The 55,939-nt window shown below is 65.6% G+C and carries 49 protein-coding genes and 1 pseudogene (1 of these 50 running past the window's edge); 28 read left to right on the forward strand and 22 right to left on the reverse strand.

Annotated features, from left to right (window positions below):
• Together FURADRAFT_RS09005 and FURADRAFT_RS09010 are read left to right on the forward strand one after the other, a co-directional pair.
• Positions 1–387: the end of an HDOD domain-containing protein gene (locus FURADRAFT_RS09005; RefSeq protein ID WP_008953824.1), read on the forward strand. Its footprint begins 1,740 nt before the window's first position; only the last 387 of its 2,127 coding nucleotides appear in the window; its start codon lies beyond the left edge, outside the window; its stop codon occupies positions 385–387.
• Between the two features lie 40 nt (positions 388–427).
• Positions 428–2,557: a putative bifunctional diguanylate cyclase/phosphodiesterase gene (locus FURADRAFT_RS09010; RefSeq protein WP_008953825.1), complete on the forward strand. Its 2,130-nt coding sequence runs from the start codon at positions 428–430 to the stop codon at positions 2,555–2,557.
• Between the two features lie 215 nt (positions 2,558–2,772).
• Here the strand turns inward: FURADRAFT_RS09010 and FURADRAFT_RS09015 are convergent, their stop codons facing one another.
• Positions 2,773–3,969, reverse strand: a complete 1,197-nt coding sequence (locus FURADRAFT_RS09015) for an MFS transporter (RefSeq protein ID WP_008953826.1) — start codon at positions 3,967–3,969, stop codon at positions 2,773–2,775.
• Between the two features lie 204 nt (positions 3,970–4,173).
• On the opposite strand from FURADRAFT_RS09015, the gene FURADRAFT_RS09020 reads away from it, so the two are divergent.
• Complete coding sequence (locus FURADRAFT_RS09020) at positions 4,174–5,085, forward strand: LysR family transcriptional regulator (RefSeq protein ID WP_008953828.1); 912 nt, start codon at positions 4,174–4,176, stop codon at positions 5,083–5,085.
• 218 nt (positions 5,086–5,303) lie between these two features.
• Entirely contained in the window at positions 5,304–6,434 is a 1,131-nt protein-coding gene (locus FURADRAFT_RS09025; protein WP_008953829.1) for a succinylglutamate desuccinylase/aspartoacylase family protein, read from the forward strand.
• A 16-nt stretch (positions 6,435–6,450) separates the two neighbouring features.
• On the opposite strand, the gene FURADRAFT_RS09030 is transcribed toward FURADRAFT_RS09025, so the two are convergent.
• The 3 genes from FURADRAFT_RS09030 to FURADRAFT_RS09040 form a co-directional block, all read right to left on the reverse strand.
• The gene (locus tag FURADRAFT_RS09030; protein WP_008953830.1) at positions 6,451–7,041 is read right to left on the reverse strand and encodes a uracil-DNA glycosylase family protein; all 591 of its coding nucleotides are present in this window, start codon (positions 7,039–7,041) and stop codon (positions 6,451–6,453) included.
• A 6-nt stretch (positions 7,042–7,047) separates the two neighbouring features.
• The gene (locus FURADRAFT_RS09035; protein ID WP_008953831.1) at positions 7,048–7,932 is read right to left on the reverse strand and encodes a DMT family transporter; all 885 of its coding nucleotides are present in this window, start codon (positions 7,930–7,932) and stop codon (positions 7,048–7,050) included.
• Positions 7,933–8,034: 102 nt separating this feature from the next.
• Positions 8,035–8,394: a putative quinol monooxygenase gene (locus FURADRAFT_RS09040; protein WP_008953832.1), complete on the reverse strand. Its 360-nt coding sequence runs from the start codon at positions 8,392–8,394 to the stop codon at positions 8,035–8,037.
• 323 nt (positions 8,395–8,717) lie between these two features.
• Here FURADRAFT_RS09040 and FURADRAFT_RS09045 point away from each other — a divergent pair, with 323 nt between their 5' ends.
• On the forward strand, positions 8,718–8,921 hold the full coding sequence (locus tag FURADRAFT_RS09045) for a hypothetical protein (protein WP_008953833.1): 204 nt from the start codon (positions 8,718–8,720) through the stop codon (positions 8,919–8,921).
• Positions 8,914–9,552, forward strand: coding sequence for a 3'-5' exonuclease (locus tag FURADRAFT_RS09050; RefSeq protein ID WP_008953834.1), 639 nt, complete (start codon positions 8,914–8,916; stop codon positions 9,550–9,552). The genes FURADRAFT_RS09045 and FURADRAFT_RS09050 overlap by 8 nt, the downstream gene beginning before the upstream one ends.
• A 205-nt stretch (positions 9,553–9,757) precedes the next feature.
• On the opposite strand, the gene def is transcribed toward FURADRAFT_RS09050, so the two are convergent.
• From def to prpB, 7 genes are all read right to left on the reverse strand, one after another.
• On the reverse strand, positions 9,758–10,270 hold the full coding sequence (def, locus tag FURADRAFT_RS09055) for a peptide deformylase (protein WP_008953835.1): 513 nt from the start codon (positions 10,268–10,270) through the stop codon (positions 9,758–9,760).
• A 134-nt stretch (positions 10,271–10,404) separates the two neighbouring features.
• Positions 10,405–11,127, reverse strand: a complete 723-nt coding sequence (locus FURADRAFT_RS09060; protein WP_008953836.1) for a substrate-binding periplasmic protein — start codon at positions 11,125–11,127, stop codon at positions 10,405–10,407.
• A gap of 250 nt (positions 11,128–11,377) precedes the next feature.
• Complete coding sequence (locus tag FURADRAFT_RS09065; protein WP_008953837.1) at positions 11,378–12,829, reverse strand: bifunctional 2-methylcitrate dehydratase/aconitate hydratase; 1,452 nt, start codon at positions 12,827–12,829, stop codon at positions 11,378–11,380.
• Between the two features lie 174 nt (positions 12,830–13,003).
• The gene (prpF, locus tag FURADRAFT_RS09070; protein ID WP_008953838.1) at positions 13,004–14,191 is read right to left on the reverse strand and encodes a 2-methylaconitate cis-trans isomerase PrpF; all 1,188 of its coding nucleotides are present in this window, start codon (positions 14,189–14,191) and stop codon (positions 13,004–13,006) included.
• Between the two features lie 84 nt (positions 14,192–14,275).
• A complete protein-coding gene (gene acnD / locus FURADRAFT_RS09075) occupies positions 14,276–16,888 on the reverse strand; it encodes a Fe/S-dependent 2-methylisocitrate dehydratase AcnD (protein ID WP_008953839.1) in 2,613 nt (870 codons plus the stop codon).
• A gap of 198 nt (positions 16,889–17,086) precedes the next feature.
• Positions 17,087–18,235 carry a bifunctional 2-methylcitrate synthase/citrate synthase gene (prpC, locus tag FURADRAFT_RS09080; protein WP_008953840.1) on the reverse strand — a complete coding sequence of 383 codons (1,149 nt, stop codon included), beginning with the start codon at positions 18,233–18,235 and terminating at the stop codon, positions 17,087–17,089.
• Positions 18,236–18,322: 87 nt separating this feature from the next.
• Positions 18,323–19,198, reverse strand: a complete 876-nt coding sequence (prpB, locus tag FURADRAFT_RS09085; protein ID WP_008953841.1) for a methylisocitrate lyase — start codon at positions 19,196–19,198, stop codon at positions 18,323–18,325.
• A 372-nt stretch (positions 19,199–19,570) separates the two neighbouring features.
• Here prpB and rpoE point away from each other — a divergent pair, with 372 nt between their 5' ends.
• The 16 genes from rpoE to nagZ all read left to right on the forward strand — a co-directional run bounded on the left by rpoE (position 19,571) and on the right by nagZ (position 32,128).
• Entirely contained in the window at positions 19,571–20,170 is a 600-nt protein-coding gene (gene rpoE / locus FURADRAFT_RS09090; RefSeq protein WP_008953842.1) for an RNA polymerase sigma factor RpoE, read from the forward strand.
• Between the two features lie 2 nt (positions 20,171–20,172).
• The gene (locus FURADRAFT_RS09095) at positions 20,173–20,676 is read left to right on the forward strand and encodes a sigma-E factor negative regulatory protein (RefSeq protein ID WP_008953843.1); all 504 of its coding nucleotides are present in this window, start codon (positions 20,173–20,175) and stop codon (positions 20,674–20,676) included.
• The gene (locus tag FURADRAFT_RS09100) at positions 20,676–21,635 is read left to right on the forward strand and encodes a MucB/RseB C-terminal domain-containing protein (RefSeq protein ID WP_008953844.1); all 960 of its coding nucleotides are present in this window, start codon (positions 20,676–20,678) and stop codon (positions 21,633–21,635) included. Before FURADRAFT_RS09095 ends, FURADRAFT_RS09100 begins: the two co-directional genes overlap by 1 nt.
• 8 nt (positions 21,636–21,643) lie before the next feature.
• A complete protein-coding gene (locus FURADRAFT_RS09105; protein WP_008953845.1) occupies positions 21,644–22,111 on the forward strand; it encodes a SoxR reducing system RseC family protein in 468 nt (155 codons plus the stop codon).
• Positions 22,093–23,514 carry a DegQ family serine endoprotease gene (locus tag FURADRAFT_RS09110; RefSeq protein ID WP_008953846.1) on the forward strand — a complete coding sequence of 474 codons (1,422 nt, stop codon included), beginning with the start codon at positions 22,093–22,095 and terminating at the stop codon, positions 23,512–23,514. The genes FURADRAFT_RS09105 and FURADRAFT_RS09110 overlap by 19 nt, the downstream gene beginning before the upstream one ends.
• Positions 23,511–23,750: a glutaredoxin family protein gene (locus FURADRAFT_RS09115; RefSeq protein WP_008953847.1), complete on the forward strand. Its 240-nt coding sequence runs from the start codon at positions 23,511–23,513 to the stop codon at positions 23,748–23,750. Before FURADRAFT_RS09110 ends, FURADRAFT_RS09115 begins: the two co-directional genes overlap by 4 nt.
• Before the next feature lie 63 nt (positions 23,751–23,813).
• Positions 23,814–25,607 carry a translation elongation factor 4 gene (gene lepA, locus FURADRAFT_RS09120; RefSeq protein WP_008953848.1) on the forward strand — a complete coding sequence of 598 codons (1,794 nt, stop codon included), beginning with the start codon at positions 23,814–23,816 and terminating at the stop codon, positions 25,605–25,607.
• Positions 25,608–26,582 carry a signal peptidase I gene (gene lepB, locus FURADRAFT_RS09125; RefSeq protein ID WP_008953849.1) on the forward strand — a complete coding sequence of 325 codons (975 nt, stop codon included), beginning with the start codon at positions 25,608–25,610 and terminating at the stop codon, positions 26,580–26,582.
• Between the two features lie 33 nt (positions 26,583–26,615).
• Positions 26,616–26,981 carry a DUF4845 domain-containing protein gene (locus tag FURADRAFT_RS09130; protein WP_008953850.1) on the forward strand — a complete coding sequence of 122 codons (366 nt, stop codon included), beginning with the start codon at positions 26,616–26,618 and terminating at the stop codon, positions 26,979–26,981.
• On the forward strand, positions 26,978–27,694 hold the full coding sequence (gene rnc / locus FURADRAFT_RS09135; RefSeq protein WP_008953851.1) for a ribonuclease III: 717 nt from the start codon (positions 26,978–26,980) through the stop codon (positions 27,692–27,694). Before FURADRAFT_RS09130 ends, rnc begins: the two co-directional genes overlap by 4 nt.
• Positions 27,691–28,581 (forward strand): GTPase Era, encoded by an 891-nt coding sequence (gene era, locus FURADRAFT_RS09140; protein ID WP_008953852.1) that lies wholly within the window; start codon positions 27,691–27,693, stop codon positions 28,579–28,581. The genes rnc and era overlap by 4 nt, the downstream gene beginning before the upstream one ends.
• A gap of 2 nt (positions 28,582–28,583) precedes the next feature.
• Positions 28,584–28,934 carry an antibiotic biosynthesis monooxygenase family protein gene (locus FURADRAFT_RS09145; protein WP_008953853.1) on the forward strand — a complete coding sequence of 117 codons (351 nt, stop codon included), beginning with the start codon at positions 28,584–28,586 and terminating at the stop codon, positions 28,932–28,934.
• A complete protein-coding gene (gene recO / locus FURADRAFT_RS09150) occupies positions 28,915–29,643 on the forward strand; it encodes a DNA repair protein RecO (RefSeq protein ID WP_008953854.1) in 729 nt (242 codons plus the stop codon). The genes FURADRAFT_RS09145 and recO overlap by 20 nt, the downstream gene beginning before the upstream one ends.
• 230 nt (positions 29,644–29,873) lie before the next feature.
• A complete protein-coding gene (pdxJ, locus tag FURADRAFT_RS09155) occupies positions 29,874–30,611 on the forward strand; it encodes a pyridoxine 5'-phosphate synthase (RefSeq protein ID WP_008953855.1) in 738 nt (245 codons plus the stop codon).
• 12 nt (positions 30,612–30,623) lie between these two features.
• Positions 30,624–31,037: a holo-ACP synthase gene (acpS, locus tag FURADRAFT_RS09160; protein WP_008953856.1), complete on the forward strand. Its 414-nt coding sequence runs from the start codon at positions 30,624–30,626 to the stop codon at positions 31,035–31,037.
• Positions 31,038–31,042: 5 nt separating this feature from the next.
• Complete coding sequence (nagZ, locus tag FURADRAFT_RS09165; RefSeq protein ID WP_008953857.1) at positions 31,043–32,128, forward strand: beta-N-acetylhexosaminidase; 1,086 nt, start codon at positions 31,043–31,045, stop codon at positions 32,126–32,128.
• 203 nt (positions 32,129–32,331) lie between these two features.
• Here the strand turns inward: nagZ and FURADRAFT_RS09170 are convergent, their stop codons facing one another.
• The 11 genes and pseudogenes from FURADRAFT_RS09170 to FURADRAFT_RS09220 form a co-directional block, all read right to left on the reverse strand.
• Positions 32,332–33,498 (reverse strand): HD-GYP domain-containing protein, encoded by a 1,167-nt coding sequence (locus tag FURADRAFT_RS09170; protein WP_008953858.1) that lies wholly within the window; start codon positions 33,496–33,498, stop codon positions 32,332–32,334.
• 74 nt (positions 33,499–33,572) lie between these two features.
• Positions 33,573–34,727, reverse strand: a complete 1,155-nt coding sequence (locus tag FURADRAFT_RS09175) for an HD-GYP domain-containing protein (RefSeq protein WP_008953859.1) — start codon at positions 34,725–34,727, stop codon at positions 33,573–33,575.
• Positions 34,728–34,787: 60 nt separating this feature from the next.
• On the reverse strand, positions 34,788–38,732 hold the full coding sequence (gene hrpA / locus FURADRAFT_RS09180) for an ATP-dependent RNA helicase HrpA (RefSeq protein WP_008953860.1): 3,945 nt from the start codon (positions 38,730–38,732) through the stop codon (positions 34,788–34,790).
• 125 nt (positions 38,733–38,857) lie between these two features.
• A complete protein-coding gene (locus FURADRAFT_RS09185; protein ID WP_008953861.1) occupies positions 38,858–39,793 on the reverse strand; it encodes a CysB family HTH-type transcriptional regulator in 936 nt (311 codons plus the stop codon).
• The gene (locus tag FURADRAFT_RS09190) at positions 39,790–40,872 is read right to left on the reverse strand and encodes a sulfate/molybdate ABC transporter ATP-binding protein (RefSeq protein ID WP_008953862.1); all 1,083 of its coding nucleotides are present in this window, start codon (positions 40,870–40,872) and stop codon (positions 39,790–39,792) included. Before FURADRAFT_RS09190 ends, FURADRAFT_RS09185 begins: the two co-directional genes overlap by 4 nt.
• A gap of 106 nt (positions 40,873–40,978) precedes the next feature.
• Positions 40,979–41,853: pseudogene (gene cysW, locus FURADRAFT_RS09195) on the reverse strand (sulfate ABC transporter permease subunit CysW).
• Positions 41,853–42,689 (reverse strand): sulfate ABC transporter permease subunit CysT, encoded by an 837-nt coding sequence (gene cysT / locus FURADRAFT_RS09200; protein ID WP_008953864.1) that lies wholly within the window; start codon positions 42,687–42,689, stop codon positions 41,853–41,855. Before cysT ends, cysW begins: the two are co-directional and overlap by 1 nt.
• 244 nt (positions 42,690–42,933) lie before the next feature.
• Complete coding sequence (locus FURADRAFT_RS09205; RefSeq protein WP_008953865.1) at positions 42,934–43,938, reverse strand: sulfate ABC transporter substrate-binding protein; 1,005 nt, start codon at positions 43,936–43,938, stop codon at positions 42,934–42,936.
• A 114-nt stretch (positions 43,939–44,052) separates the two neighbouring features.
• On the reverse strand, positions 44,053–45,534 hold the full coding sequence (locus tag FURADRAFT_RS09210; RefSeq protein WP_008953866.1) for a methyl-accepting chemotaxis protein: 1,482 nt from the start codon (positions 45,532–45,534) through the stop codon (positions 44,053–44,055).
• Between the two features lie 169 nt (positions 45,535–45,703).
• Positions 45,704–47,791, reverse strand: coding sequence for a phosphate acetyltransferase (gene pta / locus FURADRAFT_RS09215; RefSeq protein WP_008953867.1), 2,088 nt, complete (start codon positions 47,789–47,791; stop codon positions 45,704–45,706).
• Between the two features lie 15 nt (positions 47,792–47,806).
• Positions 47,807–49,009, reverse strand: coding sequence for an acetate/propionate family kinase (locus FURADRAFT_RS09220; protein WP_008953868.1), 1,203 nt, complete (start codon positions 49,007–49,009; stop codon positions 47,807–47,809).
• A 530-nt stretch (positions 49,010–49,539) separates the two neighbouring features.
• Here FURADRAFT_RS09220 and FURADRAFT_RS09225 point away from each other — a divergent pair.
• The 6 genes from FURADRAFT_RS09225 (at position 49,540) to FURADRAFT_RS09250 (ending at position 55,798) form a co-directional block, all read left to right on the forward strand.
• Positions 49,540–50,649, forward strand: a complete 1,110-nt coding sequence (locus FURADRAFT_RS09225) for an aromatic ring-hydroxylating oxygenase subunit alpha (RefSeq protein ID WP_008953869.1) — start codon at positions 49,540–49,542, stop codon at positions 50,647–50,649.
• 67 nt (positions 50,650–50,716) lie between these two features.
• Positions 50,717–51,244: a hypothetical protein gene (locus FURADRAFT_RS09230; protein WP_008953870.1), complete on the forward strand. Its 528-nt coding sequence runs from the start codon at positions 50,717–50,719 to the stop codon at positions 51,242–51,244.
• Positions 51,241–52,125 (forward strand): DMT family transporter, encoded by an 885-nt coding sequence (locus tag FURADRAFT_RS09235; protein ID WP_008953871.1) that lies wholly within the window; start codon positions 51,241–51,243, stop codon positions 52,123–52,125. The genes FURADRAFT_RS09230 and FURADRAFT_RS09235 overlap by 4 nt, the downstream gene beginning before the upstream one ends.
• 31 nt (positions 52,126–52,156) lie before the next feature.
• The gene (locus FURADRAFT_RS09240) at positions 52,157–53,044 is read left to right on the forward strand and encodes a DMT family transporter (RefSeq protein ID WP_008953872.1); all 888 of its coding nucleotides are present in this window, start codon (positions 52,157–52,159) and stop codon (positions 53,042–53,044) included.
• A gap of 36 nt (positions 53,045–53,080) precedes the next feature.
• Positions 53,081–53,437 (forward strand): SpoIIAA family protein, encoded by a 357-nt coding sequence (locus tag FURADRAFT_RS09245; protein WP_008953873.1) that lies wholly within the window; start codon positions 53,081–53,083, stop codon positions 53,435–53,437.
• Positions 53,438–53,494: 57 nt separating this feature from the next.
• Entirely contained in the window at positions 53,495–55,798 is a 2,304-nt protein-coding gene (locus FURADRAFT_RS09250) for a Tex family protein (protein ID WP_008953874.1), read from the forward strand.
• Positions 55,799–55,939 lie beyond the last annotated feature (141 nt).

Consider the following 55,939-nt stretch of genomic DNA (forward strand, 5'->3'; position numbering starts at 1 on the left):
GATATTCGTCTCGATTTGGCCGAAGCGCTCCCGGACATCGTGTCCGACCGTGACCGGCTCAAGCAATTGTTGGTGAATTTGATCAAGAATGCCTTGGAGGCGATGCCGCAAGGCGGGCACGTGACCCTCTCGACGGCCGCCTGGGGCTTGGGCGAGGCAGGGGCGTCCCATGTCGAAATCCGGGTCGAGGACAACGGCCCCGGCATTCCCAAAGAGGTGCTCACTCAGCTCTACCAACCGGTGGCGAGCCAGAAGCCGGGCTCTCATCAAGGGCTTGGGCTGGCCATCGTGGGGCAGTTGGTGCGCGATCTGAACGGCTTGATCAACTGCCGTTCTGATCAGCAGGGAACGCGTTTCCAGGTATTGCTGCCGTTCGACCGGCAGTGACGAGAGTGCAGGCCAGTTTTCGATCTGCGCCAATGGCGGTATGGGTAGGCAAGGGGGCAAAGTGGCAGAGAATCACTTCGGTACAAACGCAAAATTGTTGGTCGTGGACGACGAACCCCGCATGCGGGAAAGCCTGTGCCTGTTGTTGCGGGGGCGGAATTACGACGTGCGCGCCTGCCACGACGGCCAGTCGGCCCTGGAACAGCTCATGGCGGGCGGTGTGGATTTGATGCTGCTCGATCTGCACCTGGGCGACATGAACGGGCTCGACCTGCTGGGGATGATACAGCGTGCCGGCATCGATACCGAGGTGCTGGTGGTGAGCGGCGACACGGCTTTCGATTCCGCCGTTTGCGCGTTGCGCAGCGGAGCAAGCGATTATGTCTGCAAGCCCTATGCCGTAGAGGAGCTCATGCACCGGGTCGAGCTGGCCCTGCAGCGCCGCAGCCTGGCGCGTGCCAACCTGGCCATGGCGCAGCAGCTGCACACCTCGGAGCGCATGCATCGGTCCCTGGTGGAGGCGTCGCCCGACCTCATCTTCACGCTGGACGAGCGCTTTTGCTTTACGTTTGCCAATGAACGTACCCACGGCTTGATCGGCTATTCGCCGCAGGAACTGCTTGGCCAATCGCTGCTCGATCTGGTCTTGCCGGTGGATGCCGAACGGGTCCGCTATGTGCTGGAGCATCGGACGGGGCAGCGCGCCATCGAGTTTCGCATCGCTAGCAGGGGGGGCGAGATCGCCGAGCGGCACTTCGAAGCCAGCCTGGTGCCGGTGGCGCTCGACTTGCCGCAGCTGTCGAGCCGCCTGTATGGCGTGGCGCGTGATGTGACCGACAAAAAGCACGCAGAACACCGCATGGCCTACCTGGCCTACCACGATTTGCTCACCGGCCTGCCCAACCGAGCCCTGTTCCGCGACCGGCTCGGGCTGGCGATCATGCAGGCCAAGCGCAAGGGACGCCAGGTGGCGGTCCTGTTCGTCGATCTGGACCGCTTCAAGCTCGCCAACGATACCTTCGGCCATATCAAGGGCGATGAGCTGCTCAAGCAAGTGGGGCAGCGTCTGCAATGCGTCTTGCGCGAGTGCGACACGCTGGCCCGGCTGGGCGGCGACGAGTTCACCATCCTGCTGCCGGACCTGAGCGGCAAGGAGGATGCCGCACTGCTCGCGGGCAAGCTGGTCAAGGAGGTTGCCGCACCGTTCAGCATCGACGGCGACGATGTGTTCCTCACCGTCAGCATCGGCATCGCGGTGTTTCCCGACGATGGCGACGACATCGAAACCCTGCTGCGTCATGCCGATATCGCCATGTACCAGGTCAAGGCCCAGGGCAAGAATGGTTTCGGCTTCTTCCTGCCGGTGATGGACGCCGCTGCCAGCCAGCGCCTGAGGATGGAAAACGAGGTCCGGCGCGCCCTGGAACTGGAGCAGTTCGAGCTGTACTACCAGCCGCAAGTCGAATTCGACAGCCGCCGGATCATCGGCTGTGAAGCCTTGATCCGCTGGCCGCACCCGACCCGCGGGCTGGTTCCGCCGGGGGCCTTCCTGGGAGTGATCGAAGAGATCGGGCTGATGAAGCCGCTCACCTACTGGGTGATCGAGCGTGCCTGCCAGACGCTGCGTGAATGGAAACTCGCCGGCCTCGAGCTGTCGCGAATGTCGGTCAACGTGCCGCCCGAGGTCTTGGTCGACGACGATTTCTACGACTATCTGATCGCGACGGTAGACCGCTACGGTATCCGTCGCCAGAGCTTCGAGATCGAGATCACCGAGAACGCTTTCATCGCCGATCAGCAAGCCATGTCGTTGAAACTGGCGGGGTTGGCCGAAGAGGGCATCCGCGTGGCTATCGACGATTTCGGCACGCAGTATTCGTCGCTGAGCTACCTGCGCCATCTGCCGGTGACGACGCTCAAGATCGATCAGTCCTTCGTGCGCGAAATCGAAGCCGGCAAGGAGGATTCGCCCATCGTGCGCGCCATCGTCGCCATCGCCGCCGGGCTCAACCTGAACCTGGTGGCCGAAGGGGTGGAAACCGAGGTCCAGGCGGACTATCTCGGCAGCCTGGGCGCGGTGGAGATGCAGGGCTATCTGTTCGGCAAACCCATGCCCGCGTCGGATTTCCGCCGGCTGTTGCACCAGGAAGCCGCGGTGATGTCGGTCTAGGTGAGCCGCTTCGGCCAGTCCGGGTGGCTCACGCATGCAACATTGCCGGCAGAAACGGGGCATCTGTTTTGGCGCGAGACGCCCCGGTCCCCCGCTGGGTGACCTACCGTGCTGGCCCGCAGCGGCTGGCAGCCCATGACGTCGAACGGCCGGTTCCCGGCCGACACTGCCCGATAATCCCTCCGCCCCCACGGTCGTGCCGATAGGGACGTTCCTCATGCCCTCCCTTTTTGCCGCATGCAGGACAGCAGGGCCAGGACGGGGAAGGCGCTGCCAGCCAGGCTGACCCATGTCCAGCCGCCATGCTGATACAGGATGCTGGCGATGGCTGAGCCGGTGGCCCCTCCGACGAAAACGCTGGTCATGTAGAGCGCGTTGAGTCGATTGCGGATGGCCGGGTTGAGTGCGTAGATCTCGCGTTGCCCCAGCACCATGTTCGTTTGCACGCAGAAGTCCAGCACGACCCCCGTCACCACCAGGCCCGCGACCCCCAACGAAGGAACAAGCAGTACGGGCAGAAAGCTCAAGGCTCCGACCGCGAGTGCCGCCAGGGTGGCGGGACGCGTATGTCCGGCATCTGCCAGTCGGCCGCTGATGGGGGCGGCGATGGCACCGATGGCGCCAACCAGGGCGAAAATGGCGATGTGCGATTGGTTCAGCCCGTGGTGCTGGGTCAGTTCGAGCGGAACGGCGGTCCAGAACAAGCTGAATGTTGCGAACATGCACGCCTGGTAGAACGAGCGCTGCCGCAGGACGGGCGTGCTTGCCATCAGCGTTGCCAAAGAGCGCAGTAGCTGGCCGTAGCTCGCTTTATGGTCCGGTTGGCGACTGGGCATGGTGGCGGCCAGCAGCAGGGTGATGGCGGCCATCAGGATCGAGGCCGTGCCAAACACAGCGCGCCAGCCGAAGTGGTCGGCCATGAAGCTCGCGAGCGGGCGTGCCAGCAGAATGCCGAGCAGCAGCCCGCCCATGATGCCGCCGACCACGCGTCCCCGCGAAGCCTCTGGCGACAGGTGGGCCGCCAGCGGAATCAACAGCTGAACGGACACAGAGCTGAATCCAAGCAGCAGCGAGACCAGCAGAAACAGGCCTGGCTGTCGCGCCAGCGCGGTGGCGGCCAGGCTGACGATCGAGAGCATGGCGGTGCCGATCAGCAGGCGCCGGTTTTCGAGCAGATCCCCCAGCGGCACCAGGAAGAACAAGCCGAGGGCATAGCCGATCTGCGTCAGCGACACGATCAGGCTGGCGGTCTGGCCGGACAGGTGTATGTCTGGCGCAATCAAGCCGATGATCGGCTGGGCGTAGTAGATATTGGCGACGATGGCGCCGCAGCAGAAGGCGAACAAGGCGATCATGGTGCGGGTCATGGCCATCGGCGTACCCGTCGGTACGGTGTGCTGCAGTGTTTTCATAGCAGGCTCTCCCTGGCGGCGGGCGCGTAACGATAGGGAGTCCCTGGCGGGAGGGTGGCGGGTGAAGCAGGGATGTCGTGCTCGATGAATTCCATGGACAGCTCCTTGGGCAAGATGATCATGCCGCAAGCTTAGTTGTTGTCATTCGCGCGTTGAATGCCTATAAATCGCAACCTGGCATTGCATTTTTCGCAAAGGATCGGCATGGATAAATTGCTGGCATTGAGAACGCTGGTGGAAGTGGCCGAAACGGGAGGGTTTTCCAAGGCCGCTCGGCGGCTCGGTGTGGCGACGTCGTCGGTGACGAGGCTGATGGACGCGCTGGAGCAGTCGCTGGGGACCGTCCTGCTCACACGTACCACCCGCCGGGTGCTGTTGACGGATGCCGGGGCCAACTACCTCGAGCAGGTATCCCGGCTCCTTGCCGATCTGGAGGAGGCCGACAGCAGCATTGCCGACGGCAGGGAAGAGCCGATGGGCTCGTTGCGGGTAGCCGTTCCCGTGACCTATAGCCGCCTCTGCTTGGGGGGCGCTCTTTCCGGTTTCATGACCACCTATCCGCGCGTGAAGCTGGACCTCGTGGTGTCGGATGCGTATCAGGATCTGGCGGTGGAGCGTCTCGACCTTGCCGTCAGGATCGGGCTGCCGAATCGGGACGAGCATCTGATCGTGAAGAAGCTGGCGGAGAATCGACGCTTTCTGGTGGCGGGCCCTGATTATCTGGAACGGCACGGCACGCCGCGTGCGCCGATCGAGCTGGCGTCACATGCCTGCCTTCGTTTTGCATACCGGCCGGGGCGTCAGCGCTGGACATTCCGGTCGGACGCCCGGAGCGAAGAGGTCGAGGTCGACGGTCCGTTCATCACCAACAGCCTGGACATGCTGCACGAAGCCGTGCTTGGCGGCCACGGCATCGCGTTACTGCCGGAGTGGGTTGTGCAGCAGGATATCCGCGCGGGGCGTGTGCTGCGCTTGTGCGACGCGTGGAGCGTGACGCCGCAGCAGGGCGACGCGTATGTGTACGCCGCCTATTTGCCCAACCGCCGCCACTCGCGCAAGGTCCATGCCTTCATCCAGTACCTGGAGGAATGGCTGCGGGCCCAGCATCAAGGTTAGGGCGGAATCGGGCAGCAGGCGAGCTGGCGGGTAGCAAGGGCTGGCGGAGCCCCTGACATTCCGCAGCCGGATCCGTTCGTCGTGGCGGGGAGCGGGGCACTTGCTGTGGCGCTGGTCGTTCTTTCCGGCCTGTCGAGACGGTCTCGTCTTCAACGACAGCGGCAAGTTCGGGTATGGTTCCGGTATTGCCGTTAACCAGGCCTGTCCCATCCCTGATCATGAAACGTATCGAACATTCTTTGCTCTCCCCTGGTCTCGGCTCCAGCCGGCAGTTGTGCAGCCTGCATTTCGGCAGCGCCGGACAGGGGCAGAAGGTCTATATCCAGGCTGCGCTGCACGCCGACGAACTCCCCGGCATGTTGGTAGCGTGGCATCTCAAGGCGGCCCTGCAGGCGCTGGAAGACGCCGGCCACCTGCACGGCGAGGTGGTGCTGGTGCCACAAGCGAATCCGATCGGCCAAGACCAGACCCTGCTCGGACTGCAGTTGGGCCGTTTCGAGATGGCCAGCGGCGAAAATTTCAACCGTAATTACCCGGCCCTGCTCGAGGGGGTCTACCGGCGCGTGAAGCCGCACTTGTCCGGCGACGCCATTGCCAATGCCCAACTGATTCGCGCCGCCATCCGCGCCGAGCTGGCGGTCTGGCCGGTAAGTACCGAACTGCAGAGCCTCCGCCAGCGCCTGATGTCGCTGGCGGCCGACGCCGACATCGTGCTCGACCTGCATTGCGATTACCGTGCCGCGCTGCACGTCTATACCGGCACGCCGCTGTGGTCGCAGTGCGAGCCGTTGTCACGCTATCTCGGCTCGCAGGCGCAATTGCTGGCGACCGAGTCCGGCGGTGATCCGTTCGATGAAGCCTGCAGCCGCCTCTGGTGGGAGCTGCAGGAGAAGGCGCGGCAGGACGGTCTCGACGTGCCGATCGAGTTGGCGGCGCTGGTCGTGACGGTGGAGTTGCGTGGCCAGGGCGATGTCCGGCATGAGCTGGCGGAGCGGGATGCGGCGGCGATCCTGGAGTTTCTGCGCTACCGCGGCGTGATTACCGACCGCCCGGCGGCCGAGCTGCCGCCGCTCGATTATCCGGCGACACCGCTGGCCGGATCGGAGAATCTTTGTGCCCCGCACTCCGGGGTCGTGACCTTCCTGGTCGCCCCGGGTACCCGGGTGGAGCCGGGCCAGCCGGTGTTGGAGGTGATCGATCCGCTGAATGACCGGGTCAGCGTGCTGAGCTCGGCGCATGGCGGCATGGTGTACGTGCTGGAGAGCCGCCATTTCGCCACCACCGGGATGGTACTCGCCAAGGTGGCGACGCCCCACGCCTTCAAGACCGGGTCGCTGCTGTCGGCCTGATAGGGTGAGCCGTGCTTCAGTCCGCCAGCGCCGCGTGCACCGCGGCGCGCAGCGCCGGCACCACCTCGTCGTCGAACCAGGGTTTGCTGACGAACCAGCGCACGTTGCGCGGGCTGGGGTGGGGCAGCACGAAGAACGCCGGTTGGTACTCGCGCCAGGCCTTGACGGTGTCGGTCAGGGTCTTCTTACGCCGCTTTCCTAGGTGCCAGGCCTGGGCGTATTGGCCGATCAGCAGCGTCAGGCGGATGTCGGGCAGCTGGGCCAGCAGGCGCTGGCGCCATAGCGCGGCGCATTCCGGGCGCGGCGGGGCATCGCCGCTGCCGTGCTTGCCGGGGTAGCAGAAGCCCATCGGCACGATGGCGAGCCGGGCCGGGTCGTAGAAGGTGTCGCGGTCCAGGTCGAGCCAGCGCCGCAGGCGGTCGCCCGAGGGATCGTTGAAGGGCAGGCCGGTCTGGTGCACGCGTACGCCGGGGGCTTGGCCCACCAGCAGGATGCGTGCCGTCGCCGCCGCCTGCACTACTGGGCGCGGCCCCAGCGGCAGCTGCACTTCACAGTGGCGGCAGGCGCGGATCTCCGCCAGCAGCGTGTCGAGCCCGTGGTCGTCCATGGCGTTTCAGCGTCCGGCTTGGCGCTTGCCGGCGATCACCAGCCATACCCCGCCCAGGATGGCGATCGAGGCCAGCACCAGGCGCAGCGTGACCGGTTCGCCCAGCAGCACCACGCCCCCCGCCGCCGCGATCACCGGCACGGTGAGCTGTACCGTGGCTGCGCCGGTGGCGGTCAGCCCGCGCAAGGCGGTGTACCACACTGCGTAGCCGACCCCCGAGGCCAGCGCGCCGGAGAGCAGCGCGTAGATGGCGCCAGCGCTGTCCCATGAGGCTGCCGGCATCAGCAGCAGGCTCAGCGAGATCGCCAGCGGCACGGCACGAAGGAAGTTGCCGGCGGTGACGCGGGTCGGATCGCCCGCGCCTTTGCCGAGCAGCGAGTAGGCCCCCCAGGCCACGCCGGCCAGCAGCATCAGCACGGCTCCCACCAGCGGCGGCGCCGACAGGCCCGGCAACAGCAGGCCGGCCAGCCCCGCCAGCGCGAGCAGCAAGCCGGCCAGTTGGCGGGCGCTCAGGCGTTCGCCGCGCGCCAGTCCGATCCCGATCATCGTGGCCTGTACCGCGCCGAACAGCAGCAGCGCGCCCGTCGCCGCCGACAGGCTGACGTAGGCGAACGAGAACGCGGCGGCGTAGAAGAATAGCGCCAGCGCCGAGCGCCAGCGCCCGTTGTCGCTCCCGGTCGCCGTGCGCAGACGCACGATCAACCACAGCACCAGGGCCCCGGAGGCGATGCGCAGGGTGGTGAAGGTGGCCGGGTCGATGCTGGTGTGCTTGAGCGCCTGGCGGCAGAGCAGGGAGTTGCCGGCAAACGCCGTCATGGCCAGCAGCGTGAGCAGGACGACGCGCTGGCGCGAAAGGGAGGGGGCGCCGGTGGCGGCAAAGCTGGTCGACATGGGGGTTCCTCGGAATGAAGAGTGTCCCCATTTTAGGCGGAGTTTGCCGCAAAAGGTTGGCCGAAGCGGCATGGGCTTCGGCCAACTTTGGTACGAGGCGGCCTAGCGGCGGAAGCCGCCGACCGGGCTCAGGTAACTGGGCTTGATATCCGCCAGCGCGGCCTGGAGTTCGGCACTGGGGTGGCCGTAGAGGCTGAGGCGGGTCGGTGTCAGCAGCGCCAAGAAGCGTTCGGCGAAGTGTGTGCCGAAGTTGTCCAAGTGGGTCAGCGCCGCCGCCGAGTCACGGTAGCGTTCGTAGATGTGGCAGGTCGTGCCGTCGCTGCTGACGTTCCATTCGTAATTCAGCGCATCGGGCTCGTTGGCGCCGGTCGCCTCGACCATCTCGGTCATCAGGTGGTCGAAGGCCTCGCGCTGGCCGGGCTGGATGGCGAGTTCCAGCAGCCAGTACACTTCCTGGTTCATCTCCATGCTCCTTGTGCTTCTTGTGACTGCCGGGGTTGAGAGAGGGGGGCAACGGCTGGTTGCGGCCCGTACCGGAACCTGCAGTAAACATAGTTCAAGAAACGCAGCGCTGCGCCAGGATGAAACGCGTTTGGCGGGTCGGCTCCCGAGGGTGGGCGTTGCACCGCCCAAGGTTGGCCGAAGCCCGGGCGATGCGAGCGCCGCACGGTTATCGCCTGGCCGGTCGGGTCGGCGGGGGCGGGGCATCTCGGCGGCCCCGCTCACGCCGGATCGCGTACAATGCCGCATCGTTTTTCGACATTTCTTTCAGGACGCGAATCGCCATGGCAAAAAAAGACAAGGATCTCGACGCGGAAACCCAGGCGCTGCTGGAGTGGTGCGCCGAAGTCGAGGCCCTGCTGGTGGCCGCCGGAGCCACCCCGCGCGAGGCGCAGGAGCACATCGAAGAGCAGGCCGAGTGGTACACCGACCAGTTCTACGACGGGCTGACGCCGGAAGAGGCGGCCAAGGCGGCGTTGAATGACTGAACGGCAGGACAAGGGCGGCCTGGAGCGCGTCGCCGTGATCGACTTCGAAACCACCGGGCTCAGCCCCGGTATCGGCTGCCGTGCCACCGAGATCGCCGTGGTGCTGCTGGAAAACGGCCGGGTGGCGGGCCGCTTTCAGAGCCTGATGAACGCGGGGGTGCGGGTGCCGCCCGACATCGAGCGCCTCACCGGCATCAGCAACGCCATGCTGAAGGCCGCGCCGCCGGCCGACGCCGTGATGCGCGAGGCGGCCGAATTCGTCGGCGACACGCCGCTGGTGGCGCACAACGCCGCCTTCGACCGCAAGTTCTGGGATTACGAGCTGGGCCAGTTTGGTCGCACGCGGCGGCAGGATTTCGCCTGCACCTTGCTGCTGGCGCGGCGCCTGCTGCCGGCGGCGCCAAACCATAAGCTCGGCACCTTGACGCGCTGGGCCGGCCTGCCGGCGACCGGGCAGGCGCACCGGGCGCTGGCCGACGCCGAAATGGCCGCCAACCTGATGGCGCACCTGACCCGGGTGCTGCGGGTCCAGCACGGCCTGGACCGGGTGTCGCACCAACTGCTGTGCGGTTTGCAGAAGGTGGCGGCCAAGCAGGTGCCGGAGTATCTGCGGCGGGTGACGGCGGTCTGACGCGCTCGTTTGTTTCAGCCCAAAAGCCTCACGGCCAGCCTCGGTGATCTCAAGGCTGGCCGTGAGGCTTTTTGTCATGGGGAAGAGGACGGCGGTTGGCGTCGCTGGCACAACCCCGGGCCGCAGTCCTGGCCAGGTGCGCTGCCGCAAAGTGTGCTGTATGGCGAAGCGGCACAATCCAGCCAGGGGATGCGGGGAGCGGCTCTTATTCGGTTGGCGGCACGGCGGGAGGCGTGTCGTCGGCGCCGGGGGGCAGGTGGTCGATGAAGAGCGTGCCGTTCAGATGGTCGACTTCGTGCTGGATGATGCGGGCGTGAAAGCCCTCGGCGCGGCCTTCGACCAGGCGGCCCTGGATATCCTGTGCCCGGTAGCGGATGGCCTGCCAGCGCGGCACCCGGCCACGCTGGCCCGGCACGCTGAAGCAGCCCTCCCAGTCTTCCTCGATGTGTTCGGCGTCGGGGCGGATTTCCGGGTTGATCAGTACCGTGGGGGGGATCGCCGGCGCGCCCGGGTCGCGCTCGCCGCCGCCGTAGGCGAACACGATCACCCGCAACGGCACGCCGATCTGCGGCGCCGCCAGCCCGACACCGTTGCCGGCGTACTGGGTGTCGAACATGTCCTGCACCAGTTCATGCAGTGCGGGCGTGTCGAACTCGGTCACGGCGGCGGCATGCTGGCGCAGCATCGGGTGCTCTTGGGGCAGGAAAGGTCGCTTCATGGTGTTCTCTTGGTTGATTGGCGCCTGCGGGCCGGGGGGGGGGGGGGGCGGCGTATCTGGCGCTGACGATAGCGCGAAAACCCGCCGTCTGCAGCCCCCAGCGCCGTTTTGCCGGCGCGAGGCCGGCCTTGGGGTCAGCGATACTTGCGGTAGATCCGGCTGACCGTGTCGTTGCGGCGCAAGGCATCGATGGCGGCATCGACTTGCGGCAGGCTGACCGAACCCTGTCGCGACAGGGCGCAGCCGGCCTGGTAGCGCCTCAGCACCAGCGGCGGGTACAGCGTCGCCGCGTCCAGGCCGAGCTTTTCCTGATAGCTCAGATAGAGCCGGTTCACCACGGCGTGGCGGGTGCGTCCCGCCTGCAGCTTGTGCAGGTTGCTGCTGGCGTTGGGGGCGTCATCCCGGACAAAGCGCGGGCCCAGCCGGGCTTCCAGCTCGGGATAGCGAAAGCCCAGGATGGTGCCGATGGGTTGCCCCGCCAGCGCCTCGATACGCCTTGGGCGTATCGCGTGGCGCGAGGTGATGACGACGTCGGCGTTGGGCAGGAAGGGCTGGGTCCAGTCGAACGGGCCGGGCAGCCAGGTCGGCAGGTACATGCAGATCAGGTCGGCCTGGCCGCTTTCGAGTGCTGCCGGTATGCGCTGGCGGGGCAGCACCAGGAAGCGCGGCCGTTTTCCCAGCTCCTTGGCGAGCGCCCGTCCCAGGTCGTGGTGGATGCCGCGCCATACCCGCGTGCCGCTGATCTCGGCCTGCGGCATCTCGGTGCTGTCGTCCAGCAGGATGACCAGCTCTTTCGGGTCGGCGGCGGCCGCTTGTCCTAGCAGCAGCCCTGCCACTAACACCAGGCTTCTTTTCATGGGCGATCCGCTGTTGTGTCGTGGTTGCTCTTGGGGGGAGAGATCGGTTGTGTGGCGTGAATCTAGCATACGGCTTCCGGCGCCGGGAACGCGGTCGGTACAAATACCGTTGCGGGCCGCGTGACGGGCCAAGGCGCGATCACCGCACCGTTCCGCAGAGGGCTTTGCGGGGACGGGGAGGAAGCGGGGGTTGCCGTCTTCGGCCAACCTTGGCACCGGGCCTGGCCGAAGGCGCCGCCGCCAGGGGACATCAGATCACCCATAAATCGGTAAAAGCATTCACCGCCGTTGTCAGCAGTGTTTCCTGATCGCGGCACAGCGCGAAGATGGCCGCCTGCTGCTTGGCCGGGAAGCGATGCGCCAGGTGGGTCCTGAACTTGTTCTCCAGCAGCGGAATGCCCTCCGCCCGCCGCCGCGGGTGGCCGAGCGGGTATTCGCACACCGCTTCGTCGAGCACGCTGCCGTCGTTCAGGGTGACGGTGAGCGCGTTGGCGATGCTGCGCTTGTCGGGATCGTGGTAGTCGCGGGTGAAGGCCGGGTCTTCCATGCAGTTTATCCGGGCACGCAAGGCGTCGATGCGCGGGTCGGCGGCGACGTCGTCTTCGTAGTCGGCGGCGCTCAGGCGGCCGAAGATCAGTGGCACGGCCACCATGTACTGGATGCAGTGGTCGCGGTCGGCCGGGTTGGCCAGCGGGCCCTGCTTGTCGATGATGCGCAGGCAAGCCTCCTGGGTGCGGACGGCGATATGCCGGATATCGGCGGCGGACTTGCCTTGCCGGGCCAGCTCGCCTTGCAGTGCCAGCGCGCATTCCACGGCGGTCTGAGCATGGAACTCGGCCGGAAACGCGATCTTGAACAGCACGTTCTCCATCACGTAGCTGCCGTAGGGGCGCGGGAGCGTGAACGGCTGGCCCCGGAACAGCACGTCGTAGAAGCCCCAGCCCTTGGCGCTCAACACGCCCGGGATACCCATCTCGCCCTTGAGGCTGAAGCGCGCCAGGCGCACGCCGCGGCTGGTGGCGTCGCCCGCCGCCCACGATTTGCGGGAGCCGGTGTTGGGGGCGTGGCGGTAGGTGCGCAGACTCTGGCCGTCGACGAAGGCCTGGCTCACGGCGTTGACGATTTCCTCCTTGCTGCAGCCCATCAGTTTGGCGCACACGGCGGCGGAGGCCACCTTCACCAGCACCACGTGGTCCAGCCCGACCTTGTTGAAGCTGTTTTCCAGCGCGAGGCAGCCTTGGATCTCGTGCGCCTTGATCATGCTTTCCAGCACGTCCTTCATCATCAGTGGCGCCTGGCCACGGGCGACACGCTCCCGCGACACCCAGTCGGCGGTGGCGAGGATGCCGCCCAGGTTGTCGGACGGATGCCCCCACTCGGCGGCGAGCCAGGTGTCGTTGAAATCGAGCCAGCGGATCATCGTGCCGATGGTGAACGCGGCCTGCTCCGGGTCGAGCTGGAACTGGGTGCCGGGCACCCGGGCGCCGTTCGGCACGATGGTGCCCGGCACGATCGGCCCCAGGAGCTTGGTGCAGGCGGGGTAGGACAGCGCTGCCAGGCCGCAGCCCAAGGTGTCCATCAGGCACAGGCGGGCGGTGTCCCAGGCTTGGGGAGAGGTGATGGCGTAATCGGCGACGTAGTCGGCGATGTCGACCAGCACCTGATCGGCATCGGGGCGCGCGTTGGAGAGAAGGGCAGACATGCGTTCCTCCTAATGGGGGCACCGTCGAACCGCCGCTTCATGCGCTCGGGGAGGGCGAGCGGGCACAAGCTGCGTTGTTGCCGCCGCATGGAAAGCCGGCCCGCTCATCCGCCCCGGCCGGGTTGGCCGAAGCCGGATCAACCGGCCGTCGCTGTACTGCAGTTTAGCTCGCGCTCAGAACGCGTCGCCCGGTACGCGCACCCAGCCTTCCATCAGCACGCGCGCGCTGCGGCTCATGATGGCCTTGGTCACGGTCCACTGGCCATCGATCTGGCGTGCCTCGGCGCCCACGCGCAGCGTGCCCGAGGGGTGGCCGAAGCGCACCGCGGTGCGTTCGCCGCCGCCGGCCGCCAGGTTGACCAGGGTGCCGGGGATGGCGGCGGCGGTGCCGATGGCGACCGCGGCGGTGCCCATCATGGCGTGGTGCAGCTTGCCCATGGACAGCGCGCGCACCAGGAGGTCGACGTCGCCGGCCTTGATCTGCTTGCCGCTGGAGGCGGTGTAGTCCTGGGGCGGCGCCACGAAGGCGATCTTCGGGGTGTGCTGGCGCGTGGCGGCCTCTTCCGGGGTCTTGATCAGGCCCATGCGCAGCGCGCCGGCGACACGAATGGCTTCGAATTTCGCCAGCGCGGCCGGGTCGGTGTTGATGGCTTCGCGCAGCTCGGTGCCGGTGTAGCCGATATCGGCGGCGTTGACGAACACGGTGGGGATGCCGGCAGTGATCATGGTGGCCTTGAAGGTGCCGACGCCGGGCACGTCCAGATCGTCCACCAGCTTGCCGGTGGGGAACATGCTGCCGCCTTCGTCACCATCATCGGACGGGTCGAGGAATTCCAGTACGATCTCGGCGGCCGGGAAGGTCACGCCGTCCAGTTCGAAATCGCCGGTTTCCTGCACTTGGCCATTGGTCACAGGGACGTGGGCGATGATGGTTTTCTGGATGTTGGCCTGCCAGATGCGTACCACGCACACGCCGTTGTCCGGAATGCGCGCCGGGTCGACCAAGCCGGCGTGCAGGGCGAAGGCGCCAGCGGCGGTGGAGAGGTTGCCGCAGTTGCCACTCCAGTCCACGAAGGCCTTGTCGATGGCGACCTGGCCATAGAGGTAGTCGACGTCGTGGTCGGGCTGCGTGCTCTTGGACAGGATCACGCACTTGCTGGTGCTGGAGGTGGCGCCGCCCATGCCGTCGATGTGGGCGGAGTAGGGGTCGGGGCTGCCGATCACGCGCATGAACAGCTTGTCGCGCGCCGGACCAGGCACCTGGCAGCGTTCCGGCAGGTCTTGCAGGCGGAAGAACACGCCCTTGCTGGTGCCGCCGCGGATATAGGTGGCGGGAATCTTGATCTGGGGTTGGTGAGCCATGAGCTGATTGTCCTGATGAAACCGGGGTGGCGGTTCGGCCAACGTTGCCGCCTTGCCGGGGCAACGTTGGCCGTCTGCTGATGCTTACGCTGCGGTCGAGGCTTCGAGGAAGTCCTGCGCGAAGCGCTGCAGCACGCCGCCGGCCTCGTAGATCGACACTTCCTCCGCGGTATCGAGGCGGCAGGTGACGGGCACCTCGACGCGTTCGCCGTTCCGGCGCTGGATCACCAGCGTGAGGTCGGCGCGCGGTTTGCGCTCGCCGATCACGTCGAAGGTCTCGGTGCCGTCGATGCCCAGGGTCTTGCGATTCACACCCGGCTTGAACTCCAGCGGCAGCACGCCCATGCCGATCAGGTTGGTGCGGTGGATGCGCTCGAAGCCCTCGGCCGCGATGGCTTCCACCCCGGCCAGGCGCACGCCCTTGGCGGCCCAGTCGCGCGAGGAGCCCTGGCCGTAGTCGGCGCCGGCGATGATGATCAGGGGCTGCTTGCGCTCCATGTAGGTTTCGATGGCTTCCCACATGCGCATCACCTTGCCCTCCGGCTCGACGCGCGCCAGCGAGCCCTTCTTCACCTCGCCGTCCACCACCGCCATCTCGTTCACCAGCTGCGGTTGGCGAAAGGTGGCGCGCTGCGCGGTGAGGTGGTCGCCGCGATGGGTGGCGTAGGAGTTGAAATCCTCTTCCGGCAGGCCCATTTTCGCCAGGTATTCGCCGGCGGCGCTATTGGCCAGGATGGCGTTGGACGGCGACAGGTGGTCGGTGGTGATGTTGTCCGGCAGCACCGCCAGCGGACGCATGCCCTTGAGCGTGCGCTCGCCGGCCAGAGCGCCTTCCCAGTACGGCGGGCGGCGGATGTAGGTCGACTGCGGGCGCCAGTCGTAGAGCGGGCTCTTGGCTTCTTCCACGGTGCCCAGGTCGAACATCGGGATGTAGATCTGCTTGAACTGTTCCGGCTTCACGCAGCGCGCCACGATGGCGTCGATTTCCTCGTCGCTCGGCCACAGGTCTTTCAGCGTGATGGCCTGGCCGTCCTTGTCGTAGCCCAGCGCGTCCTGCTCGATGTCGAAGCGCACGGTGCCGGCGATGGCATAGGCCACCACCAGCGGCGGGGAGGCGAGGAAGGCCTGCTTGGCGTAGGGGTGGATGCGGCCGTCGAAGTTGCGGTTGCCGGACAACACGGCGGTGGCGTACAGGTCGCGCTCGATGATTTCCTGCTGGATCTTCGGGTCCAGCGCGCCGGACATGCCGTTACAGGTGGTGCAGGCATAGGCCACGATGCCGAAGCCCAGCTTTTCCAGTTCCGGCAACAGGCCGGCTTCTTCCAGATAGAGCTTGGCCACCTTGGAGCCGGGCGCGAACGAGGTCTTCACCCACGGCTTGCGCACCAGGCCCAGGGCATTGGCTTTTTTCGCCAGCAGGGCGGCCGCCACCACGTTGCGCGGGTTGGAGGTGTTGGTGCAGCTGGTGATGGCGGCGATGATCACCGCGCCATCCGGCAGCAGGCCCTGGGCTTCCTCGGCGCGAGCCGCCTGCAGCTTGGCCTCGTCGGCGATGCCGCGTTCGTGCAGGGCCGAGGTCGGCAGGCGCTTGTGCGGGTTGGACGGGCCGGCCATGTTGCGCACCACGGTGGAGAGATCGAACTCCAGCACGCGTTCGTACTCGGCGCGGGCCAGGCTGTCGGCCCACAGGCCGGTGAGCTTGGCGTAGTTTTCCACCAGCGCCACCTGCTCCGGTTCGCGGCCGGTGAGCTTCAGGTAATCGATGGTCTGGTCGTCGATGTAGAACATCGCGGCGGTGGCGCCGTATTCCGGGCACATGTTGGAGATGGTGGCTCGGTCGCCGATGCTCAGCTTGGCCGCGCCGTCGCCGAAGAACTCCACCCAGGCGCCGACCACGCGCTCCTTGCGCAGGAACTCGGTGAGCGCCAGCACGATGTCGGTGGCGGTGATGCCGGGCTGGCGCTGGCCGGTGAGCTTCACCCCGACGATGTCCGGCAGGCGCATCATCGAGGCGCGGCCTAGCATCACGGTTTCCGCTTCCAGCCCGCCCACGCCGATGGCGATCACGCCCAGCGCGTCCACGTGCGGGGTATGGCTGTCGGTGCCGACGCAGGTGTCGGGGAAGGCCACGCCGTCGCGTGCCTGGATCACCGGCGACATTTTTTCCAGGTTGATCTGGTGCATGATGCCGTTGCCCGCCGGGATCACGTCCACGTTCTTGAACGCGGTGCGCGTCCAGTCGATGAAGTGGAAGCGGTCCTCGTTGCGGCGGTCTTCGATGGCACGGTTTTTCTCGAACGCCTCCGGGTCGTAGCCGCCGCATTCCACGGCCAGCGAGTGATCCACGATGAGCTGGGTGGGGACCTCCGGGTTCACCTTGGCCGGGTCGCCGCCTTTTTCGGCGATGGCGTCGCGCAGGCCGGCCAGGTCGACCAGCGCGGTCTGGCCCAGGATGTCGTGGCACACCACGCGCGCTGGGTACCAGGGGAAATCCAGGTCGCGGCGGCGTTCGATCAGCTGCTTGAGCGCGTCGGTCAGCAGCGCCGGGTCGCAGCGGCGCACCAGCTGTTCGGCCAGTACGCGCGAGGTATACGGCAGCGTGTCATAGGCGCCGGGCTGGATGGCGTCGACCGCGGCGCGCGTGTCGAAGTAATCCAGGGCCGTGCCGGGCAGGTGTTTGCGGTATGCGGTATTCATGGTGTCGAGGCCCGAGGGTGATGTTCTGTGTCAGCGGGGCGGCTCGCCGGCCGCCTCCGTCCGTGTTTCAGCCAGCCTGCCGGCGCAGTCGCGCCGGCAGGTGGCGGCCATCCGCTCCCGGTATCCTCGCCCGCCTAGAGGGGGCCGTGAGGATGCCGGCGCCGGGCGGGCCGCGGCGCGCCCGGCAGGCGGGGTGTGTCAGCGCTGAGCCAGCGGCACGAAAGACTGATCTTCCGGGCCGACGTAGTTGGCCGAAGGTCGGATGATCTTGCCGTCGATGCGCTGCTCGATCACGTGCGCGCTCCAGCCGCTGGTGCGGGCGATCACGAACAGCGGGGTGAACATCGCGGTTGGCACGCCCATCATGTGGTAGCTCACGGCGCTGAACCAGTCGAGGTTGGGGAACATCTTCTTGATATCCCACATCACGCTCTCCAGGCGCTCGGCGATGTCGAACATCTTGGTGTCGCCAGCGGCGACGGACAGCTCGCGTGCCACTTCCTTGATCACCTTGTTGCGCGGGTCGCTGATGGTGTAAACGGGATGGCCGAAGCCGATCACCACTTCCTTGCGCTCGACGCGTGCCTTGATGTCGATCTCGGCCTCGTCCGGGTTCTCGTAGCGCTTCTGCACTTCGAACGCCACTTCGTTGGCGCCGCCGTGTTTCGGGCCGCGCAGCGCGCCGATGGCGCCGGTGATGGCGCTGTACATGTCAGAACCGGTGCCGGCGATGACACGGGCGGTGAAGGTGGACGCGTTGAATTCATGCTCGGCGTACAGGTTGAGCGAGGTATGCATGGCGCGTACCCACTGCTCTGACGGTTTCTCGCCGTGCAACAGGTGCAGGAAGTGGCCGCCGATGGAGTCGTCGTCGGTTTCCACCTCGATGCGCTTGCCGTTGTGACTGAAGTGATACCAGTAGAGCAGCATGGAGCCCAGGCTGGCTATCAGGCGGTCGGCGATGTCGCGCGCGCCGGCCATGTTGTGATCGTCTTTTTCCGGCAGGGTGCAACCCAGCGCGGAGACGCCGCTGCGCATCACGTCCATCGGGTGGGCGGCGGCCGGCAGCGCTTCCAGCGCGGCCTTTACCGAGGCCGGCAGGCCGCGCAGGCTCTTCAGCTTCTTCTTGTAGCCGGTGAGCTCGGCCTGGTTCGGCAGCTTGCCGTGCACCAGCAGGTAGGCGACTTCTTCGAATTCACAGTGGGCGGCCAGGTCCAGGATGTCGTAGCCGCGGTAGTGCAGGTCGTTGCCGCTGCGGCCAACGGTGCACAGGGCGGTGTTGCCGGCGGCCACGCCGGAGAGGGCGACCGATTTCTTCGGCTTGGCGGTAAGAACGACTTCACTCATTTCCTTCTCCTCTAAATGTAACGGCAATACGGGGCGGCCTGCGGCTTGTTGTCGGGCGTCTTCGGCCAACCTGATGTGGTCTGTGGTTTACTTTTCCTGGCTGAACAGCACGTCCAGCTTCTGCTCGTAAGCGTGGTAGCCCAGATGGTCATAGAGCTCCATGCGCGTTTGCATCTTGTCGATCACGTTTTTCTGCGTGCCGTCCTGGCGGATCGCGCTGTACACCTCCAGGGCCGCCTTGCTCATGGCGCGGAACGCAGAGAGCGGGTAGAGCACCAGGCTCACGCCGTTGGCGCCGAGTTCCTGCGTGGTGTAGAGCGGGGTGGAGCCGAACTCGGTGATGTTGGCCAGTACCGGCACTTTCACGGCGGCGGCGAACTGCTTGTACATCGCCAGATCGGTCATCGCCTCGGGGAAGATCATGTCCGCGCCGGCCTCGACGCAGGCCACGGCGCGCTCGATCGCGGCGTCCAGGCCTTCCACGGCCAGCGCATCGGTGCGGGCCATGATCACGAAGCTGTCGTCACGGCGCGCATCCACGGCCGCCTTGATGCGGTCGACCATCTCGTCCTTGGACACGATCGCCTTGTTCGGGCGATGGCCGCAGCGCTTCTGCTGGACTTGGTCTTCGATGTGTACCGCGGCGGCGCCGGCCTTTTCCAGGCTGCGGATGGCGCGGGCGATGTTGAACGCGCCGCCCCAGCCGGTGTCGATGTCCACCAGCAGCGGCAGCTCGGTGGCCTCGGTGATGCGGCGTACGTCGATCAGAACGTCTTCCAGCGTGGTGATGCCAAGATCAGGAATGCCGCACGAGCAGGCCGCCACGCCGCCGCCGGACAGGTACAGCGCCTTAAAGCCGGCGTGCTCGGCCAGGCGGGCGGCGTAGGCATTGACGGCCCCCATCACCTGCAACGGTTTTTCCTGCTCCACGGCCTGTCTGAAACGGTTTCCCGGGGTGTGCATCGCGCGTTCTCCTTGCGTCGTCATGGGGTGATGGCTGAATTCTAGCAAGTGCTTGGTTGGTGTGTAAAGGGCGCCGAGCACACAATGGCAAATCCCTTAAACAGAGGGTAGACGGTGACGCTGGCGGGTGCCGGGGAAAACGACGCGCCGCCGCATTCGCCCCCGCTGACGCGGCATTGCCCTCGCCGGCGAGGCGGGGGGGGCAACGCCGCGAGCCGGGGCTTTCCGCCGTTTTCGTTTGGAGGCATCTCTGCTATGTTTCGCTCAGCACCACCAGTGGGAACTCATCACCCACCCTCTGGTCTAGACCGTGTCCGCCATGTGAAATACACCAAATAAACCGGTGGGCAATTCAGGGAGCATTACAACGACATGAGTGATCGTGAAATCGATCAACAGTTGGTGGAGCGTGCACAGCGAGGTGAAAAAAGAGCGTTCGATCTACTTGTCAGCAAGTATCAGCGCCGTTTAGCTCGGCTGTTGTCGCGGTTTTTACGCGACAGCGCAGACATCGAAGACGTGACACAGGAGGCCTTCGTCAAGGCATACCGCGCCTTGCCGTCGTTTCGCGGCGAGAGTGCGTTCTATACCTGGCTATACCGGATTGGCATCAACACCGCCAAGAATTTCCTGAGTGCCAGCGGGCGACGCCCGGTCATCAACAGCGAAGTGGAGGATGAAGATGGTGAAAGTTTCGACATGGCGTCGCAACTCCCCGACTTCAACACCCCCGAATCGGAGTTGATGAACAAGGAAATCCTGAACACGGTGAATGCAGCGGTAGAGGCATTGCCTGAGGAACTGAGGACGGCGATTTCGCTGCGGGAAATGGATGGTCTGTCCTACGACGAAATCGCCAAGGTGATGAATTGTCCCATCGGTACGGTTCGTTCGCGCATCTTCCGGGCGCGCGAAGCAATCGCAACCGAGCTTAGGCCGCTGCTCGACACGGCCAAGAATAAAAGGTGGTAAGCATGAAAGAATCATTATCCGCACTGGTGGATAACGAACTCGACGGACCAGAGGCCTCCAAGCTGATCAGTGCCGCCAGTACCGACGAGTCGTTGAAGGAAGCATGGGATGAGTATCACCTGATCGGTGATGCCATGCGCGCCTCCGGCCTGAACAGCATCAACGTGCGCCATCGCGTCGCGGCACGCCTGGCCGAGGAGCCGACCGTGCTGGCGCCGCGGCGCTGGTTACGACAGGGCAGCGTGCGCACGGTCGGCGCGGTGGCGCTGGCCGCGAGCATGAGCTTTGCCGCCGTGGTGGCGTGGCAGCAGCTGGCGGTCAACGGCCAGGGCGCCGCCATGGTCGCGGAGAAGGGGGTGCCGGTGCAGGTGGCTCAGCAGGTCGAGCCAGCCAACGGCCCCATGGCACGCGACAACGGCGCCGACCCTTATCTGCTGGCGCATCAGGAAATGGCTTCCGACCCTGATGTGGTGAAAGTCTCGCTGGGCAACGGAGTTCGCCATTGATGCGGCTGAAGCACCTGACTGCCATTGTGTGTATTGCTCTGCCGGCATTGGCGCATGCCGCCGATGACTGGCAGACCCTCAAGAAATCCGCCCAGGCCAGCCGTAACCAGGTCCTGACCGGAACCTATCTGCACCAGATGAGCGGTGTGGTGGAAACGTTCCACATCGTGCGCGGTGCGGGAACGGAGGGCGTGATCGAATTGCGCCAGTCGCTGGACGGCACGCCACGCGAGATCGTCCGCAACGGCAGCGAACTCACCGGTTACGGGCCGGACAAGAAGGCGCTGATGGCCGCCAAGGTCAGTGCCATGCGGCTGTTCCCGGCCTTGCTGCCGGACGACATGGCCGGCGTCGCCGAGTCCTACACGCTCAAGCGCCTCGCCGGCGATCGTGTCGCCCAGCGCGAATGCGACTGGCTCGAACTCAAGGCCAAGGACCGGGCGCGCTACGGCCTGCGCCTGTGCCTCGATCGTGCCAGCCTGCTGCCGCTCAAGATCATGACGCTGTCGCCGGCACAGGAGCCGGTCGAGCAGTACATGTTCACCGAGCTCGACCTGGCGGCGCCGAAGGATCGCAACCAGTTCAAGCCGCATTACCCGCTCAGCCTCCCCATCCGCAACGCCAGCACCTCGGTGCCGCCGAGTGGTGCCGGGATGGAAGGCGTGGAAGTCAGCGGCTTGCCCAGTGGCTTCCGCCTGATCCGTGCCCTGCAGCGCAGCCTGCCGGGGCAGGCCGAACACGCGGTGCGGCACCTGGTGTATACCGATGGTTTGGTCATGCTGTCGCTCTTCATCGAGCCGGCTGGGGCTGAGCCGCGCGTCGAACGCGTGAGTACGCTGTACGGCGTCGTGGCCATGGCCTCCGGTAGCCAGGGCGGCATGCAGCTCACGCTGGTGGGCGATCTGCCGGAAGCCAGCATGATGTCCTTGCTCAAATCGATTCGAGTCGTACAGAAATAACAAAAACGATGGTAGAAACGCAGGCCAGGGTGCTCGCCACCGAGCAGGCATTCGCCTTGGTGGAGCCCCGTCCCCATTCCTCGTGCCGCCGCTGCGATCCGGTCGCCGGCTGCCGTGCCCTGTCACTTTCCCGCATCATCGGTTCGACCGACCGCCGCGTGCGCGTCCACAATCCGTTGGGCGCCGAGGCAGGCGACTGGGTGCTGGTGACGGTGCCGCGACAGCACGTGTCCATGGCGGCTTTCCTCGTGTATCTCGTGCCGCCGGCGGGACTGGGCGTCGGGCTCTCGTTCGGCGCCGGCGCGAGCGAGCCGGTGTCGCTGCTGGCCGGCGCGGCGCTGTTCGTCATCGGCCTGTACGCGGCGCGGCGCGAGCTCCGGCGTCGCCGGCGTTCGCCCCTGCTGCAGCCGACCATCACGGCCATCTATCCCTCAGAACCCTTGATGCTGGAGAAACCATGTCGGTCCAAAAACTGATTGCCTCTGCCATGCTGGCAGCTGTTGTGGTGTCGGGTCCGGTGTACGCCGCCGAGGCGCGTGTGCTGCCCGACTTTACTCAGATCGTGGAGCAGGAAGGCAAGGCCGTGGTCAACATCAGCACCACGCAGACGGTGCGCGAGACCATCAATGCCGTACCCGAGGAATTCAATGGCGATCCGTTCTTCGAGTTCTTCCGGCGCTTCGCTCCGCCGCAGCAGCAGGAGCGCAAGGAGCGCTCGCTGGGCTCCGGGTTCATCGTGTCGGCAGACGGTTATGTCATGACCAACTCGCACGTGGTGGCGCGGGCCGACGAAATCACCGTCACGCTCGGTGACAAGCGCACCTTCAAGGCGCGACTGGTCGGTTCCGATGCGCGCACCGACGTCGCGCTGTTGAAGATCAATGCCAGCCACCTGCCGGTGGCGCATATCGGTTCTTCGGCCAACCTCAAGGTCGGAGAATGGGTGCTGGCGATCGGCTCGCCGTTCGGCTTCGAAAACTCGGTCACCTCGGGCATCGTCTCCGCCAAGGGGCGCAGCCTGCCGGACGAGAACTACGTACCGTTCATCCAGACCGACGCCGCGGTCAACCCCGGCAACTCCGGCGGTCCCCTGTTCAACCTGAAGGGCGAGGTGGTCGGCATCAACTCGCAGATCTACAGCCGCTCCGGCGGCTTCATGGGCATCTCCTTCGCCATCCCGATCGACGTGGCGGTCAAGGTGGCCGACCAGCTCAAGTCGGAAGGCAAGGTCAGCCGCGGCCGCATCGGCGTCGCCATTCAGGAGTTGAGTCCGGAGCTGGCCGCATCGTTCGGGCTTGCCAGCCCCAATGGCGCCCTGATCAACTCGGTGGAAAAGGACGGGCCGGCCGACAAGGCGGGTCTGCGGGCCGGCGATATCGTGCTCAAGATCGACGGCCAGCCCGTCGAGTCGTCGGCCGACATGCCGCGCCTGATCGGTGCCATGCGCCCGGGCAAGCCGGTGGCGGTGGAAGTCTGGCGTAACCGGGCGCGCCGGGTCGTCACCGTGGTGCTGGCCGAACTCAAGGACGAGGCCCCCAGCATTGCCGAACGCGAATTCCGCCAGCCGCAGAAACCGGCCGAACCGCAGGGGGAAAACCTGTCTGCGATCGGCTTGTCGCTGGTCGAGCTGACGCCGGCGCAACTCAAGCGTCTCGGCATCGACTACGGTCTCCTGGTGCGCAAGGTGTCCGGCCCGGCCGAGCGCGTCGGTATGGCGGCGGGCGACGTCATCGTCGGCGTCGGCAGCGAGCCGCTGAAGAATCCTCGCCAGCTGCGCGAAGCGCTCAACGCCGCGCGCAAGGGCGGCACGGTCGCCCTGCAGGTGCTGCGCCGCGGCGTGACGCTGTTCGTGCCGTTGACCGTGGAGGAGGGGAAATGAGGCTGACGCTGTACTTCCGCGAGTATTGCAGCCTGTGTCACCAGATGCTGGCTGAACTCCAGCCGTGGCAGCAAAAGCACGGCTTCGCGCTCGACGTGATCGACGTCGATGCCGACCCGGTGCTAGAGGAGCGCTTCAACGAACTGGTGCCGGTATTGATGGATGGCGAGCACGAAATCTGCCATTACCATCTTGATACTCAGCGGCTGGCTGCACATCTTGGCGAAATCGGCTAAAATCCGCGCCAGTGTGAGTTGTCAAGGGCACGCCAGCGTGCCCTTAATTTTTGCTGGATACCGATGAAACATATTCGAAATTTCTCGATCATTGCCCATATCGACCACGGCAAATCGACCCTGGCCGACCGTTTTATCCAGTTCTGCGGCGGCCTGGAAATGCGTGAAATGAGCGCACAGGTACTCGACTCGATGGATATCGAGAAAGAGCGCGGCATCACCATCAAGGCGCAGACCGCGGCACTGCAGTACAAGGCGCGCGACGGCCAGGTCTACAACCTGAACCTGATCGACACCCCGGGACACGTCGACTTCAGCTACGAAGTCAGCCGCTCGCTGTCCGCCTGTGAGGGCGCGCTGCTGGTGGTCGACGCCTCGCAGGGCGTCGAGGCGCAGACCGTGGCCAACTGCTACACCGCTATCGAACTGGGGGTGGAAGTGGTGCCGGTGCTCAACAAGATCGACCTGCCGGCCGCCGAACCCGAGCGCGTGAGTCAGGAGATCGAAGACATCATCGGCATCGAGGCCATTGATGCGGTGCGTGCCTCAGCCAAGTCCGGCATCGGCATCGAAGACATCCTGGAAACGGTGATCAGCAAGATCCCGCCGCCGGAAGGCAATCCGGATGGCCCGCTCAAGGCGCTGATCATCGACTCCTGGTTCGACAACTACGTCGGCGTGGTAATGCTGGTGCGGGTGATCGACGGTTCGCTGAAACCCAAGGACAAGATCAAGTTCATGGCCACCGGCGCCGAGCATCTGTGCGAGCAGGTCGGGGTGTTCACGCCGAAGTCGGTACAGCGTCCCAGCCTCAGCGCCGGCGAAGTGGGCTTCGTCATTGCCGGCATCAAGGAACTGAAATCGGCCAAGGTCGGCGACACCATCACGCTGGTCAACAACCCGGCCAGCGAGGCGCTGCCCGGCTTCAAGGAAGTCCAGTCGCAGGTGTTCGCCGGCCTCTACCCGGTGGAATCGCACGACTACGACTCACTGCGCGACGCCCTGGAAAAGCTGCAGCTCAACGACGCCTCGCTCAAGTTCGAGCCGGAAGTGTCGCAGGCGCTGGGCTTCGGCTTCCGCTGCGGCTTCCTCGGCCTGCTGCACCTGGAAATCGTGCAGGAACGTCTCGAGCGCGAGTTCGACATGGACCTCATCACCACCGCGCCAACGGTGGTGTACGAGGTGCTGATGAAGGACGGCACGGTCATTGAGGTGGAAAACCCCTCCAAGCTGCCGGACCTGTCCAAGATCGACGAAATCCGCGAGCCGATCATCACGTCGACCATCCTCGTGCCGCAGGACTACGTCGGCGCGGTGATGACGCTGTGCAACCAGAAACGCGGTGTGCAGCGCAATATGCAGTACATGGGCCGCCAGGTGATGCTGACCTACGAGCTGCCGATGAACGAAGTGGTGATGGACTTCTTCGACAAGCTCAAGTCCACCAGCCGCGGCTACGCCTCGCTCGACTACGAATTCAAGGAATTCCAGGCGGCCGACCTGGTCAAGCTCGACATCCTGGTCAATAGCGAGAAGGTCGATGCCCTATCGCTGATCGTGCACCGCGCCACCAGCCAGTACCGCGGCCGTGAATTGGCCTCGAAGATGCGCGAACTGATCCCGCGCCAGATGTTCGACATCGCCGTGCAGGCCGCCATCGGCAGCCACATCATCGCGCGCGAGACCATCAAGGCGCTCAGGAAGAACGTGCTGGCCAAGTGCTACGGCGGTGACATCACCCGTAAGAAAAAGCTGCTGGAAAAACAAAAAGCCGGCAAGAAGCGCATGAAGCAGGTGGGCAACGTGGAAATTCCGCAAGAAGCCTTCCTCGCCATTCTTCAAGTGGGAGACAAGTAAGTGGGGGCCAATCTGTTCTGGGTGTTCGTGGTCGTGGCCGCCATCGGCCTGATGCTGATCGTCTTCAGCGGTGGCAGGCGAGAAGCGGCCGCCAAGGACTGGCCGGCCCCGATCCAGTGGGGCTACCTGGCGCTGGTGGTCGGCGGCTTCGGCATTCTATCCAACGCCATGAGCTTCACCGCCGTGATGCTGGTGTTCGTGCTGATCACCGGCGTGGTGTGGGGGCTCGACAAGCTGCTGCTGGCCAGGAAGAGAATGGCCGAAGGGCGCGAGGTTGGGCATTTCGTCGACTACGCGCGCGGCTTCTTCCCGGTCATCTTCGTGGTGTTCGTGCTGCGTTCCTTCCTGGTCGAGCCGTTCCAGATCCCCTCCAGCTCGATGCGGCCGGGTTTGGTGGTCGGCGACTTCATCCTGGTCAACAAATTCTCCTACGGCCTCCGCGTGCCGGTGTTGAACAACGTGCTGATCCCGGTCAACAAGGTGGAGCGTGGCGATGTGGTGGTGTTCAACTTTCCGCCGCAGCCCAGCGTCAACTACATCAAGCGCGTGATCGGTCTGCCGGGCGACACGGTGGAATACCGCAACAAGCGCCTGACGGTGAACGGCAAGCCGGTTCCGGACGAGAAGGACGGCACCTACGAATACCTGGAACAGGGGCTGGCGATGATCCATAACGACCAGTTCCACGAAACGCTGGGCAACAAGCGCTTCCAGGTGTTGAATATTCCCGAGGCTCCGACACTGAGCCTGAGCCAGGTGAGCGACTTCCCCTTCCGCGACCGTTGTGTCTATGATGACAACGGCTTTGCCTGCCGCGTGCCGGAAGGCCACTACTTCATGATGGGCGACAACCGCGACAACAGCCTGGATGGCCGTTATTGGGGTTTCGTCGCCGACAAGCTGCTGGTGGGCAAGGCGTTCCTGGTATGGATGAACTTCAACGACCTGTCGCGTATTGGTCATGCCATTCGTTGACAGGACTTCGACTTGGACAGTCAAGGGGGAGCAATGCAGCGAACTCAACGCGGGTTTACAATCATTTCCACCATGCTGCTGATGGTGTTCATCGGCGGCATCATCCTGCTCGGTTTCAAGGTGATCCCGGTCTACACTGAGTATTCTGCGGTCAAGCAGGCAGTGCGGGATGTGGCAGGTGAAACCTCGGCCAGCGAGTACCAGATTCGCAAGGATTTCAATACCAAAGCCGATGTGGCCGATATCAGTTCGATCCGCGGTCAGAATCTTGAGGTGGTTGCGGGCGCGGGTGTGGTGCATGTCCGTGCCGCCTATCGTCGCGAAGTTCCCTTGTTTGCCAATGTCGGGCTGATTTTTGACTTTGAAACCGAAGCGGGCAAAACCGATTCTTCCCAATGACCGTATCACAGACTGAAGTAAAGTTCGGCCGCCTGTCGGTGGCGTTGGGCTATCGTTTCACTCGGCCGGAACTGCTGCGCCAGGCATTGACGCACCGCAGTTTCGGCTCGCCCAATAACGAGCGTTTCGAATTCATCGGCGACAGCATTCTCAACTATACCGTGGCGCGCATGCTGTTCGACCGCTTCCCGAGCCTGAGCGAGGGCGAGCTGTCGCGCCTGCGTGCCAACCTGGTCAACCAGAGTTCGCTGGCCGAGATCGCCCTGGGGCTGGGCCTGGGCGATTACCTCTACCTGGGCGAAGGTGAACTGAAGAGCGGCGGATTCAACCGCCCCTCGATTCTGGCCGATGCCCTGGAAGCGACCTTCGCCGCCGTCAGCTTCGACACCGACTTTGCCGCGGCCGAGAACGTGGTGCGCCGCCTGTACGAGCAACGGGTGGCCGCGATCGATCCGACCAAGCACGCCAAGGATGCCAAGACCCGGCTGCAGGAAGCCTTGCAGGCCAGAAAGCTGGCGCTGCCGAAATACCGTATCCTCTCCCAGAGTGGAGAGGCTCATGAACAATGGTTCAAGGTGGAGTGCGACCTCGGCGAGCTGGCGGTGATCGTCACCGGCGAGGGCGGCAGCCGCCGCGCCGCCGAACAGCAATCGGCCGAAGCCGCGCTGCAACACCTTGAACAGAAACTGCCTTCGGGCAAGAAACGCGCATGACAGACACTCCATTCCACTGCGGCTTCGTCGCCATCGTCGGTCGTCCCAACGTCGGCAAGTCGACGTTGATGAACCACCTGATCGGCCAGAAGGTTAGCATCACCTCGAAGAAGGCGCAGACCACGCGCCACCGCGTCAACGGCATCCATACCGAAGACACCGCCCAGTTCGTTTTCGTCGACACCCCGGGCTTCCAGACCTTCCACAAGGGCGCGCTCAACGAGGTGCTCAACCGCAGCGTGAAGGAAACGCTGTCGGACGTGGACTGCGTGCTGTTCGTGATCGAAGCCATGCGCTGGACCGGTGCCGACAAGGAACTGTTGCCGCTCTTGCCCAAGCACACCCCGGTGATGCTGGTGATCAACAAGCTCGACAAGGCCAAGGACAAACAGGCGCTGATGGAATTCATCGAGACGGTGAAGGCCGACTTTGCCTTCGCCGACGTCGAGGTGGTTAGCGCCAAGCATGGTCAGCGTCTGGCCGAACTGCTCGACAAGGTGCGCCCGCGCCTGCCGGAATCGATGCCGCTCTACCCCGAGGACATGGTCACCGACAAGAGCGAACGCTTCCTCGCCGCCGAGATCGTGCGCGAGAAGCTGTTCCGTTACCTGGGCGAAGAACTGCCATATTCGATGAACGTGGAAGTCGAGCAATTCGAACTCGACGGCGCCTTGCGCCGCATCCACATCGCCGTGCTGGTCGACAAGGAAGGCCAGAAAGGCATTCTGATCGGCAAGGGCGGTGAAAAGCTGAAGAAGATTTCGACCGAAGCCCGCCTCGACATGGAAAAGCTGTTCGACGGCAAGGTTTACCTGGAGGTGTGGGTCAAGGTCAAGAGCGGTTGGGCCGACGACGTGCGCTTCCTCAAGGAATTCGGTCTTCACTGATCATGCCGGATTCTCTGCCGCTCCCGCCGTATTGGACCGTGATCTTTTCCTCGCAGCGTAGCGAGGCCGAGCAGGGCTACGCCGAGATGGCCGAGCGCATGTTGCGGCTGGCCCGGGTGCAGCCCGGCTTTCTCGGCATGGAAAGCGCGCGGGACGAAAACGGTTTCGGCATTACCGTGTCTTATTGGGATAGCGTGGAGGCGATTGCCGCCTGGCGTCATCATGCGGAACACATGGTGGCGCAGCGCCTTGGGCGTGAGGTGTGGTATCAGGCCTTTTCGCTGAAGGTGGCCCGCGTCGAGCGGGCGCACGATTTCCCGAATCCGACGTCGCATGAGCCAGGGCCGGGTTGACCGCCAGCCGGCCTACGTGCTGCATGCCCAGCCGTACCGGGAAACCAGCCTGCTGCTCGATGTCCTGACGCGCGAGCACGGACGCATCGCGCTGGTGGCGCGTGGCGCGCGCCGGCCCCGGTCCGACCTGCGGGGCGTGCTGTTGCCGTTCCAGCCGCTGCTCCTGGCCTGGTTTGGCAAGAGCGAAGTGCGCACTTTGCACACCGCCGATTGGCAGGGCGGCGTGCCGCAACTGTCGGGCTTGCCGCTGGTGTGCGGGTTTTATCTCAATGAATTGTTGATCAAGCTGACGGCGCGCGACGACCCGCACCCGGAAACCTTCGGCGTCTACGCCGAGGCGGTGCGTGGGCTGGCGTCGGGCGGCTTACTGTCGTCGGTGTTGCGGCGCTTCGAGCTGGGCCTGGTGCGCACGCTGGGCTACGCGCCTGCTTTCGATGTCGACAGCAACGGGCGCGAAGTGGAGCCCGACGTGCCCTACCTGTGCGGGCCCGAGCAGGCGCTACAGCGTTGGCAGGGCGGGCCGGTGCCGGCGCAGCAGCAGGTGATCGAGGGCCGGATTCTGCTGGCGATGGCCGGCGGCGATTTTTCCGAGCTCGCCACGCGGCGCGAGGCGCGCCGTCTGATGAGACTTTTTCTGGGGCAGCTTCTGGGGGCGCAGTCATTGGCGACCCGCGAGCTGCTGCAATCAATCAGTGCCCTCGGCGACTGATTCCAACGGTATTGGAAACGAGAACGCGAGGACCCGCGAGTGGGGCAGCGGAGGGCGCCGGCTCTCGGCAAGCGGTTGCGAGCGGCTTTCCGCAGGCCAATCGAGTGCTGGGCTAATTCAAGGATTGGCCACGCTGAGCTGGACCCGCGCGCCGTGCGCGACATGTCGCGGACACGCGATCGTTTCTAACCTGAATGGAATGAGACCGACCGGGGCGATGGAGTGAGATGATGATTCTGTTGGGCGTGAATATCGACCATGTGGCCACCCTGCGCCAGGCGCGTGGCACCCGTTACCCGAGTCCGATCGAAGCGGCGCTGGTTGCCGAGACAGCCGGTGCCGACCTGATTACCCTGCATCTGCGCGAAGACCGTCGCCACATCCAGGACGCCGACGTGGTGGCGATGCGCCAGGTGATCAAGACGCGCATGAACCTGGAGATGGCGCTGACCGAGGAAATGTTGGCCAATGCGCTGGCAGTCAAACCGGAGGATGTCTGCCTGGTGCCGGAAAAGCGCGAGGAGATCACCACCGAGGGCGGCCTCGACGTGATCCGTCATTTCGACCAAGTGCGTGACTATACCCTGGCCCTCACCGAGGCCGGCATTCGCGTTTCGCTGTTCATCGACCCGGACAACCAGCAGATCGAAGCGGCCCGCGACGCCGGTGCTCGCGTCATCGAACTGCACACCGGTGCCTACGCCGACGCCGTGCATCAGGCCGAACGCGAGCGTGAACTGGCGCGCGTGCGCGAGGCGGCGGTGTTCGCCGCGCACCTGGACTTCGTGGTCAACGCCGGCCATGGCCTGTCGTATCACAACGTGAAGTCGGTGGCGGCGATTGCCGAAATCGCCGAACTCAATATCGGTCACGCCATCGTCAGCCAGGCGCTGTTCGTCGGCTTCCCCGAGGCGGTGCGTTCGATGAAAGCGCTGATGATCGAAGGTCGGCGCGACGCCTACCAATAAGCGATCACTGTCATGATCTACGGCATCGGCACCGACATCGTCGCCGTGGCGCGCATGCAGGCCCTGCTCGATCGCTGGGGCAGCAAGGCCGGGCGGCGCATCCTGGCGCCGTCGGAGTGGGCGGCGTTTGCCGCCAGCAGCGATCCGGCGCGCTTGTTGGCCAAGCGTTTCGCGGTCAAGGAGGCGGTGTCGAAAGCCCTGGGCACCGGCATCCGCGCGCCGGTGCTGCTCACCGCCATCGCCGTCGATCACGACGCTCTGGGCAAGCCCTTGCTGGTATTCAGCCCGCCGCTGCAGCAGTTCGCCGAAAGCCGCGGCGTGGTCAGCAGCCATCTCTCCATCAGCGACGAGCGCGACCATGCGCTCGCCTTTGTCGTGCTGGAGGGGGTGCCTTCGGCCAACCCTCCCGCCATTTTGCAGGCCTGATTCCTATGTACAGCACTGTATCCCTCCCGCGTGGCCCCATGATGGTGGACGTGGCGGGTTTTTCCTTGACCGATGCCGAGCGCGTGCGGCTTCGCCATCCTCTGGTCGGCGGGGTGATCCTGTTTCGGCGCAATTTCGAGAACATCGAACAGCTCAAGGCGCTGACCGCTGAGATCCGCGCGCTGCGCTCCCCTCATTTGCTGATCGCGGTGGATCATGAGGGGGGGCGGGTGCAGCGCTTCCTCGATGGTTTCACGCGCCTGCCGCCGATGCGCGTGCTGGGCGAGGCCTGGCAGCGCGATCCGCAAGAAGCCGAAAGCCTGGCCGAAACCGTCGGTTACGTGCTGGCGGCGGAACTGCGCGCCTGCGGCGTCGACCTGTCGTTCACCCCGGTACTGGACCTCGACTGGGGGCGTTGCGCCGTGATCGGCAACCGCAGCTTCAGCCGCGACCCCGAGGTGGTGTCGGCGCTGGCGCTGGCGCTGCAGCGAGGCCTCCAGCGCGGCGGCATGGCGACCTGCGGCAAGCACTTCCCAGGCCATGGCTATGTCGAGGGCGACAGCCATCACGTCATCCCGGTCGACGAGCGCAGCCTGGACGAGCTGATGGCCGACGACATCAAACCCTTCGTGCGTCTTTCCGCTGCCGGCCTCACCTCGGTGATGCCGGCGCACGTGGTATACCCGCAGGTGGACGACCAGCCGGCCGGTTTCTCGCGTATCTGGCTGCAGGACATCCTGCGCCAGCAGGTGAAGTTCGACGGGGTGATCTTCTCCGACGACCTGTGCATGGAAGGTGCGGCTGGGGCCGGCGGCATCGCCGAGCGTGCCCGCGCCGCCTTTGCCGCCGGCTGCGACATGGCCCTGGTGTGCAACCGCCCGGATCTGGCCGACGAACTGCTGGCGGCCTTGGCTGATCCGGCCATCGCCGGATTGGCGGAGCGGCTGGCGCGCATGGAAGGACAGGGCGAGCAGACCGAGTGGGAAAAGGCTCTGGATAGCGCCGATTTCGCCGCCGCCCGCGCCACCGTGGCGCGACTGGCGATGCCGCCGGATGCGCTGAAGGGGCCCGCGGTGGGCGAGGCCAGCTGAGCCTATCTCATTAGACGGCTGCGCCTGCGCATCTTGAGTGCCAGCGGACTGCGTGCGAACTCTCGCTCAGAGATTCGCTCAGCGATGTGGAATCCTCATGTACGCCGTGTACATTCCGGTTCCTGTGCTCCGGTGGCACTCAACCTGCTTTGGCTCGCTCGCCTACTGAAACAGGCTGCTGGAGGTTTGTTTTTGATGCGGGTTCAGGGTTTCCACAGTTTTGCCAGGAAGCCGGGGCGCACCCCGGCCTGGCTGAGCGGCACCGCCTCGACGATGTGGTAGCCGGGGTTGCGCGTCTCGCGCCGCAGCGGCTCGGCGTAGGGCGGGCCGTCTGCCTTGCGTAGCGCCGCCACGCGGGGTTCGTTGGCTTTCTCGCGGCGGTGGGTGACCATGGCGATTTCGCCGTTGGCCAAGCGTACGCAGCTGCCCGGCGGGTAGATGCCGATCTCCTTGATCAGCAGCGCGGTGTATTGTGGGTCGAATTCCCCATAGCCGCCCTGGAACAGCTTGGCCATGATGCGAGCAGCGGGCTCGGTCGCATGGCCGGACAAGGGGGAGAGTCGGCTGGTCAGCACGTCGGCCAGGTGCAGCAGGTGGGCCAGCGCGTCGATATCGTGACGGTTCAGTCCATGTGGATAGCCCGAGCCGTTCCACTCCTCGTGGTGCTGCTGTACCAGGGTGTGCCACAGCTCATCGGCTATGCCGGCCTCGCGCAGGATGGCCGAGCTCAGCAGCGGATGGGCGAACAGGGCCTCGCGTTGCTGTTGCGTGGCTGGGGTGTCTTGGGCGGACATCTGGTTGAGCAGGCCGGTGACCGCGATGTTCATGGTCAGCGCCGCCCCGATCAGGCTGTGGTGGACCTGTTCGGCAAGGCCCAGGCGGCGCGCCAGTACCGCCAGCAGTGCGGCGGTGTGCAGGGCATGGCCGCTGCCGTGATCGCGCGGCGGGACCAGCAGGGTAGCGGCCAGCAGGGCGTCCGCCTGGCTGGCAGCCAGTTCGTGGAGACGCCGGACAACGCTGTGCAGGCTGTCGGCCAGCCCGGCAACCGCCAGTCCGTGCGTCAGCAGTCCCTGTGCCCGCTGTCCGAGGAATTCCATTTCCAGCAGGGGGTTGGCCGGGCGCTGCGCCTCTTCCTGCCTGCGCAGCGCTTCGGCACGTTCGCGTTTCTCCCGCTCCAGCCGCGCCTCGATCGCGTCCTTGTCGCCCACGCCGACGTTGAGCAGCTTGTCGCGTTGCTCGGCGCTCAGGACGTAATGGCCTTTCTTCAGCAGCAAAAGGCCGTTGTTGGCGTAGACGTCGACCGGCAATTCCTGCCCCACCCTGAGTCGCAGGGGGTGCAGTTTGGACTTGTTGTCGGGAAGATCGCTCATGGTTGGAAGTCACGCATTGGCTGATCGCCATTGTAGCCTGCCCCCAGGCCGCCGGCGCGGTGAATAATGACGGCCTAGTGCTTGCGTTTTTTCCACAGTGCGGAGAGGTACTGTGGGCGGATGCCGGCCTGGCTCAGCGGGATCATGCCGACTATCTGGTATTCCTTGAGGCGAGTCTCGCGCAGCAGCGGCCCGCCGTAGGCGGCACCATCCTCGCGGCGCAGCGCGGCGACCAGCGGTTGGTCGGCGCGCTCACGCCGGGCCACCACCACGCCGAGTTCGTGGTTGGCCAGGCGCACGAAGCTGCCCGGTGGGTAGACGCCCATTTCCTTCACCAGCAGCGTGACGTACTGGCTGTCGACTTGCTGGTCGCGGTTCTTGAACAGCTGGGCCAGCGCGTTCTGCGGCAGGATGGCCTTGCGGTAGCTGCGCGGCACCAGCTTGGCGGCGGAAATGTCGGCCAGATGCAGCAGGTGGGCCAGCGGGTGGATGTCGGTGCGCTCCAGTCGTTCCGGGTAGCCGGAACTGTCCCATTCCTCGTGGTGCTGTTGCACCAGGGTATGCCACAGTTCGTCGGTGACGCCGCATTCGCGCAGGATCGCCGAGCTGAGCAGGGGGTGCCCGGCGACGTCTTCCTGCTGTTCCGGGGTCAGCGGGGTGGCCTGGCTGTACAGCTCGTCCATCAGCGGGGCGATGGAGAGGTTCATGGTGAGCGCGGCGGCGATCAGGATCAATCGGGCATCCGCCGGCGTGTCCAGGCGCTTGGAGATCAGCGCGGCGAGGATGGCGGTGTGGATGCTGTGCGCGGCGGTGTAGCGCTGGATCGGCAGCAGCAGCATCGACGCCAAGAGGCCGTCCGGCACCTTGTCACACAGGCCGAGCAGACGTTCGGCCAGTTCGCGCAGCTTGAGTTCGAACATCGGCTCGGACAGCGCGCAGTTGAGCAGGTAGTCGAGCGACGGGGTGATGTGGTGCACCTCCTCGAACGGTTCGATCAGCTCGGCCGGGACGTCGGCGCGCTTGGCGGTGGGGTCCGGTTTGTTCTGCTGGGCGCGCTGGCTGGCTTCGAGCGAGCTGTGGGCCAGCAGGCGCTCCTTCTGCTTGTCGGTGAGGACGTAGTGGCCCTTGCCGAGCAGCAGGAAGCCGCTCTTGGTATAGAGGTTGATGGGCAGTGCTTCCCCGACCTTGATGAGGCTGTCCAGCGGGTTTTTTCCTGAAGGCGATGCCATGCTGTTTTTGATTCTCCTTGGCACTTTACAAGTGTAGGCCCGGCAAACAAGGTGGGGGACTTATTTACCCGAAATGGATTCCCATTCTTTCATTAAACGCTTGAGCGAAACAGGGTAAGGCGTTTTCAGCTCCTGAGCAAACAGGCTGACGCGCAACTCCTCGATTTTCCAGCGGAACTCGGCGAGCGCCGGGGTTGCCTCGCCCTTGTCTTCGGCTTCGGCCAGGCGGGTTTCCCACAGCGTCCAGAGCTGGCGGATCTCGGCGGCACGCTGGCCGTCGCGCTGAGCGTTGGCCACCTGCTTGTCCATGCGCAGGCTCATCGCCTTCAGGTAGCGCGGCAGGTGGGGCAGCTGGCTCCACGGCGTGGCGGAGAGGAAGCCCTTGTAGACCAGGCGGCCGAGTTGTTCGGTCAGTTCGCGACCGAGTTTGTGTTTGGCGAGCTTGGGTTGCAGCGCCTGGTATTCGCCGGCGATCTGGTTGAGGTAGGCGGTCACCGCCTGGATCACCGCCGGCAGCCGGGTGCGCGCGCGTGCCTTCTGGTCGTTGAAGGCTTTCTCGGTGCGCGGCGGCTCGTCGTCGCCGATGAAGGCGCGGTCGCAGATGCAGGCGATGGCGTCGGCCAGCAGGTCGTCGATGTTGGCCACGCCCCGCAATTGCAGGCCGAGCTGGGTCATGCCGGGCAGGCCCTTGCCGAGCTGCTTCATCTGCTCCTTGAGCTGCAGCTGCAGCAGCCGCACCACGCCCTGGCGGTGGGCGCGCTGGGCGGCGTATTCGGTGTCGTAGAGGCGGATCGCCACCTTGTCGGTTTCCAGCGTCAGTGCCGGGTAGCCGGTGAGCTGCTGGCGGCCGCGGGCGAACTGGATCGCCGCCGGCAGTTCGCCGAAGTCCCAGCTGGTGACGTCGTCGCGCTCGAACTCGGCCGAGGTGTCGCGGAAGGTGAGCTGCGCGGCCTGGCCGAACTGCTTCTGCAGGGCGAGCAGGTCGCGGCCGAGGCCGATTTCCTGCTTGCCGTCGTCGATGACGCGGAAGTTGAACAGCAGGTGCGCGGGCAGCGTGGCGAGGTCGAAGTCGTCCACGGCCACTTTCACGCCGCCGGTTTCGCGCAGGATGAAGCGCGCCAGCTGCGGGGCGATCGGCTGCGTGGTGTCGGGGTTGGCCGAAAGGAAGCGCGTGACGAAATCCGGTACCGGCACACAGGTGCGGCGCACCTGCTTGGGCAGGCTCTTGATCATCAGCTGCAGCTTTTCGCGGATCATGCCGGGCACCAGCCATTCGAACGGCGCCGGCTCGAGCCGGTTGAGGATGGCGAGCGGCACGTCCACAGTGACGCCGTCGAGCGGGTGGTTGGGTTCGAAGCGGTACTTCAGGCGCAGCTTGCCGTCTTCGTGCTCGAGCCATTCCGGGAACTGGTTGACGGTGACGTGCTGGGCGGCGTGGCGCATCAGCTCTTCGCGCGTCAGGAACAGCCGCTTGGGGTCGGCCTGCTCGGCCTCTTTGCGCCAGGCTTCGAAGCTGGCGGCGTCGACCACGTGCGCCGGGATGCGCTCGGCGTAGAAGGCGAACAGCGCGTCTTCGTCCACCAGCACGTCCTGGCGCCGCGCCTTGTGTTCGAGCTGCTCGACTTCGCGGATGAGCTGCTGGTTGCGCTGGAACCAAGGGGCGTTGCTGGCATACTCCATCGCCACCAGCGCGCCGCGGATGAACAGTTCGCGCGCTTCCTCGGGCGCGATGCGGCCGTAGCTGACCGGGCGGCGCGGCACCAGGGTCAGGCCGTAGAGCGTGACGCGCTCGCTCGCCACCACTTCACCGCGGGTTTTTTCCCAGTGCGGGTCGAAGTAGTGGTACTTGATCAGGTGCGGGGCGAGTTTTTCCACCCACTCCGGCTCGACCTTGCCGACGCAGCGGGCGTAGAGCTTGGTGGTTTCCACCAGTTCGGCCGCCACCAGCCACTTCGGCTTGGCCTTCTTCAGGCCGGAGCCGGGGAAGACGTGGAAATGCACGCCGCGCGTGCCGAGGTAGTCGTCGCTCTCCTGCGATTTCATGCCGAGGTTGCCGATCAGGCCGGTGAGCAGCGCCTGGTGCAGGCGCTCGTAGGCCACGGCGTCGAGCTGCTGGCGCTTCTTGACGCTAAGCTGCTCGAGGTTGGCCGAAGGCTCGGCGTCGGCGTGCGCCTCATGGCGCTGGATCAGCCCCATCTCGGCGGCGATTTCGGCCAGCTGGCCGTGCAGTTCGCGCCATTCGCGCATCCTGAGATAGGACAGGAAATGCTCGTGGCACAGGTTGATGAGCTGGCGGTTGGACTTCTTGTGCTTGAGCGCGTCCTGGAAGAAATCCCACAGGTGCAGGAAGGACAGGAAGTCCGATTTTTCGTCGGCGAATTTCTGCTGCGCCCGCTCGGCCGCCTCGCGCGCCTCGAACGGCCGCTCGCGCGGATCCTGGATGGAGAGCGCGGCGGCGATGATCAGCACCTCGCGCACGCAGCCGAGATCGCGCGCGGCGAGCAGCATGCGGCCGATCTTGGGGTCGATCGGCAGCCGCGCCAGTTCCTTGCCGACCGGGGTCAGCTCGCTCTTCTCATCCACCGCACCCAGTTCGGTCAGCACCTGGTAGCCGTCGGCGATCAGGCGCGACGACGGCGCCTCGAGGAAGGGGAAGTCGTCGACGCGGCCGAGGCGCAGCGCCGCCATGCGCAGGATCACGGCGGCGAGGTTGGAGCGCACGATTTCCGGGTCGGTGAATGCCGGGCGGGCGTTGAAGTCGTCCTCGCCGTAGAGGCGCACGCAGACGCCGGCCTCGACCCGGCCGCAACGGCCGGCACGCTGGCGCGCGGCTGCCTGGGAAATCTTTTCCACCTGCAGTTGCTCGACCTTGGCGCGTGGCGAGTAGCGGTTGAGGCGGGCGAGGCCGGTGTCGATCACGTACTTGATGCCGGGCACGGTGAGCGAGGTTTCCGCCACGTTGGTGGCGAGCACGATGCGCCGTCCGCCCGACGGCTTGAAGATCTTCTGCTGGTCTTCGTTGGAGAGGCGGGCGAACAGCGGCAGGATCTCGTAGCCGCGGATGCCGGACTTGCGCAGCTTCTCCGCCGTGTCACGAATCTCGCGCTCGCCGGGCAGGAACACCAGCATGTCGCCCGGGCCGTGGCGCGAGATTTCGTCCACCGCATCGACGATGGCGTCTTCCATTTCCACTTCACGCTCGTCCTCGTCGCGCTCCTTGAGCGGGCGGTAGCGCACCTCCACCGGGAAGGTGCGGCCGGAGACCTCGATCACCGGGGCGCCGTCGAAGTGGCGAGCGAAGCGCTCGGCGTCGATGGTGGCCGAGGTGACGATGACCTTCAGATCCGGCCGGCGCGGCAGCATCTGCTTGAGGTAGCCCAGCAGGAAGTCGATGTTGAGGCTGCGCTCGTGCGCCTCGTCGATGATGATGGTGTCGTAGGCTTCGAGGTAGCGGTCGGTCTGGGTTTCCGCCAGCAGGATGCCGTCGGTCATCAGCTTGATGACGGATTTGTCCGAGAGCTTGTCGGTGAAGCGCACCTTGAAGCCGACGTGGGCGCCCAGTTCGCTGCCTAATTCCTGCGCGATGCGTGTCGCCACCGAGCGTGCGGCGAGCCGGCGCGGCTGGGTGTGGCCGATCAGCCCGTACACGCCGCGTCCCAGTTCCAGGCAGATCTTGGGAATCTGCGTGGTCTTGCCCGAGCCGGTTTCGCCGCAGATGATCACCACCTGGTGTTTGGCGATGGCGGCGCGGATTTCCTCGCGCTTCTGGTTGACCGGCAGCGCGAGGTCGAATTCCGGCTTGGGCAGGTTGGCCGAACGCGCTTCAGCGCGGCCCTGCGAGCGGGCTATCTGCTGCGCCACGTCGGCCAGCAGCTTGTCGGTCGGCTGCTGTTTCTTCAGCCGTTGTTCGACGTCGGCCAGCTTGCGTTTCAGACCGTGACGGTCGCGGATCAGGCAGGAGGGCAGAGCGGCCTTCAGTTCGGCCAGCGGGCGGGTGGTGGTCATGCGTAAAGAACGGCGAAAACGGGAAAGCGCCGAGTATAGCAGAGGCGGGGGTGGGGCAGACGCCGCGCGCGGGCCGGAAAGCGCCCGCCCGCGCAGCGGACGCGGGCAGGCGACCCGGGGCCGCTCTAATCTGGCTGCGCCGCCGGCACCAGTGCCTGGCACACCGTGGTCTCGTCGAGCTCCGCCGAGCACAGCTCGATGAAGCGGTAGGCGTAGCTCCTCAGGTAATGGCCGCGGCGCACGGCGATGCGCGAGGTCTGGTGGCCGAACAGCGGCACCGAGTCCACTTCGGCCACGCCTTGGTCGCGCTGCGCGTCGACCGCCATCGAGGCGACGATGCCCACCCCCATTTCCAGCTCGACGTAGGTCTTGATCACGTCGGCGTCGAGTGCCGCCATCACCACGTCCGGCACCAGCCCGGCCTCGGCGAAGGCGCGGTCGATCTGGGCGCGGCCGGTGAAGCCTTCGTGGTAGGTGACCAGCGGGTAGTCGGCCAGCGCCTCCAGCGTCAGCGGCTTGACGCCGTGCAGCGGGTGGCCCGGCGGCGCGATCACGGTGTGGTGCCAGCGGTAGTAGGGGAAGGACACCAGTTCCGGCACCGCCGAGATGGCCTCGGTGGCGATGCCAATGTCGGCCTGGCCGTCCAGCAGCAACCGCACCAGTTCGTCCGGACTCGCCTGCAGCAGCACCAGGTGTACCTTGGGGAACGCCTGCTTGAACGCCGTCACCACCTTGGGCAGGGCGTAGCGCGCCTGGGTGTGGGTGGTGGCGATGGTGAGCTGGCCCTGGTCGCGCTGGCTGAACTGTTCGGCCAACCTTTTGACGTTGCCGGCGTCGAGCAGCATGCGCTCGACGATGGTCAGGAGTTCCTTGCCGGGATCGGTCAGGCCGAGGAAGCGCTTGCCCTTGCGCACGAACAGCTCGACGCCCAACTCGTCCTCCAGGTCCTTGATGTGCTTGCTGACGCCCGATTGCGAGGTGAACAGCGCGTTGGCGACCTCGGTGAGGTTGAAATTCTGCCGTACCGTCTCGCGGATGATGCGCAGTTGCTGAAAGTTCATGCTCGTCCTGCCGTTTCGTTGTGGGTGAACACCCGCAAGGCGCGTGGCTGCAGGCGCACCTGCTGGCCGGCGGTGAAGGTCTGGGCGTGCCAGGTCTCGTACGGGAGTTCGACGTCGTAGTGCTGGCCGTCCTGGCTGCCGCTGCCTTCCAGTTCGACGCGGGTAAGCGCGCCAACGCTGAGCACGCGGGTGATGCGCGCAGGGATGCCGGCATCCTGTTGCTCCAGGCGAATTTCCAGTTCGTGCGGGCGCACGAAGGCGACCACCTCGCTGTCCTCGCCGGCATGGTCGGCCTGGGCCGCCAGGCGCGTGCCGCCGACATCGATGCCGCCTGCCGTGCGGCGCCCCTCGAAGCGGTTGGCCGAACCCAAAAAGCCGTAGACGAAAGAGGTGGCCGGGTGGCGATAGACCTCGTCCGGCGTGCCGATCTGTTCCACCATGCCGTGGTTCATCAGCACCACGCGGTCGGCCACCTCCAGTGCTTCTTCCTGGTCGTGCGTGACAAAAATCGAGGTGATGTGCAGCTCGTCATGCAGGCGGCGCAGCCAGCGGCGCAGTTCCTTGCGCACCTTGGCGTCGAGCGCGCCGAACGGCTCGTCCAGCAGCAGCACGCGCGGCTCCACCGCCAGGGCGCGGGCGAGCGCGATGCGCTGGCGCTGGCCGCCGGAGAGCTGGGCCGGGAAGCGGTCGGCCAGCCAGTCGAGCTGCACCAGTTGCAACAGTTCGTGCACCTTGCGCTTGATCTCGGCTTCGGACGGGCGCTCCTGGCGCGGCTTCATGCGCAGGCCGAAGGCGACGTTGTCGAACACCGTCATGTGGCGGAACAGCGCGTAGTGCTGGAACACGAAGCCGACCTGGCGTTCGCGCACGTGGGTGTCCGAGGCGTCCTCACCGTCCAGCAGCACCTTGCCGGAATCGGCCTGTTCCAGCCCGGCGATGACACGTAGCAGGGTGGTCTTGCCGCAGCCGGATGGACCCAGCAGGGCGACCAACTCGCCGCTGGGAAAATCGAGGCTGAGGTCGTCCAGCGCGACGAAGTGGCCGAAGGCCTTGTGGATGTTCTGTACCTGGATGCTCATATTGCCCTCCTTAGCCACGCCTTGGCGGGCTAACAAAAATCAGTGCCACGGCTCCTGCCGGGTGCGCCATCCAGAAGGCGACGCAACAACGCAGGAGGCCAGCTTGTCAGTCGCGCCGAGCGCGCCATTCCACCCAGCTTTTCACCACCAGGGTCAAGAGCGCCAGCATGGCCAGCAGCGAGCCACGGCGAAGGCGGCGGCGAAGTTGTACTCGTTGTAAAGAATCTCGACGTGCAAGGGCAGGGTATTGGTCTCGCCGCGGATGTGCCCGGACACCACCGACACCGCGCCGAACTCGCCCATGGCGCGGGCGTTGCTCAGGATCACGCCGTACAGCAGCGCCCAGCGGATGTTGGGCAGCGTGACGTGCCAGAACACCTGCCAGCCGCGCGCGCCCAGCACCACCGCCGCTTCTTCTTCCTCGCGGCCTTGCGCCTGCATCAGCGGGATCAGCTCGCGGGCGATGAACGGCACGGTGACGAACACCGTCGCCAGCACGATGCCGGGGATGGCGAAGATGATCTTGATGTCGTGTTCGGACAGCCACGGCCCGAACCAGCCGTGGTTGCTGAACACCAGCACGTAGACCAGGCCTGCCACCACCGGCGACACCGAGAACGGCAGGTCGATCAGCGTGATCAGGAGCTGCTTGCCGCGGAATTCGAAGCGGGTGATCGCCCAGGCGGCCGCCACGCCGAACACCAGGTTGAGCGGCACCGAGATCGCCGCCGCGCTCAGCGTGAGCCAGATCGCCGAGCGGGCATCGGGCTCGGTCAGCGCCTCGAGATAGGTGCCCCAGCCCTTGGCCAGGGCCTCGACGAACACCACCGCGAGCGGCAGCAGCAGGAACACGGCGAAGAAGCCCAGTGCCGCCACCAGAATGCCGGCCTTGACCCAGGGGTTTTCACGGGTGGCCTGGCGGCTTTCCAGCAGCGCGGCGCGGTCGTGCTGGGCGTACAGATTGCTGACAGTTGCACTCATTACGCGCTCCTCCCGCTACGTTTCGCTTGCCACGCCTGCAGCCCGTTGATCGCCAACAGCAGCAGGAAGGACACCACCAGCATCACGCTGGCAATCGCCGTGGCGCCGCGGTAATCGTATTGTTCGAGCTTGCTGATGATCATCAGCGGGGTGATTTCCGACACCATCGGGATGTTGCCGGCGATGAAGATCACCGAGCCGTACTCGCCGACGGCGCGCGCGAAGGCCAGCGCGAAACCGGTCATCAACGCCGGCTGCAGTGCCGGCAGGATGACGTGGCGGAAGGTCTGCCAGCGGTGCGCGCCGAGGCTGGTGGCGGCTTCTTCCAGCTCGGTGTCGAGGTCTTCCAGCACCGGCTGCACCGTGCGCACCACGAAGGGCAGGCCGATGAACACAAGCGCCACCAGCACGCCGAGCGGGCCGAATGCCACCTTGATGCCCAGCGGCTCGAGATGGCGGCCGATCCAGCCGTTGCCGGCGTAGAGCGCGGTGAGCGCGATGCCGGCCACCGCGGTGGGCAAGGCGAACGGCAGGTCGACCAGGGCATCGACCAGCTTCTTGCCGGGAAAGCGGTAGCGCACCAGCGACCACGCCAACAGCAGGCCGAACACGCTGTTGATGGCGGCGGCCAGCAACGCCATGCCGAAGCTCAGGCGGTACGAGGCCAGCACGCGCGGCGCCGTGACGGTTTGCCAGAACGCGTCCAGCGGCATGGCGGCGGTCTTGATGAACACCGCCGCGAGCGGGATCAGCACGATCAGCGACAGGTAGCTGATGGTGTAGCCCAGTGACAGCGTGAACCCCGGCAAGACGCGCGGGAGGGTGGCGGACTTCATGCGCTACCTCCCTTGCTTGGTGAACGATTGGACATATGGCGGCTCCCCCTTAATAACCGAAACCAGCATATAAGCAGTTCCCTTATTCTAAAAATAAGGAATTCTTCGATGCTTATTCGAATTCCAGAAAAGGGAATCGGGCAGGTGCCGATAACCGGAATGCCTGTCGATAACAAAAAAAACACGCCGGTCGGACGACGCGGCGTGATGAAGTGGAGAACGGCTGAGCGGAGGCGGTGTCGGCTTAGCGGGCCTGGATCTGATCGAACACGCCGCCGTCGGCGAAGTGGGTCTTCTGCGCCTTGCTCCAGCCGCCAAACACCTGGTCGATGGTGAATAGCTTCACCTTGCTGAACTGGCTGGCGTACTTGGCGGCAATCCTGGCGTCGCGCGGACGGTAGTAGTTCTGCGCCGCCAGCTCCTGGCCCTCCGGGCTGTACAGGTACTGCAGGTAGGCCTCGGCCACCTTGCGCGTGCCGTGCTTGTCGACCACCTTGTCCACCACGCTGACCGGCGGCTCGGCCAGGATGGAGACCGAAGGCGTGACGATGTCGAACTTGTCCGGCCCCAGCTCCTTGGTGGAGAGGTAGGCCTCGTTTTCCCACGCCAGCAGCACGTCGCCGATGCCGCGCTGGGTGAAGGTGACGGTGGCGCCGCGCGCGCCGGAATCCAGCACCTTGACGTGCTGGTAGACCTTCTTGACGAAGTCCCTGGCCTTGGCGTCGTTGCCGCCCGGCTGCTTCAGTGCGTAACCCCACGCCGCCAGGTAGTTCCAGCGTGCGCCGCCGGAGGTTTTCGGGTTCGGCGTCACCACGTCCACGCCCGGCTTGATCAGGTCGTTCCAGTCGTGGATGCCTTTGGGGTTGCCCTTGCGCACCAGGAACACGATGGTCGAAGTGTACGGCGAGGCGTTGTTGGGCAGGCGTTTCTGCCAGTTCGGCGGGATCAGCTTGGCTTCGGTGTTCAAGGCGTCCACGTCGTAGCCCAGCGCCAGCGTCACCACGTCGGCCTCCAGACCGTCGATCACCGCGCGCGCCTGCTTGCCGGAGCCGCCGTGCGACTGCTTGACGCTGACGGCTTCACCGGTCTTGGCCTTCCAGTACTTGGCGAAGGCGGTGTTGAAGTCCTGGTACAGCTCGCGCGTCGGGTCGTAGGAGACGTTGAGCAGGGAGACGTCGGCCAGGGCCGGGGCGGCGGCGCCCAGCAGGGTGAGGGTGGAGGCCAGAACGGTGAAGGTGCGCAAGGACATGGGGCGGTTCCTGTTTCGGTTTGGAATGGTCACCACTGTAGCCACGCCGTTTTGTTTCCCGAACCAAGAAAAACGGCAAAGCAAATTCCTTGCGCTGATTTGGCGCCGCGCGGTTCAGGCGGCCTGGTGCTGGAACTGGCTGACGCTGGCGCCCAGCTCGTCGATCAGGCCGTCGAGGCGGTGGGTGGCGTCGGCGATGGTCTCGGTTTCCGCCGTCAGCGTGCGCGTGGCTTCGCCCATCGCCGTGATGGTGCCGGCGAACTGGACGAAGCCCTGGTTCTGGCTGGCCTCGGCGCTCGACACCTGCCGCAGCAGCCCGCCCAGGCGGTGGGTGTCGCCGATGATGCCGGCGAGCCTGTCCTGCGCCGCCAGGGCGTGGCTGCGTCCGGCCTGCATCTGGGTGTTGCCGTCGCGCATGGCGTCGACCGACTGGTTGGTGCCGTCGACGATGAGGCGGATCTTCTGCTCGATCTCGAGCGTGGCGCCCTGCGTTCTTTCGGCCAACTTGCGTACCTCGTCCGCCACCACGGCGAAGCCGCGTCCCGATTCGCCGGCGCGCGCCGCCTCGATCGCGGCGTTGAGCGCCAGCAGGTTGGTCTGCTCGGCGATGTCGCGGATCAGCTGCACGATGCCGCTCACCTCGGCGCTGCATTTTTCCAGCGCCTCGAGCTGGATGGCGGCATGCGAGATCACCTGGCCGGCCTGGTTGAGCTGCTCCACCGCCTGGTCCATGGCCTGCCCGCCCAGGCTGGCGGCCTGGCCGGCGTCCTCCGCCATGCGCGTGGCGCTGATCGACTGCTCGGTGTTTTCACCGGTGACCACCGCCATCTGCTGCGCCGACACCACCATGTCTTCGGTGCGCTGGCGCTGCTCGGCCATGGTGCGTGCCATCAGCGTGGTGCTGCTGGCGATCTCGCGGCTGGCCGAGGCGGCGGCGTGGATCGAGCGCCTCACCTGCTCCATCATCTGCTGCATGGCCTGGGTGGCGCGTTCGGCTTCGGTGCGCGCCGTCTCCAGTTTCTGGAAGCCCTGCGCCTTGGCCTTGTCGAAGGCCCAGGCCAGGCTCAGCACCACCAGCGACAGGCCGGCCAGCGACTTGGCCAGGAGCCTGGGATGCTCATCGGCGGGAATCGGCACCTCGGGCAGGGCGCCCGGATCGCTCTCGAGCAGCAGGAACAGGCCGATGGCGAGCAGCGTCAGCAGCGTCCACGCCACGCCCGAGCGCCGCCCGCCGACGAAGATCGCGGTGAACGGGATCGAGGCGTACCACACCACACTGGACGACAGGATGCCGCCGTTGACGTAGCCCATCCAGCCCACCAGCGCGAACATGCAGCCGATGGTGAACTCGGCGGTGAAGCGGATGGCGCCGGTGAGCTTGAGCAGCACCGGGCCCAGCAGCAGGCCGGCGCCGCCGGCCAGGAGACCCCAGGCCATGGCCGGGTGGTGCAGCTCGAAATAGGACAGCGCGAACACCGGCACGATCAGCCCGGCCAGCAGCCCGACGCTGATCACGGTGCGGGCGCGGATGGCCAGCTCGTGCGACTCGCGCACCCGATCCGGAATGAACCATTCGGTAATGTGGCGGATAGCCATGTTGAATCCTCCCGTTCCTCGATTGTTATGTCGTTGTTTGTTGTGTGTTTTTCGGGGCGTGCAAACGTAAAAAACCCGTTGCATCAATCTAAAACAAGTGTTTGATTGATGCAACGGGTCGAGCCGCGGCGTGGTGTGTTTCACCACGCCGGGCGGGAGCGGGGCGGCTTCAGCCAGCCTGCTGGTCGGCCTGGATCGCGGTCAGCGCGATAGTGTAGACGATGTCGTCGACCAGCGCGCCGCGCGACAGGTCGTTCACCGGCTTTCTCAGCCCCTGCAGCATCGGGCCGACGCTGACCACGTTGGCCGAACGCTGCACCGCCTTGTAGGTGGTGTTGCCGGTGTTGAGTTCGGGGAACACGAACACCGTGGCGCGGCCTGCCACCGGGCTGTCCGGTGCCTTCTGCCGGCCGACGCTCTCCACGCTGGCGGCGTCGTACTGCATCGGGCCGTCGATGATCAGGTCGGGGCGCTTCTCGCGCGCCAGCCGCGTCGCTTCGCGCACCTTCTCCACGTCGTCGCCGCTGCCGGACGAGCCGGTGGAGTAGGAGATCATCGCCACGCGCGGCGGGATGCCGAAGGCGGCGGCGGAATCGGCCGACTGGATGGCGATGTCGGCCAGTTCGTCGGCGCTCGGGTCCGGGTTCACCGCGCAGTCGCCGTAGACCAGCACCTGCTCCGGCATCAGCATGAAAAACACCGACGACACCAGTTTCGCCTCGGGCGCGGTCTTGATCAGCTGCAGCGCCGGGCGGATGGTGTTGGCGGTGGTGTGCACTGCGCCCGACACCAGGCCGTCCACCTCGTCCAGCGCCAGCATCATGGTGCCCAGCACCACGTTGTCCTCCAGCTGCTGCTCGGCCATCGGCGCGTTGAGGCCCTTGTTCTTGCGCAGTTCGATCATCGGCTCGATGTAGCGGCCACGCACCTCGTTCGGGTCCATGATCTCGATGTCGGCCGGCAGTGCCACGCCTTGCGCCTCGGCCACCTGTTCGATCTCGGCGCGGCTGCCGATCAGCACGCACTGTGCGATGCGCTTCTCGTGGCAGATCGCGGCGGCCTTGATGGTGCGCGGCTCGTTGCCCTCCGGCAGCACGATGCGCTTGTTGGCCTGGCGCGCCTTTTCCATCAGCTGGAAGCGGAACGCCGGGGGCGGCAGACGGTGCTCGCGCGGCGCGCCGACACGGTTGCGCAGCGCCTTGGCGTCGAGGTGCTCGGCGACGAAGTCGATCACCTGTTCCATGCGCTCCAAATCGTCGGCCGGCACCTGCAGGCTCATATTGGTCAGCAGGCTGGTGGTTTCCAGCGTGTTCGACTCCGAAGCCAGCACCGGCAGGCCGCTGGTGAAGGCCTGGTGGCACAGCTGCTGGATGCGCGGATCCGGCATCGCGTCGCAGGTCAGCAGCAAGCCGGCCAGCGGCACGCCGTTCATGCTGGCCATGGCGGTGGCGAGCACGATGTCCTCGCGGTCGCCCGGCGTCACGATCAGCGCGCCCGGTTTCAGCAGGTGCACGATGTTGGGCACGGTGCGCGCGGTGATCACGGTGCTGCGCACGCGGCGGCGCGTCATCTGGCCGGCGTGCACCAGGCGCGCCTTGAGATAGTTGGCCACGTCCAGCGTGCGCGGCGCCAACAGCTCGGGTTCGAGCGGAATCGCGCCCAAGAGCGGCAGGCGGTTGTGCTGCAGCGCCTGGCTCGACTCCAGGATCTCCAGCGCCATCTGCGCGGTGTCATGCTGCTTCGAGACGCGGTTGAGGATGTAGCCGGCGGTGCTGCCGTGGTCGCCGCCGAACGCTTGGATGCTGATTTCCAGCTGTTCCGCGATCTCGTGGCTGGCCAGCTTGTCGGCGGCGCCGACCAGGATGGTTTGCGCCTGCAGGTTGCGTGCGATCCGGGTGTTGAGAAAGGTGGAGTAGGGGTGCTTCTGGTCCGGCACCAGTCCCTCCACGATCACCACGTCGACGTTGCGGGCCGCCTGCTGGTACAGGCTGACCACCTCTTCCATCAGCTGGTCGACCTGGCCCTGGCTGAGGAAATGCTCCACCCGCTCCATCGTGAGCGGCTCCGGCGAGGCCAGGTGACAGATGGCGCGGGCGAAGTGGGTGGAGCGCTCGGGTTCGTGATGGCCGGCACCCTGGGCGATCGGCTTGACGAAACCGACGCGCAGCCCGGCCTGCTCCAGCGCGCGGATCATGCCCAGCGCCACCGAGGTCAGCCCGGCGTCAAAGCCCAGCGGGGCCAGAAAGAAGGTCTGCATGAAATCGTTCCTGTCTTAGCGGGTGAGGGCGGCGGGCGTGGCCAGGGCGGCGGTGTCCAGCGCGATCATCAGTTCTTCGTTGGTGTTGATCACCAGCGCCGGCACCGAGCCCGGCGCGGTGATGCAGCCCGCCTGGCCGCGCACGCAGCGATCGTTGGCATCGGTGTCCAGCCGCAGGCCGAGGAAGCCCAGCAGCTTGACCACGCGTTCGCGCAGGTAGGACGAGTTCTCGCCGATGCCGCCGGTGAACAGCACCGCGTCGAGCCGGCCCAGCGCCACCGTCAGGGCGGCGATCTGCTTGGCCAGACGGTAGCTGAACACCTCCAGCGCCAGCTGCGCGGCGCCGTCGCCGGCCAGGGCGGCGTCTTCCAGTTCACGGCAGTCGCTCGAGAGCTCCGACAGACCCAACAGCCCGCTCTGCTTGTTCAGCAGTTCGGTAATGGCGTTGACGTCGAGCTTCAGCTCGCTGGCCAGGTAGCCGAACAGCCCCGGGTCGACGTCGCCGGAGCGGGTGCCCATCACCAAGCCTTCGAGCGGAGTCAGCCCCATGGTGGTATCGACACTTTTGCCGCCGAGGATGGCCGCCGCCGAGGCGCCGTTGCCGAGGTGGGCGCAGACCAGGGCGGTTTCCTCGAGCGGCTTGCCCAGCATGCGTGCGGCTTCGGCACTGACAAAGCGGTAGCTGGTGCCGTGAAAGCCGTAGCGGCGCACGCCGTGCTCGCGGTACAGCGCCATCGGCACCGGGTAGAGGTAGGCGCGCTGCGGCATGCTCTGGTGGAAGGCGGTATCGAACACCGCCACCTGCGGCAGGCCGGGGAAGCAGGCGATGGCGGTGCGGATGCCCAGCACGTGGGCCGGGTTGTGCAGCGGCGCCAGGCGGGCGCAGTCTTCGATGGCGGCGATCACCTCGTCATCGATGAGGGTGGAGGCCTTGAAGCGTTCGCCGCCGTGCACCACGCGGTGGCCGATGGCCTGCACGCTGTCGAACAGTCCGCGCCCTTGCAGTTGGGCGAGGATGGCACGCATCGCCGCGGCGTGGTTGCCTTCGGCCAACGTCTGCACCGTTTTCTCGCCTTGATGCTTGAAGGTGATCTGGGCGTCGTCGAGCCCCAGCTTTTCGGCGAGGCCGGTCAGGCTGGCGTGCTGCGTGGTGGTGTCGATGAGGGCGAATTTCAGCGAGGAGCTGCCGCAGTTGATGACGAGAATGCTCGAACTCATAGGCTTAGTCTTGCAAATTACGGGTGAATGATAAAAAAACGCGTCTCCCGTGGTGTTTCGACAAACAGTCGGCTCGCAGGCCGCGGTCTGGGCCGGCGGCGGCGAGTCGTCCCCGTGGCATGGCTGCCCGCCGGTGTGTGTTGGCGGGTAGTGCCTGCAGGGCGTGGCCCGGTGGCGGTTGTGTTACGGCACCTGGCGTGACTGTGTCGAAGTGTGTGCGGCGCAGACTATAGCACATTATCGGATGCTAATGTTGCGCTGCATCAAATGTACAAGACTCTGATTTGTTGCGGGAAAAAAGCGTAAATTGAATTTGTGGCGCAACGATGCCGGAAATTGGCGACAAGGCCCCCTCTCCGCGTCTTCTGGCGCGGTAAAAAAAGCTTGCCGGGGCAGGGGAATGGGGGCACAATCCCGGCCTCGGACCCGGCAGGGTCCTTTGTGTTTTTTTGAATCTGTTCCGTAAACTCGTCTTCTTAACAGCGAGATTCGGCTGGTCTTATATCTTCTTCCACGGAGGTGTGGGAATAATGTCTGATCTGGCTTCACCGCAGTTGCTTCAAGCGTCTGCCGCTCAGCTACCCGTTTATACCTATTTCGACCCGGCGTTCTACGAACTGGAGCAAAAGCTGCTGTTCGCCGATGCGCCGCAATACTACGGCCACGAACTGATGGTGCCCAACGAAGGGGACTACCAGACGCTGGCCTGGATGGACCACGGCAAGATGCTCAAGCGCGTCGACGGCGAGGTCAAGCTGATCTCCAACGTCTGTCGCCATCGCCAGGCCACCATCTACCAGGGGCGCGGCAACGGTAACCACATCGTGTGCAATCTGCACGGCTGGACCTACGACAAGGGCGGCAGCCTGGTCGGCGCGCCGCACTTCCCGCAGACGCCGTGCCTCAACCTGGGCCAGACCGCGCTCACCAGCTGGAACGGCCTGCTGTTCGACGCCCGCCGCGATGTCGCCGCCGACCTCGCCAAGCTCGCCGTGGCCAAGCACCTGAGCTTCGAGGGCTACGCCTTCCACAGCGCCCACGTCACCGAGTACGACTTCAACTGGAAGACCTTCATCGAGGTCTATTCCGAGGACTACCACGTCGATCCGTTCCATCCCGGCCTTGGTCACTTCGTCGACTGCGGCGATCTCAAGTGGGAATGGGGCGACCAGTACCACGTGCAGACGGTCGGGGTGAAGAACAAGCTGGCCCGTCCCGGCTCCAAGGTCTACGGTGCCTGGCACGACGAAGTGCTGCGTCGCTTCGCCGAGCGCCAGCCGGAATTCGGCGCGATCTGGCTCACCTACTACCCGAACATCATGATCGAGTGGTATCCGCACGTGCTGGTGGCCAGCGTGGCCATTCCGCGCGGCCCGGAGAAGTGCACCGTGATCACCGAGTTCTACTATCCCGAAGAAGTGGTGTGGTTCGAGCCGGAATTCATCGAGGCCGAGCAGGCGGCGTACTTCGAAACCGCCAAGGAAGACGACGAAATCTGCTATCGCATGCACCAGGGGCGCAAGGCGCTGTGGCTGCGCGGCGAGAGCGAGGTCGGTCCCTACCAGTCGCCGACTGAAGACGGCATGCAGCACTTCCACGAGTTCTACCGGCGCCTGATGGGCGAGCACCTGGCTGGCTAAGCCCGGTGATTCGGTGCACAATGGCGAGGCGCGGGTTTCCGCGCCTTTTTGTTTATCCGATCCGGTAATGCCTGCTACCTCCCGCCTTCTCGCGCTGTTCCTGCTGCTGTTCGCCGTTGCGGCACAAGCGGCCTATCTCGACCCGCTTGACCGCCTGAGCTTCACCGTCCCGACCGGCTGGAAGGTGCGCGTCACCCGCGTCGATGGCGTGCGCACGCTGCGCGTGGTACCACCCAAGGCCGACGAGCGCGAACGCGCGGCGATCAGCGTGGAAATCCACCGACGACATCTGGCGCGTGGCGAAACGCTGGAAACGTTGGCCGAACGCTACCGCCGTGCCGAGGGTGATCGCGAGGCTGCCAGTCTGGTGCGATGGGTGCCGACCGCCGGACGCCTCACCGTGAGCTACCGTGAAGGACAGTTCGTTTCCGACAGCCTGTGGATCATGCGCCGCAACCTGCAGGTGTTCCTGCTGACCGGGCAGCATGACGTGATCGAGGCGCGCTGCGCCGCCAATGCCTCCGAGTACCACACCTACCGCCGCTCGCTGGAGTCGGTCTGCCTGTCGCTGGTGGTGCAGAAGGGCCGCTCATGAACCGGGTCGTGGCCTGGGCTCCGGGTTGGCAGCGCCTGCGCAGCGGCCGCCTGGGAGCCGGCTGGATGGTGGTGGCGGCGCTGTTCTTCGCGCTCATGGGCGTCTTCGTCAAGGTCGGCGGGCGCTCCTTCGGCGCGCTCGAACTGCTGTTCTACCGCACCCTGTTCGGCGCGCTGATGCTGGGCGGGGTGATGGTGGCGCGCCGGCGCAATCCGCTGACGCCCAACTGGCGCGGGCACCTGCAGCGCAGCCTGATCGGCTACGTGTCGATGGGCTTGCTGTTCTACGCGCTGACGCACCTGCCGCTCGCCACCGCCATCACGCTCAACTACACCTCGTCGCTGTTCTTCACCCTGATCTGCCTGGTGCGGCTGAAAGAACCGCTGACGCGCACCGCGGCGCTGGCCCTGGCGGTGGGGTTTGGAGGCATCCTGCTGCTGCTTCGGCCAACCTTTGCCAGCGACATGTGGTTTGCCGCCGCCATGGGGCTGGCCTCCGGCGCCAGTGCCGGATTCGCCGTATTCCAGGTGCGCGAACTCGGCAAGATGGGGGAGGCGCCGTGGCGCGTCGTGTTCTGGTTCTTCGCCATCTCCTCGGTATTCGGTGCGGTACTGTTGCTGCTCGGCCCCGGCTTCACCCCGTTGAGCGCGGAGACCTTCTGGCCCCTGCTGGGTGTCGGTCTCACCGGCATGTGCGGCCAGCTCGCCATGACCCGCGCCTACAAGGACGGCAGCAAGTTCCTGGTGGCGAGCTTCGCCTACCTCACGGTGGCGTTCTCCGCGGTGCTGGGGGTGCTGCTGTGGGGCGACGTGCTGCCGCTCGAGGCGCTGGCCGGCATCCTGCTGATCGTTTTTTCCGGCGTGCTGGCGGCGCGCCGCTGAACCCGCTTCGTCCAATCCTTTCTATTGCAACATGATGAAACCTACCGAGCCGGCGCTGGCCGCTCCCGACGTTCCCGTTTCCCGCTGGCGCCTCGGGTCGGCGTGGATGGTGGTCGCCGCGCTGTTCTTTGGCCTGATGGGGCTGTTCGTCAAGCTGGGCGCCCAGCATTTTTCCTCGACGGAACTGGTGTTCTGGCGCACGGCCTTCGGCACCCTGACGCTCGGTGTGGCGGCGTGCTGGCGCCGTGAGCGCTTCGTCACGCCGCATCTGCGCTACCACGTGCAGCGTGGACTGATCGGCTATATCTCGCTGCTGCTGTACTTCTACGCCATCGCCCACCTGCCGCTGTCCACGGCGGTCACGCTCAACTACACCTCGCCGTTGTTCCTCGCCCTGCTGTCGGTGCTGGTGCTGCGCGAACGCCTCTCCGCCAGGGCTGTGGCCGCACTGGCGCTGGGCTTCGTCGGCGTGCTGCTGCTGCTGCGGCCTACGCTGGCCGGCGAGCGCTGGGAGGCGGGCTTGCTCGGTCTGGGCTCCGGCCTGCTCGCGGGGTGGTCCTACCTGCACGTGCGCGAACTGGGCCGGCTGGGCGAACCGGAATGGCGCGTGGTGTTCTACTTCGCGCTGATTTCCACTGTCGGCGGCGCCGTCCTGATGCAGTTCGACCGCTGGCATGCCGTCACCGCCACCAACGTCTGGCTGCTGCTGGGGCTGGGCCTCACCGCCACGGTGGCGCAACTGGCGATGACGCGGGCGTACAAGGTCGGCCGCAAGCTGGTGGCGGCCAACCTGTCCTATCTGACCGTGGTGTTTTCCACCCTGCTGGGCGTGCTGGTGTGGCAAGATAGCCTGACGCTGGCCAGTTTCGTCGCGATGACGTTGATCGTGATCAGCGGCATCCTCGCCAGCCGGCGCTAGAATAACAATGAGTCCCCTCACCTCAGGAGCAAAGGCATGATCTCCATTCGCGAGCAGGATTACGGCCTCGATGTGGCCTTGTTCAACGAATTCACCCTGGAAGACTTCAAGGAGCTCGAGGTGGCACTGATGAAGCGCATTGCCGAGCATGGCAAGCCCGATATCTTCCTCGACCTCTCGGAGCTGAAGGATTTCACCATCGACATGGCGGTCGAGGAATTACGCTTCGTCCGCGCCCACGACAAGGAGCTCGGGCGCGTCGCCATCGTGGTCGAAGACGTCTGGATCAAGCTCGCCGCGCACATCGCCGGCCTGATGTCGCACACCAAGGTGCAGTACTTCGACACGGCCGAAGCCGCCCAGGCCTGGCTGGCGGGGCCTGTCGCCGCTTGATTTTGCGGGCAGACGGGCTACAGTATCGGCTTTTTTCCGACGACAAGAACAAAGCCGATGTTGCCTAGCATTGCCCGCCGCCTCGCGGCAGAACTCAACGTCCGCGAAGCCCAGGTGGCTGCCACGGTCGAACTGATCGACGGTGGCGCCACCGTTCCCTTCATCGCCCGCTACCGCAAGGAAGTCACCGGCGGGCTCGACGATACCCAGCTGCGCACGCTGGACGAACGTCTGCGCTATCTGCGCGAGCTCGACGAGCGCCGCGACGCCATCCTCAACAGCATCACCGAGCAGGGCAAGCTCACCCCCGAGCTGCAGGCCGCGTTGTACGGTGCCGACAACAAAACCACGCTGGAAGACCTCTATCTTCCCTACAAGCCCAAGCGTCGCACCAAGGCCCAGATCGCCCGCGAGGCCGGGCTCGAACCGTTGGCCGAAAGCCTGCTGGCCGACCCGTCGCAGGACCCGTCGGCCGCGGCCGAGGCTTACGTCGACGCCGGCAAGGGCGTTGCCGATGCCAAGGCGGCGCTCGACGGCGCGCGTGCCATCCTGATCGAACGCTTCGCCGAAGACGCCGAACTGCTCGGCCGTCTGCGTGACAAACTGTGGAGCGAGGGCGAGCTCGCCGCCAGTGTGGTGGCCGGCAAGGAAGAAGAGGGCGCCAAGTTCTCCGACTACTTCGCGCACCGCGAGCCGATCCGCTCCACCCCCTCGCACCGCGCGCTGGCGCTGCTGCGTGGTCGCAACGAGGGCGTGCTGTCGGTCGCCATCAAATACCAGCCGGACGAAACGCCGATCACCGAGCGCTCCGCCTACGAGCAGCTCATCGCCGCCCACGTCGGCGTGCTCGACGCCGGCCGCCCGGCCGACAAGTGGCTGCTCGACACCGTGCGTCTGACCTGGCGCGCCAAGATCTTCCTGTCGCTCGAGCTGGAACTGGTATCGCGGGTCAAGGAAGCCGCCGACGCCGAAGCGATCAAGGTGTTTTCGGCCAATCTGCACGATCTGCTGCTGGCCGCCCCGGCAGGCCAGCGCCCGACGCTCGGTCTCGACCCGGGGCTGCGCACCGGCACCAAGGTCGCGGTGGTCGACAACACCGGCAAGGTGGTCGCCACCAGCACCATCTACCCGCACGCGCCGCGAAACGATTGGGATCGTTCCATCGCCGAGCTGGCGGTGCTGGCGGCACGGCACAAGGTCGAGCTGATTGCCATCGGCAACGGCACTGCCAGTCGTGAAACCGACAAGCTGGCGCAGGATCTGATCAAGCGTCACCCCGAACTCGGTCTGACCAAGATCGTGGTGTCCGAAGCCGGTGCCTCGGTGTACTCGGCGTCCGAACTCGCCGCCAAGGAATTTCCCGACCTCGACGTCAGTCTGCGTGGCGCCGTCTCCATCGCCCGCCGCCTGCAGGACCCGCTGGCCGAACTGGTCAAGATCGATCCCAAGTCGATCGGCGTCGGTCAATACCAGCACGACGTCAACCAAAGTCAGTTGGCCCGCGCGCTGGACGGCGTGGTCGAAGACGGCGTGAACGCCGTCGGCGTCGACGTCAACACTGCCTCCGTACCGCTGCTGGCGCGGGTGTCCGGCCTCAATAGCACGCTGGCCGCCAATATCGTCAGCTACCGCGACCAGAACGGCGCCTTCCGCACGCGCAGCCAGCTGCTCAAGGTGCCGCGTCTGGGCGATAAAACCTTCGAGCAGGCGGCGGGCTTTTTGCGCATCACCGGCGGTGACAATCCGCTCGACGCCTCGTCGGTGCACCCCGAGGCCTATCCGGTGGTGGAAAAGATCGTCGCGCGCTGCGGTCGCGAAGTGAAATCCTTGCTGGGGGACAGCGGCTTCCTCAAGACGCTCAAACCGCACGACTACACCGACGAGCGTTTCGGTGTGCCTACCGTCATGGACATCCTGAAGGAACTGGACAAGCCCGGCCGCGACCCTCGGCCCGAGTTCAAGACCGCCACCTTCCAGGAAGGGGTGGAGGACCTGAAGGACCTAGCGCCGGGCATGGTGCTGGAAGGCGTGGTGACCAACGTCACCAACTTCGGCGCCTTCGTCGATATCGGCGTACACCAGGATGGCCTAGTGCACATCTCGGCGCTGTCCAACAAGTTCATCGACGACCCGCGCAAGGTGGTCAAGGCCGGCGACGTGGTCAAGGTCAAGGTGCAGGAGGTCGACGTCAAGCGCCGCCGCATCGCGCTGACCATGCGTCTCGATGACGAAGTCGGTGCCGGTTCCCGTCCGTCGTCCCGCGCCGACGCGCCGCGCGGGCGCGACAATCGCAAGCCGGCAGCGCAGCCAGCGGGCGACACCGCCATGGCGGCCGCCTTCGCCAAGCTGCGCCAGCGCTAAGCCGTCGCAGTCGATCAAATGTCCTGAAACGACGCCGTCCACGAAGTTCGTGGGCGGCGTTTTTCAACTTTTCCTTTGTTCGCCAGGGTCTTACCTGTAATCGAGATGGGGGAGAGGATATTTCCTCCCAAAAAGTGTTGA

It is taken from the genome of Pseudogulbenkiania ferrooxidans 2002 (assembly GCF_000174355.1).
GTDB classification, from domain to species: Bacteria; Pseudomonadota; Gammaproteobacteria; order Burkholderiales; family Chromobacteriaceae; genus Pseudogulbenkiania; species Pseudogulbenkiania ferrooxidans.

What these genes read in the sequence shown, in the direction of transcription:
- FURADRAFT_RS09010 (WP_008953825.1), top strand. Translation starts at nt 428, where the DNA reads ATGGGTAGGCAAGGGGGCAAAGTGGCAGAGAATCACTTCGGTACAAAC.
- FURADRAFT_RS09015 (WP_008953826.1), bottom strand. Translation starts at nt 3,969, where the DNA reads ATGAAAACACTGCAGCACACCGTACCGACGGGTACGCCGATGGCCATG.
- FURADRAFT_RS09020 (WP_008953828.1), top strand. Translation starts at nt 4,174, where the DNA reads ATGGATAAATTGCTGGCATTGAGAACGCTGGTGGAAGTGGCCGAAACG.
- FURADRAFT_RS09025 (WP_008953829.1), top strand. Translation starts at nt 5,304, where the DNA reads ATGAAACGTATCGAACATTCTTTGCTCTCCCCTGGTCTCGGCTCCAGC.
- FURADRAFT_RS09030 (WP_008953830.1), bottom strand. Translation starts at nt 7,041, where the DNA reads ATGGACGACCACGGGCTCGACACGCTGCTGGCGGAGATCCGCGCCTGC.
- FURADRAFT_RS09035 (WP_008953831.1), bottom strand. Translation starts at nt 7,932, where the DNA reads ATGTCGACCAGCTTTGCCGCCACCGGCGCCCCCTCCCTTTCGCGCCAG.
- FURADRAFT_RS09040 (WP_008953832.1), bottom strand. Translation starts at nt 8,394, where the DNA reads ATGAACCAGGAAGTGTACTGGCTGCTGGAACTCGCCATCCAGCCCGGC.
- FURADRAFT_RS09045 (WP_008953833.1), top strand. Translation starts at nt 8,718, where the DNA reads ATGGCAAAAAAAGACAAGGATCTCGACGCGGAAACCCAGGCGCTGCTG.
- FURADRAFT_RS09050 (WP_008953834.1), top strand. Translation starts at nt 8,914, where the DNA reads ATGACTGAACGGCAGGACAAGGGCGGCCTGGAGCGCGTCGCCGTGATC.
- def (WP_008953835.1), bottom strand. Translation starts at nt 10,270, where the DNA reads ATGAAGCGACCTTTCCTGCCCCAAGAGCACCCGATGCTGCGCCAGCAT.
- FURADRAFT_RS09060 (WP_008953836.1), bottom strand. Translation starts at nt 11,127, where the DNA reads ATGAAAAGAAGCCTGGTGTTAGTGGCAGGGCTGCTGCTAGGACAAGCG.
- FURADRAFT_RS09065 (WP_008953837.1), bottom strand. Translation starts at nt 12,829, where the DNA reads ATGTCTGCCCTTCTCTCCAACGCGCGCCCCGATGCCGATCAGGTGCTG.
- prpF (WP_008953838.1), bottom strand. Translation starts at nt 14,191, where the DNA reads ATGGCTCACCAACCCCAGATCAAGATTCCCGCCACCTATATCCGCGGC.
- acnD (WP_008953839.1), bottom strand. Translation starts at nt 16,888, where the DNA reads ATGAATACCGCATACCGCAAACACCTGCCCGGCACGGCCCTGGATTAC.
- prpC (WP_008953840.1), bottom strand. Translation starts at nt 18,235, where the DNA reads ATGAGTGAAGTCGTTCTTACCGCCAAGCCGAAGAAATCGGTCGCCCTC.
- prpB (WP_008953841.1), bottom strand. Translation starts at nt 19,198, where the DNA reads ATGCACACCCCGGGAAACCGTTTCAGACAGGCCGTGGAGCAGGAAAAA.
- rpoE (WP_008953842.1), top strand. Translation starts at nt 19,571, where the DNA reads ATGAGTGATCGTGAAATCGATCAACAGTTGGTGGAGCGTGCACAGCGA.
- FURADRAFT_RS09095 (WP_008953843.1), top strand. Translation starts at nt 20,173, where the DNA reads ATGAAAGAATCATTATCCGCACTGGTGGATAACGAACTCGACGGACCA.
- FURADRAFT_RS09100 (WP_008953844.1), top strand. Translation starts at nt 20,676, where the DNA reads ATGCGGCTGAAGCACCTGACTGCCATTGTGTGTATTGCTCTGCCGGCA.
- FURADRAFT_RS09105 (WP_008953845.1), top strand. Translation starts at nt 21,644, where the DNA reads ATGGTAGAAACGCAGGCCAGGGTGCTCGCCACCGAGCAGGCATTCGCC.
- FURADRAFT_RS09110 (WP_008953846.1), top strand. Translation starts at nt 22,093, where the DNA reads ATGTCGGTCCAAAAACTGATTGCCTCTGCCATGCTGGCAGCTGTTGTG.
- FURADRAFT_RS09115 (WP_008953847.1), top strand. Translation starts at nt 23,511, where the DNA reads ATGAGGCTGACGCTGTACTTCCGCGAGTATTGCAGCCTGTGTCACCAG.
- lepA (WP_008953848.1), top strand. Translation starts at nt 23,814, where the DNA reads ATGAAACATATTCGAAATTTCTCGATCATTGCCCATATCGACCACGGC.
- FURADRAFT_RS09130 (WP_008953850.1), top strand. Translation starts at nt 26,616, where the DNA reads ATGCAGCGAACTCAACGCGGGTTTACAATCATTTCCACCATGCTGCTG.
- rnc (WP_008953851.1), top strand. Translation starts at nt 26,978, where the DNA reads ATGACCGTATCACAGACTGAAGTAAAGTTCGGCCGCCTGTCGGTGGCG.
- era (WP_008953852.1), top strand. Translation starts at nt 27,691, where the DNA reads ATGACAGACACTCCATTCCACTGCGGCTTCGTCGCCATCGTCGGTCGT.
- FURADRAFT_RS09145 (WP_008953853.1), top strand. Translation starts at nt 28,584, where the DNA reads ATGCCGGATTCTCTGCCGCTCCCGCCGTATTGGACCGTGATCTTTTCC.
- recO (WP_008953854.1), top strand. Translation starts at nt 28,915, where the DNA reads ATGAGCCAGGGCCGGGTTGACCGCCAGCCGGCCTACGTGCTGCATGCC.
- pdxJ (WP_008953855.1), top strand. Translation starts at nt 29,874, where the DNA reads ATGATTCTGTTGGGCGTGAATATCGACCATGTGGCCACCCTGCGCCAG.
- acpS (WP_008953856.1), top strand. Translation starts at nt 30,624, where the DNA reads ATGATCTACGGCATCGGCACCGACATCGTCGCCGTGGCGCGCATGCAG.
- nagZ (WP_008953857.1), top strand. Translation starts at nt 31,043, where the DNA reads ATGTACAGCACTGTATCCCTCCCGCGTGGCCCCATGATGGTGGACGTG.
- FURADRAFT_RS09170 (WP_008953858.1), bottom strand. Translation starts at nt 33,498, where the DNA reads ATGAGCGATCTTCCCGACAACAAGTCCAAACTGCACCCCCTGCGACTC.
- FURADRAFT_RS09175 (WP_008953859.1), bottom strand. Translation starts at nt 34,727, where the DNA reads ATGGCATCGCCTTCAGGAAAAAACCCGCTGGACAGCCTCATCAAGGTC.
- hrpA (WP_008953860.1), bottom strand. Translation starts at nt 38,732, where the DNA reads ATGACCACCACCCGCCCGCTGGCCGAACTGAAGGCCGCTCTGCCCTCC.
- FURADRAFT_RS09185 (WP_008953861.1), bottom strand. Translation starts at nt 39,793, where the DNA reads ATGAACTTTCAGCAACTGCGCATCATCCGCGAGACGGTACGGCAGAAT.
- FURADRAFT_RS09190 (WP_008953862.1), bottom strand. Translation starts at nt 40,872, where the DNA reads ATGAGCATCCAGGTACAGAACATCCACAAGGCCTTCGGCCACTTCGTC.
- cysT (WP_008953864.1), bottom strand. Translation starts at nt 42,689, where the DNA reads ATGAAGTCCGCCACCCTCCCGCGCGTCTTGCCGGGGTTCACGCTGTCA.
- FURADRAFT_RS09205 (WP_008953865.1), bottom strand. Translation starts at nt 43,938, where the DNA reads ATGTCCTTGCGCACCTTCACCGTTCTGGCCTCCACCCTCACCCTGCTG.
- FURADRAFT_RS09210 (WP_008953866.1), bottom strand. Translation starts at nt 45,534, where the DNA reads ATGGCTATCCGCCACATTACCGAATGGTTCATTCCGGATCGGGTGCGC.
- pta (WP_008953867.1), bottom strand. Translation starts at nt 47,791, where the DNA reads ATGCAGACCTTCTTTCTGGCCCCGCTGGGCTTTGACGCCGGGCTGACC.
- FURADRAFT_RS09220 (WP_008953868.1), bottom strand. Translation starts at nt 49,009, where the DNA reads ATGAGTTCGAGCATTCTCGTCATCAACTGCGGCAGCTCCTCGCTGAAA.
- FURADRAFT_RS09225 (WP_008953869.1), top strand. Translation starts at nt 49,540, where the DNA reads ATGTCTGATCTGGCTTCACCGCAGTTGCTTCAAGCGTCTGCCGCTCAG.
- FURADRAFT_RS09230 (WP_008953870.1), top strand. Translation starts at nt 50,717, where the DNA reads ATGCCTGCTACCTCCCGCCTTCTCGCGCTGTTCCTGCTGCTGTTCGCC.
- FURADRAFT_RS09235 (WP_008953871.1), top strand. Translation starts at nt 51,241, where the DNA reads ATGAACCGGGTCGTGGCCTGGGCTCCGGGTTGGCAGCGCCTGCGCAGC.
- FURADRAFT_RS09240 (WP_008953872.1), top strand. Translation starts at nt 52,157, where the DNA reads ATGATGAAACCTACCGAGCCGGCGCTGGCCGCTCCCGACGTTCCCGTT.
- FURADRAFT_RS09245 (WP_008953873.1), top strand. Translation starts at nt 53,081, where the DNA reads ATGATCTCCATTCGCGAGCAGGATTACGGCCTCGATGTGGCCTTGTTC.
- FURADRAFT_RS09250 (WP_008953874.1), top strand. Translation starts at nt 53,495, where the DNA reads ATGTTGCCTAGCATTGCCCGCCGCCTCGCGGCAGAACTCAACGTCCGC.